This window comes from Winogradskyella psychrotolerans (genome assembly GCF_018860545.1).
Classification (GTDB): Bacteria; Bacteroidota; Bacteroidia; order Flavobacteriales; family Flavobacteriaceae; genus Winogradskyella; species Winogradskyella psychrotolerans_A.
The window spans coordinates 57,672-98,712 of the sequence record NZ_JAHKPN010000027.1 but is presented as its reverse complement, the minus strand read 5'-3'; the positions used below and the strand labels follow the sequence as shown (position 1 = coordinate 98,712).

Sequence of the window (41,041 nt, the reverse complement as noted above, 5' to 3'; positions counted from 1 at the left end):
GAATCTTCGCGGGTGAGCTGTACAATAGTAAACGTCTACAATGCTAGGGCATTGTTATGGACTTTTTTTATGCTTTAACGATTATTATTTTTTGATTTACTTTCAGTGAATCTTCGCGAGGTGAGCTGTACACTAGTAAACGTCTACAATGCTAGGGCATTGTTATGGACTTTTTTTATGCTTTTGCGCTTTATATATTTTTTGATTTACTTTCAGTGAATCTTCGCGGGTGAGCTTTACAATAGTAAAAGTCCACAATGCTAGCGCATTGTTATGGACTTTTTTTATGCTTATGCGCTTTATATATTTTTTGATTTACTTTCAGTGAATCTTCGCGGGTGAGCTTTACAATAGTAAAAGTCCACAATGCTAGGGCATTGTTATGGACTTTTTTTATGCTTTTGCGCTTTATATATTTTTTGATTTACTTTCAGTGAATCTTCGCGGGTGAGCTTTACAATAGTGAAAGTCCACAATGCTAGCGCATTGTTATGGACTTTTTTTATGCTTATGCACTTTGAAGCAAAGCTTCAGTGCAGCGCATAAAAAAAGTCCGGCACTTTCGTGCTGGACTTTTACTGCTGTAGCGAGAACGAGATTTGAACTCGTGACCTCTGGGTTATGAATCCAACGCTCTAACCAACTGAGCTACCTCGCCATAATTCGCAATTCTAATAAAAAGAGTCAAATTATAAATATGAACATCCCGATAATTGCGGCTGCAAATATAAAAACAATTTCTACGACAGCAAACAATAAAAACTAAAAAAAATAATTTTAATTTAAAGTTTAAAACTCACCTATAAAATGTATATATTGAGCACATAATACAATGCAATATGGACGATAAAGAAAAATACGAAATGGAGTTTGTGATTCAAGCATCACCAGCGCTAATATATACTTACATATCAACACCTTCTGGTTTATCGGAGTGGTATGCGGATAACGTGAACTCTCGTGGGGAATTATACACCTTTATTTGGGATGGCTCAGAAGAGCAAGCTAAATTATTAAGTAAAAAAAGTGGTGAACGTGTAAAGTTTCGTTGGTTAAGTGATGAGGAAGATGGGGCTTCTTACTATTTTGAAATTCGTATTCAAGTTGATGAAATCACTAAAGATGTGTCATTAATGATCACGGATTTTGCAGAAGACGATGAAATTGATGAAGGCAAAATGCTTTGGGAAAACCAAATCTCTAGTCTGAAACAAGTTTTAGGTTCTAGATAGTTCTTAAATAACGATTCTAATATATCTTTGTCTCGATTTAGTTTTAAACTGAATCGAGATTTTTTATGCGACGCTATCTGGTAGTTCTCACAGAACTATAGATTCATATTTTTTTAAATTGTCCTATTAAAGGGACGTTAGGAGTGTTTTTTTTATGGTAAATTTTAACGGTACGCTACTGCCGCAATCAGATTCAAAACTTACAATTAATAATAGAGGTTACAAATATGGTGACGCGCTATTTGAAACCTTAAAAGTTGTGAATGGTAAAATCTTTTTTTGGGAAGATCATTATTTTAGACTCATGGCGTCTATGCGTATACTTCGAATGGATATACCTATGAATTTTACGATGGAATTCCTAGAGTCTGAAATACTAAAAACTTTAGAGGCTAATGATTTGTTACAAGCAGCTGCACGGGTAAGACTAAATGTTGATAGAGGTGAAGGTGGAAAATACTTACCGTCAGACGCCACTCAGGTTCATTTTAATATTGATGCAGAACCGCATCACGATCCATTTTATAAGATTGATGTACATGGCAATTGTATAGTTGATTTATACAAGGATTACTTTGTAGCACCTGGATTGTTATCAGGATTAAAATCTAATAATAAAGCTATTCAAGTCATTGGAAGTATATATGCGAAAGAAAATGATTTAGATAATTGTTTAGTCTTAAATACGGATAAACATGTTTTAGAAGCTTTAAATGGGAATTTATTCTTGATTAAAGATGGTAAGGTAAAAACACCGCCTTTAGAAGAAGGGTGTCTTAAAGGGGTTATGCGGAAGCAAATTTTAGAACTTTTAGCAAAAGATGTCAACATCGTCGTAGAAGAAGCATCTATAAGTCCTTTTGAACTTCAAAAAGCAGACGAATTATTTATAACTAATGTGATTAAAGGGATTGTGCCTATTACTAAATATCGCAAAAAAAACTATGGAAGTGTCTTTGCTCAAGGGCTTGTATCAAAATTAAATGCCAAGTTGAGATTGCTGTCGTAAGAAATAATATAAGCCATTAAAAGAAACCACCCTTTAAGGGATTCTTATTAGCTTTATAACGGTTAATTATAACTTGGATTCTCGGGGGCGTTAGACCAAATACTATAGTCTCCACCAAGTTCTAGCATTTTTTCACGCCAGAAAGAATTACAAGGTTTAGAAATAATCTCTTTATTGTAGACATTTTCTGAAACCAACCAGGCATTTGATTTAAGTTCGTTATCGAGTTGCTGTTCGTCCCAACCAGAATAGCCCAAAAAGAAACGAATATCACCTGTCGATATTTTGCCTTTATTAATTAAATTCAAAACAATATTAAAATCTCCTCCCCAAAAAATACCGTTTGATATTTCAATACTATTAGGAATTAATTCTGGTGATTTGTGAATAAAATAGAGATTATCTTGTTCTACAGGGCCACCATTATAAACAGGGAACTCAGATTCAGTACCCTCAATAAGATCTTTGAGGTTATAGTCTAATGGTTTGTTTAAAATGAAGCCAACGGAACCTAAAGCGTTGTGATCCGCTAAAAGAATCACAGCACGATTAAATGAAATATCACCGATAATAGATGGCTCCGCAATGAGTAAATTGCCTTTTTCGGGTTTGTTCATTCTTCCTTTTCTAGATTTGTTATGATTAAATCTATGTTTTTTTTGTTAAAAAAGCAACTAATATGTACTTAAATATCTGATAGTCTATTTAAAACGGGAGCAAAAAAAAACCTGCTCAATGAGCAGGTTTTTTATTTCAAACAAAAAAATGTTTTAGTTTACAGCGCTACTTAAGTCAGAACCTGCCTTAAATTTTACTACATTTTTTGCTTTGATTTTTATAGTTTTTCCTGTCTGTGGGTTTCTTCCGTCTCTTGCAGCTCTTCTAGAAACTGACCAAGAACCAAAACCTACTAAAGATACTCTGTTTCCTTTTTGTAAAGATCCTTCGATGTCTACTAATAGAGAGTCTAATGCTTTTTTAGCAGCTGCCTTAGTGATTCCAGCGTTCTCTGCCATTCCATTGATTAAATCTGTTTTGTTCATAAATATTAAATTTAAATTGTTAAAATTTCGGTTCTAAAATAATAGTTCTTTAAAATCCGTACACAAAATTATTAGGAATATTAAGCTATACAAGTAATAGCAAGGGAAATACGGCTTTTTGTTAATAACTTATAACATTTGTTAATAAAGGCTGTGTATTTCATCGGATTTTTTGTAAAACCAATGGTAATAAGGGTTTACAGCAGTTTTGAAGATTCAGAAAAACGAAACCCATTACGTAAGGATTTCATTTCCATTTTTCGCTTTCCAGGAAGTTGAATCTCTAAAATATGAATATAACCTCCTTGACACGCGACCTTTAGTTCTTCTTTTGTTGTAATAATATGACCATTCGCATAATTATGGTTTTCAATACATTTTTCTACTCCATATAATTTTACAGATAAGGGCTTATCTTCATTATTATCGAGATAACACCAAGCTGCAGGAAAAGGGTTTAAGCCTCTGATCTTATTGTAAATAGTGTCTATAGGTTGCGACCAATCTATTTTACAGTTCTCACGATTAAGTTTATAAGCTGTTTTTAAATCGTCGGTTTGCGGTTGAATTGTCGTAGTCACAGAATCCGTCTCGATACGCTCTACGGTCTTTATCACCAAATTGCTTCCAATAGCCATTAAATCATCATGTAATTCACCAACAGTTGTTGTAGGTGATATTTCAGTTTCTTCACTCTGAATAATAGCACCAGTATCAATTTTCTCATCAATAAAGAACGTCGTCACTCCCGTTTTGGTTTCCCCATTAATAATTGCCCAGTGGATTGGTGCTGCTCCACGATATTGTGGTAATAATGATGCATGAAGGTTAAATGTGCCATATGCTGGCATTTGCCACACGACTTTTGGTAACATTCTAAATGCGACTATAATTTGTAGATTGGCATTTAAAGCCTTTAATTCTTCTAAAAAGTGTTCAGCTTTTAAGTTAGTAGGCTGTAATATATTTAACTGATGCTCTAAAGCGAATGCCTTAACTGCTGAAGCTCTTAATTTTTGTCCGCGTCCTGCAGGTCTGTCTGGAGCTGTAATCACTCCAACAACGTTATAATTATTATCAATAAGCGCTTTCAATGTAGCCACCGCAAAATCTGGTGTGCCCATAAAAACAATGCGTAAATCACGTTTATGTGTCATACAAGTGTGTAAGTATTAGCGTGTGTTAATTTTATTTTATTTAGTTCTATAAGTTCTAAAAGACTTTTTAATAGGACCTTTTCAGAACAATTAATATGCTGTAATAATTGACGCGAAGATAAGGTTTCAGCTTGTAACGCTTTCAGAATTTGATTTGTGACCCCAGCAGTCGGATTGGTTTTGGAAGCTTTAGCAATGCATACAGAACAGATACCACAATTTTGAACTGTTTGTTCCCCAAAATAGCTTAAGAGTTGTTGACTTCTGCAGACCAAATCATTCTTTATATAACTCAAAACAGCTTCAATTTGCTGGTGTTTTAAGGTGTGCTGTTGTTTTATCGTTTTGGCGATGGGATTAATGGTGATATCGTCTTCACGTGGTTTTAAAAAGGTAATTTCAGAATCTGTATTTGCGATTTGTAAACTGATCACCTCGTCTTTTTCTAAACGTTGCAACTGCGTAATGACTTGATTTTCGGGAAGATTTACTTTCTTAACCACTAAACCTAGATTCACTTTGGTGTCATAGTCAAAAATACCTCCATAGGTTCGTAGTAAAACTTTCACGAGGATGTTTAAATCTAAATGGGTTTCTAAATATTTAAATAAGACCGCATTAGTGGTAATAAATTGAATTTTTGTTCTAAAATTAAAATGCTGTGTAAGGGTAATAATCGCATTTCTATCTAACAATAGTAATGCATTATAAGTAATACTAGCACTTAATTTATAATGGTGACAAAACGATTTAAAATCGAATTGATGCATGGTGTTTTCGCCTTCGCCATAAGAAATTTGAAAATAGTTACACAATTTATTATATACCGTTTTTACAAAAGCAACAGACGGTAAGCTGCTCAAAAACTGACTGCGAAGGTGGTCTTCATCTATATGTTGTTTTAAGATAATAGCTTGTGCTAATTCTCCATTCCTACCTGCTCTTCCTGCTTCTTGGTAATAACTTTCTAAACTTTCTGGTAAATTAATATGAATAACCGTTTTTACATCTGCTTTGTCAATACCCATTCCAAAAGCTGTGGTAGCGACCATAATTTGTTTCTGACCATTAGTCCATTCGTATAAACGCTTTTGTTTTTCTTTATTGGTAATGCCTCCATGGAAGTAGGTCGAGGAGAACCCTTTTGCATTTAAAAAATTATGAATATCTGTAGTAGCCCTTCGATTTCTAACATATATAATGGATGAACCGGAATATGTTCTTAAAAAATATTCGAGCTGATATAATTTATCGTCGGTGTGAACAACGTTATAGGCAATATTGGGTCTGGCAAATGACGCTTTGTAGATTTTTGGATTTATAAAATCGAGATTATCAACAATATCATTTATCACATCATACTTTGCACTTGCCGTTAAAGCAATACAATTAACGTGTGGATGCATTTCTCGTAAAGTTGAAATGTTTTTGTATGCTGGTCTAAAATCATTACCCCATTGACTGATGCAATGCGCTTCATCAATTGCAATTAAATTGACGCGCATTTGCTGAATACGCTCTTGTACTAAAGATTGTTGTAAGCGCTCTGGCGACAGGTAAAGAAACTTATAGTTGCCGTAAATACAATTATCGAGTTGCGTATCAAGATCTTTATAAGATAGGCCAGAAGTTAATGCAATGGCTTTAATACCTTTTGCTTTTAAGGTATTCACTTGGTCTTTCATTAAAGCAATAAGCGGAGAAATAACAATACAGATACCATCTTGGATTAAGGCCGGAATTTGAAAACAAACCGATTTACCTCCTCCCGTTGGTAATAACGCAAAGGTGTCTTCTCGGTTTAAAACCGATGTTATGATTTCTTCTTGAAGCGGTCTAAAGGAGGTGTGATTCCAATACCGTTCTAATACTTCTATAGGATGCATGATGCCAATTTTGCTATCTAAAATCGCTTTAATTTGTTTCTTTTTTGCTCATATATCAATATAAAATAAAACCGTAACTACTGCTATGCTTTGATTTTCTATTTCATCTGAACTAAAAAATAATTCAAATTAAAAATACGACATTACATAGTAAAACTCGCATTACTGCAAATTTAAGAACTCTAGAATAAAGTCTACTCTAGATTCTACACTTCCAAAAGGTACGTCAATTAATTGATACCCAAATCGCTTGTAGGTTTCTAATAAATGTTGATGGATTTCAATGGCTTCTTCAAAATTTTCATAACGCTCACTGTCACTTGTAAAAATATCTTGCCAAGGGGCTAAAATAAAGATGGAATTGTACTTATGACTGTCACAGGTTGCTACAAAATGTTCTGGATACGTATCGCCAATATAATCCATATAAGCAATAACATCTGGTAAGCCTCTGTCCAAGAAAACCACATGTTCAGACTCTTGTTCTGCATCCGTAAATTGTTTCGTTCTGCCTTCCAAAAGTTTTTCGCTAAACAAAAGCGGTTCTGTCAAAAAAAGTTGTTCAATGCCATCTTTTCGGGCTTGTAAGGTGATTTGCCTAGAGATTTCATCATAGCATAAAAACTCACGATTTTTTAACTCATTAATAATTGTGGTTTTTCCTGTTCCGGGTCCACCTGCGATAACGACTTTTTTTGGATTCAAATTGGCAATATTTTTGATGTAAAAATAACAGATAAAAATGTAAAGTTAAACGTATCTTTACAACTGAAAAATTTCAACATGGATAATTCTAAAAAAACAGACGAGTTTTACGAAAAATTAAAATCTCAACTTTACGATACAACCACTTGGCCATCGGAATATTTATATAAATTTATTGTGCTTACAAAAGGATCGGGAGTCAATCATATCGAAGCCCTTTTTGATAATTTAGGGGCGGTTATAACGACCACAGAATCTAAAAATGGAAAATACACAAGTGTGTCTATTAATGTAAGATTAAAAAATCCTGAGGTAGTGATTGCTAAATATAAAGAAGTAGCCGAAAATGTAGAAGGAGTAATTTCCTTGTAAAATTTCTATTAAGCTTCATATTTTTTCGTACTTTGCAACAAAACCTAGAGACTTCGGGTTTAAAACGATTTACTACACATACACTTATTTTACAATTTTGATTGACGATTTAGAATACAACACAGAGCGCGAGCATTTAATTATTCCAGAATATGGACGTCATCTGCAGAAGATGATTAATTACGCTAAGACTCGCGAAACAAAAGAAGAACGTAATAAAGTAGCTAAAGCAATTATTGCTGTAATGGGAAATCTACAGCCACATTTAAGAGATGTGCCAGATTTTCAGCATAAATTATGGGATCAATTGTTTATTATGGCAAATTTTGAAATTGATGTGGATGCCCCTTATGGTGAACCATCAAAAGAAGAAATTCACGCTAAGCCAGAACCTTTAAAATATCCTCAAAATCATCCAAAATACCGTTTTTATGGTAATAATATCAAGACTATGATTGATGTTGCTGTAGGTTGGGAAGATGGTGAGTTAAAGGAAGCTTTAACGTTTACCATTGCGAATCATATGAAAAAGTGTTTCCTTAATTGGAATAAAGATACCGTTGAAGACGATGTCATCTATAATCATTTGTATGAGCTTTCTGGTGGTAACATCAACTTAAAGAATAGTGATGAAGATTTGAGTGATGCGACAAGTTTAATGCGTACCAAATCTAAGTATGGTGGTAAAAACAATTCTAATAAAAAGAGTAATAACTCTAACAAGAAAAAATATTCTAATAACAGAAAACGTTACTAATAACGAATGAGTACATTTAAAATTGAAGGAGGTCACCAATTAAAAGGTGAAATTCAACCTCAAGGCGCCAAAAATGAAGCTTTACAAATCTTATGTGCGGTACTTTTAACTGCTGAAGAAATTAAGATAGATAACATTCCCGATATTATTGATGTCAATAAACTCATTGCTTTGTTAAAAAAGTTGGGTGTTAAAATCAATAAAGTTGCTAAAGGATCTTATACGTTTAAAGCAGATGATCTTAATTTAGACTATTTAGAATCTGCAGAGTTTAAAGAAGACGGTAAAGGTTTAAGAGGTTCTATTATGATTGTCGGCCCTTTGCTAGCACGTTTTGGTAGAGGTTATATTCCTAAACCAGGAGGTGATAAAATTGGACGTCGTCGTTTAGATACACACTTTGAAGGTTTTATTAATCTAGGCGCAAAATTCCGTTACAATAAGGAGGATTTATTTTATGGAGTTGAAGCTAAAAAGTTAAAAGGTACCTACATGCTTTTAGATGAAGCGTCGGTTACCGGAACCGCGAATATTGTTATGGCGGCTGTTTTAGCAGAAGGTACAACCACGATTTATAATGCCGCTTGCGAACCGTATTTACAACAACTGTGTAAAATGCTGAATCGTATGGGAGCCAAAATATCAGGTGTTGGTTCAAATTTATTGCGCATTGAAGGAGTAGATGTTTTAGGTGGTACTGAGCATAGAATGTTACCAGATATGATTGAGATTGGTAGCTGGATTGGTTTGGCTGCGATGACCAAAAGTGAGCTGACGATTACCAATGTGAGTTGGGATGATTTAGGTCAAATCCCTAATGTCTTTCGTAAAATAGGCATTACTGTTGAGCGTCAAGGAGATGATATTCATATTCCAGCACATACGGATGGTTATGAAGTTCAGAATTTTATAGATGGTTCAATTTTAACCATTTCAGATGCACCATGGCCTGGATTTACTCCTGATTTATTGAGTATTATTTTAACGGTCTTAACACAAGCAAGAGGAAGTGCCATTGTACACCAAAAAATGTTTGAAAGCCGTTTGTTTTTTGTCGATAAATTAATTGATATGGGAGCAAAAATTATTCTTTGCGATCCACACAGAGCAACGGTAATTGGTCACGATTATAAATCGACATTAAAGGCAACCACCATGACGTCTCCAGATATTAGAGCTGGGGTATCCTTATTAATTGCGGCTTTATCCGCAAAAGGGACTTCAATTATTCATAATATTGAACAGATAGATCGTGGTTACGAAAATATAGATGAACGTTTAAGAGCTATAGGAGCTAAAATTGAACGTATAGAAGGAAATTAATTATTTTGATCGCTTTACTTTTTGGAGTGACGATCAAAACAGCATGGTATAGTAAAAGCTTCAAGTTACATCTTGAAGCTTTTTTATTTTCGATAAAACGGCATTCATTTAATAAAAATATTGCTCACTCGTAATTTTACCATCAACAACTTCATAAACACAGACTTCTTGTATTTTTTGTCTGCCTTTATTTTTAAACGTACAATCGAAATCCATTTTTGCTGTAAAAAAGGTGCCAGCAACTAAAGGATTACTAATACTGCTAAAATGGATGCTTTCAACACTGTCTATCCACTCCTTACTTTTATTCCAAACATTTTCTTTTCCTGTTATAATTTCTCCGGGTGTTCCAGGCATTTCTCGGCTTACCACATTGTCTGCATATAGCTCATTAATGCAATCGAGGTTATTACCTTTTTCGCACATTTCTTTCCATTTTTTTGCAACTCCCCAAGTATTCATAGTGTTTCGATTTTAAATTTGTGCTTTAAAGTTAACAAAAAGATTGATGTCTTATCGTATTATTAAATGATTAAAATAAAAAAGCTCTGATGACTAATCAGAGCTTTTAAAATTGTTTGTTGAAAATGGTTATTTCAATTAAGACATTAATCGTCTTATAGTTGTAAACGTTAATGTGTTGGTTTTATTGTGTTTACATTATTTTTTTTAAAAAATTATGATACAGCCGCTTTGTACGTTTCCAAACAACGTTCTCTTGCTGCTTTATGATCCACCATGGGCTGTGGATAAATAAGTTCTTGATATTCCGGAACCCATTTGTTTATGTACTCATGATTCTTGTCGAATTTCTGTATCTGTGTCGTTGGATTGAAAATTCTAAAATACGGAGCGGCATCAACACCACATCCAGCAATCCATTGCCAATTACCGACATTACTAGCCATATCATAATCGTGTAATTTTTCAGCAAAATAGGCTTCTCCCCAACGCCAATCAATAAGTAAATGTTTACATAGAAAACTACCAACAAGCATGCGTACTCTATTGTGCATAAAGCCAGTTTGGTTGAGTTGCCTCATACCGGCATCAACTAAGGGATAACCTGTTTTACCTTTGCACCATTTTTTGAACTCGTCCTCATTATTCCTCCATTCAATTCGGTCGTATTTAGGTTTGAAGGCTTTAGTTGTTGTCTGTGGAAAATGCCAAAGGATCTGCATAAAAAATTCACGCCATATGAGTTCTTGCCAAAATATTTCATTTTCTTGTGCAATGGCTTTTTTTACCATTTTTCGAATGCTAACGGTACCAAAGCGAAGGTGCGGACCTAAACGCGATGTGGAGTCTTTTGCAGGAAAGTTTCTCGTAGCTTCATAATCCTGAATCATAGTCGGAGTCACCTCATAATCTGTAATGTCTTGATTTGATTTTTCAAAACCTATATCGGATAAACTGAGATTTGGAAGTCTACTATGTTCAATGACATTACTTAAATACGAATTGGTATAATAAATTTCTAGATTGATAGATTGAAACTTTTCTTTCCAAGTCCTCATATAAGGAGTATAAACCAAATAAGGTTTCCCATCTTTTTTAACGACTTCATCTTTTTCAAATATTACTTGGTCCTTATAGGTTTTGAAGGCAATGTCATGGGATTCTAGTAATGCTTGTATCTTTTGATCACGTTGCGTTGCATAAGGTTCATAATCATGATTGGTAAAGACCGTGTTAACTTCATAATCTTTAATTAACTGTTCAAAAACAGCTTCAGGCTTGCCATGCAGTATAGCAATACTACTATTGTAATCATCTTGTAACGTTTGCCTCATGGTTTGAAGCGTTTGGTGAATAAACGTAACCCGAGCATCGTCTTTTGGTAACTGATCTAAAATTTCACTATCAAATATGAAAATAGGAAGAACCGGGAGGTCACCTTTTAAGGCTTCATAAAATCCAAGGTTATCGTCCAGTCTTAAATCGCGTCTAAACCAGAAAATGTTTAATTTTTTATTCATGTGTTGTTGTTAATTAGTAGAAAGTGTAAAGTGGAAAAGTGTTAAGTGTAAAGTAAAAAGTTTAGGTTAATATAGTCAGCCTTTGAATCTCTGAAACTTTGCAGCTTACTGACCATATTTCCCAAATAATTCCTCCAACTTAGTCGTTCTGTAATTAAAAATCTCTTCCAATTTAGGTTTTACTAAAATAGGGTGTACTAATTGCCCAAGAATTCCCATTGGAACTTTATAATCTATGATGTCTTCCATTTCAACACCACCTTCAATGGCTTTTATAAAATGCTTATGATGCCACAACGCATAAGGTCCAAAACGTTGCTCATCAACAAAATATTCCTGATCTTTTACATGTGTGATTTCAGTCACCCATTTTGTTTTAATGCCTAAAACTGGTGTTACAATATATTGAATAATCTGTCCAGGAAACATTGGTCTATCTGCACCAGAGAGAATATCAAAACTCATGTAATCTGGTGTGATGGTTTTTAAATTCGCTGGACTTGATAAAAACTCCCATGCTTGTTCAACTGAAATAGGGAGCTTTTGTTTTTTGTGTAAGGTGTATATTTTCATGACAATTATAACTTCAGGGGTGTATGTGTATATATTAAAATATAATAAGCTGGTTGATTTATGATTGTATTATCAATAGCACAGTACCTTATTTTATTTGTGTGCGATTGAAACTTGCTAGTTGAGAGAACTTAGAACTTAAAACTAATTATTAAACACAACATAACCATTTAAGGACGTTGCGATACAAAGCCAAATAATATATGGTAATAATAGATATTTTATTTGGGTCAATTTATCATCACCAAACGTAATAAAGAAATAAATAATCACTAATGTTAGTAAGATAATATTTACAAAACCTAAATTGGTTAAGTGTTGATTAAAGAACATATAATTCCAGCTCACATTTAGTAGGGTCGCTATGCCATAAACAAACACGACAAATTTTGAATTCCGGATAGAGAACAAAAAGCTTAGGTATACCGAAAAGCAAACCATTATTAGTGTCCAAGCGGCTCCAAAAACCCAACCTGGAGGTGTCCAAGGTGCTTTGTTTAGATTAGTATACCAATCTCCCGTAACGGCGTCTCCCATAAACCAACTCCCAAGCGCAAGGGCACCAAAATTAATAACCAAAAATATGATGAATAAATATATTTTTTTCAATCTAATTGTTTTTTAAGTTATCAATTTTATCACTGATTAATTGAGCTTCAGCATACTTTTTATCGCTTTCAGTTCTATTTATGGTAGAAAGTTTATGCCAATCTGCCATTAGTATTTCGTATTGGTTTTGCAGTTTTTCTACTTCTGATTTTTTCTTAAATAATCCAAACATCATTCTCTATTTTAAATACTTTAATAGTCTTGAACTTTTAGGGCTTGTGATAGAATAATAGTAGTTGAGAAATTCTCCATGTTCATCAATTAAATATTTCTGAAAATTCCATTTCACCACTGAATTTTGTTTTCCATTTAAAGACTTTTTTGTTAACCAAGTATAAAGTGGATGTTGATGTTCTCCCTTAACGCCAATTTTTTCAGTCATTACAAAGGAAACACCATAGTTAACTTCACAGAACTCTTGTATGTCTTTAGAGTTTCCAGGTTCTTGTTTTCCAAATTGGTTACATGGCACTCCAATTACTACAAGTGAATCTTTATAAGTATCCTGTAATTTTTGTAAATCTCTATACTGAGGAGTAAATCCGCATTTAGAAGCGACGTTGACAAATAGGATCTTTTTATCTTTAAATTGTTGTAAATCTATAGGTTGACCTTGAAGGCTGTTGATCTTAATATCGTACACGGATTGCGTAGCAGTTGCTATCATGATGGTTTAGTATTAAATATTTAATAGGTATTTACAATTTGAAACTTACGATGCCGCAGTCCATTTCAAATATTTGTCCTGACATAGAAGCCGCTTTTTCTGATAATAGAAAGCCTGCCATATCTGCAACCTCTTCGGGTTGAAGATATTTTTTTAAGGGATGACGCTCATTCATATTATCAATCATCCGTTCATTACGCAATAATTTTGAAGCCAACTCAGTATTAGTAACCGTTGGTGCAATCGCATTGATGCGTATATTGGGTGCTAATTCTGCACCTAGAGACTTTGTTAAGCCTTCGATTGCCGATTTTGAAGCGGCAACGCTAGCGTGAAAAGGCATGCCTAACTTAGCAGCCACTGTACTGAATAATACAATTGATGGTTTGCTACCATTTTTTAAAGCTGGTAGATAGGTTTGTATGGCCTTTACCGCACCAATAACATTAATGTCAAAATCATTTTTAAAATCATCAACGCTAAGTCTGTTTATCGGTTTAAGATTAATACTTCCAGGACAATACACTAACCCGTCGGCTTGGTCTATTTTAGGTAACGCATCAACAAGAATATCACAATCAAAGTGTTTTAAATTAGGATGTGACTCTTCTGGCGATGTACGACTGATATTAACAATCTCATCATAAGAAGAAAGCAAAGATGAGATGATTGCTTTACCAATACCTTTGCTTCCTCCAATAATAATTAATCTTTTCATCGCGAGACTTAAGACGTTGCTGTTAATGGTCTACCTTTTAAGCGCTTTTCAATCTTTTGCTTAATCACTGTAAGACGCTTCATTAAATCCATTAATTTGCTGTCTTTTTCTTTCTTATATAATTCGTTGACTTCTAATATTAAATCTTTAGCTTCTCTTGCCGCTAAAATTCTGTCACTTGTTGTTTTAAATGAAAACTTTCTGTTTTCAAATTCTAAAGCTTTTTCTACTGTACTCATAGCTTAATTGTTTAAATAGTTTTGTAATTCTAAAATTTTTGAAGCGTTATTAAATTCGCCTCCATAAAATGTTGTTATTGTTGTGGATGTATCGTCTTGTACACCTCTAGATGAAACACATAAATGTTTAGCATCTATAATCACTGCCACGTCTTCAGTATCTAAAACTGATTTTAATTCATTGGCAATTTGATTTGTTAAACGCTCTTGAACTTGCGGACGTTTGGCATAATATTGAACTATTCTATTTAATTTAGAGAGTCCAATAACTTTTCCAGATGACTTGTAGGCAATATGTGCTTTTCCTATTATCGGTACAAAATGATGCTCACAATTAGAGTAAAAGGTAATATTTTTTTCTACCAACATCTGATTATATTGGTATTTATTTTCAAAAAGCGCCATTTTTGGCTTGTTTTTTGGGTCTAAACCTGAAAATATTTCTTCAATATACATTTTTGCAACACGGTCTGGTGTGCCTTGAAGAGAATCATCGTTTAAATCTAAACCCATAACATCCATTATTTCTGAAAATAAAATAGATATGCGTTTTTTCTTTTCTTCGCTAGACATATCAAAAGCATTCGCTTTCATTGGTGTGTCTAAACTTGTAAATAAATGGTCGTCGCCTATAGCTTCGTTGGTGAAACCATTGAGCGTTCCATTTGTTTTGGAAGTCGTTTCTGTATTCATCTGTTTTTTAAAAATTTAATCAAAGGTCAGATGGAATTCGTCAAGTCTACTTTATAATTGTTAATTGAACTTGACTCATTTCATAGAATCTTTTTAATGTGCTGTCTTTAAGTACTCCAAACTTAAATCAAAGCACGTGTTAACGTTTTGAAATAGAGTTATTTGTTATTGTTCTTTGTCTCGAGCATTTAAATCTGCCTTTGTCAAACGTTCTTTTTTTACTGTGTTTAGTAGCTCTGCCTTGCACTCGCGCTCTCCATAATCTGAAGCTACTTGGTTTTAATTCGCGCCGCATCAAATTAATAACCTCCTGTTCTTTTAAATTGAATTGAAATGTAATAGCGTCAAACGGTGTTCTGTCTTCCCATGCCATTTCAATAATTCGGTCAATGTCTTTTAGTTCTAAACTCATAGTCCGTAAGGCATTGTATATTGTAAATCATACTTTACTTTTTCATCCATTAATTTGTCAAAAAACTTCTTATTTTCTTTAAAAGTTTTATTGGCACGAAAGTGCACAAATTTTCCTTGTGCATGTATACTCGACCCATTGATTTTATATATAACTAAATGGTAATAAGGTATAATCCACGTAAAAGTTTGTAACCCTTTATTAATTCTAATCAAAATACCTTTTGGTCTTAGTTCAATATTCCCGTAATTAATATCAGAAACCAAATTCATCATCGACTGCATATTCGGGCTTACTTCATCAATTATCATACGTTTAGAACCTACACCATTCATTTTCAATTTCTGTACCAAACTAAACGGACTGCCAACTAAGTCGGCAATGATTTGCTTGTGTTCAGGATTACGGTGTGTGGTATTGAGTATCATATATTATCAAATATATAAAATGTTTAACTCTTCTTTGTAAAGATTAAACAAAAATTAACAGATAATTATGACTAAGGAATTTATTGGGTAACGGAATAAAAATCAATCACTTCTCAATATACGCTTCCTATCTTGTAAAGTATGTCGTTTTAAGATTCTATAACTTTCACGTAACACTTCTGGATCTTTCTTCATGTTCCACAAAATAGCACTAGCGCGCTTTCGGTTTTCCTTTACATCTACTACAGGCATTGGGTAATCTTCGCCTACCTTAAAATTGTAAAAGGCTTGTTCCATCTCAGTCATCAAATAAGGTTCATGGATAAAAGGGGTATCTAAGTTCGCCAATTCTGGAATCCAATTTTTAATAAACACCGCATCAGGATCGTGCTTTAAACCGTTAAGTGTTGGATTATAAATTCTGAGATTATTGATGCCTGTTTCACCTGCTTGCATCTGTAATTGTGGAAAATGGATGCCAGGTTCGAAATCTAAAAATTGTTGTGATAAATGTGTGGTTGCTGACTGCCATGGTTGCCAAAGGATATGTGTGAAAAAAGATGCCAACATGGCACGCATTCTAAAATTTACGTAACCTGTTTCAATTAAACAGCGCATACTCGCATCGACTAACGGAAATCCGGTTTGGCCTTCTTTCCATGCGTTTTGATAACGTTCAGAAAGCGTTTTCTTTAATTTATGATAACCTTTGTTGACGCTTGCGTTTTCCATGGTATGTTCCATTTCAAACTTTTGAATAAAATGGGCTTGCCATCGTAATCTAGAAATAAATGCACTTATGTGACGTTTATCTTGAGCTGATGATTTTAAGTGTTTAGCCTTCTGAAACACTTGTCTAATGGATAAATTTCCCCAAGCAATGTATGGCGAAATTCGGCTGCAACTTGTTCTTGATGCTTCAGGTTTAGAAATATTAACCATATAATCTTCATGTCTGCTTTCAAAAAATGAATTGGCATATTTCCAACCCATGGTTGTGCCGCCTTTCTGAAACTTTGTATCTTCAGGTGTTGTTAAATCTGATACCGAAAGCACGTTTTCTAAGGTTTCAATTTCTGAAAGATTTAATAATTGATTGTCGTTAGGTTGAAACACTTCCAAAGTGCTATTCATGTAGGTTTCCCAATTCTCAAACCAATTGTCTCTGTTTACCAAGCCACGTTCAACACCATTGTTTTTAGATTCTTTCCAGTGAATTAAATTGTTTCGGCAATAGCGTGTAAATTCCTTATCTCTATTATAAGTGACTAGCAATCCGGTTTCAACATGTGAAAAAAACGTATCAATTTTGTAGAATGCTTGTAGTTGGTTGAAAACACTCGTAATATCACTAGTTACAGTGAGTATTTTAGTCTGGTGCGAAGCAAGATTTGCATTTAAATCTCTTAAAGATTCTTTTATAAAATTGAAATGCCGTTCGCTATAATGGGCATCATTCAATAATAATCGCTCAAAAACATATACCATAAGAACACGTTTGCTTGATTTTAAAGCATTTGATATTGCTTCATTATCCTGAAGTCTTAAATCGCGTTTCAGCCAAACGACATTGATATGTTCTTTTGTTGTCATCTTAAAGTTGCTCTAAAAACTGTTCTGCGTTATTAAAATGATTTTCTAAAGTCTCTTTTTTCATTTTGTCTAAATTGCCTAATAGCATGCCCAGTCTTGGATTGCCTGCGAAGAAATCGCGATGCTTATCCATAAACGTCCAGAATAAACCATCCCAAGTTGCTCGCCAATCGCCTTTAGCATAGTTGCTCATTTTCATAATATAGTTGCTACTGCTGATGTAAGGTTTCGTAGACATTAAGCCACCATCTGCAAACAGACTCATGCCATACACATTAGGTACCATAACCCAATCGTAGGCGTCGATAAATAGTTCCATAAACCATTGGTAAACCTCGTCTGGATGAAATTCGCAAAGCACCATAAAATTACCGAGTAGCATTAAGCGTTCAATATGATGTGCGTAGCCTGTTTTTAATACTTTTTTAATAACATCGTCAATAGGTTTAATTCCTGTGCTGCCATCATAGAAGGACGCTGGAATTTTCTTGTTGAAATTCCAAAAGTTCTTTGTCCGTTCTTCAGTGCCTTTTACTTCGTACACACCTCTTATAAATTCGCGCCATCCTAATATTTGGCGTACAAAACCTTCTAAAGAATTTAATGGCACATCATTAGATTTTGCATAATCGATAGCCTTTTCAATAACATCTAGAGGTTGAAGTAATCCAACATTAATAAGAGGCGACAGAATGCTATGATTTAAAAAGTGCTCTTCTTTAACAATGGCATCTTCATAAGGTCCAAACTCATGAAAACGTTGTTCAAAAAACTGGTTCAACCATTCTTCTGAAGCTTTAAAATCTATAGGATAAACGACAAAATCATTGAGTTCGCCATAATGGTCACTAAAATTAGCGTTGACATAAGTTTCGGCTTCCTTGTGATAATCGGTTTTATCTGGAAAATGAATCGATGGAGGTGTTTTGTCTTTTGGATATTTCTTTCGGTTATCAGAATCATACGTGAGTTTGCCACCTTCTGGCTCACTATTAACCATTAAAATGTCTCGTTGTTTACGTTGTTGTTTGTAAAAAGAGGTTTGAAAGAATTTCTTTTTCGTGGGTTTGAAAAAAGAGCTTAATTCGTCTTTAGTATTTATGAATAATGGATTTTCATACCATTTAATCTCAATAGATTTAGAAGCCGAATTAATGCGTTTTTGAAGCCAATTATCTGTTGGGTCAATAACGTGCAATTTTTCAATACCATCTTCAATAAGCTTTGGTATCAGTTGCCTAACGTCTGATAGTTTTGTTGTCGCTTCAATATAGTTTACGGTTTTATCTTGGGTTTCGAGATAATTTGCATAAGCCTTCATCGAAGCTCTATGAAACGCAATTTTTTGTTTGTGAAATTTATAGTGTTTAAAGAATAAGAATTCTTCAATTAAATAAATATCAGCATCTACTTTAAGAATTGGTGCATCCTTAAATAATTGATGTGGGAATATGAGTATGGCTTTTTTCAATGTTTTCTTTTTTGTTTTTAATCCTGCAAGGTCTTGAGTACCTTGTAGGTATTTATCGTTGGCTAAAAGACCTACAAGGTTTTAGAACCAAATGCATCTCGATACTATTTTTCATACTACAAAATCACTCGATGTGACGTTTCGTTTTCAGAATAATGTTGGTTGTAACCAAAGGCTTCTAAATTTTCTATTCGCATCATAACGTTCTGCTTGTAATTCAACATTAAATTTTCTATCTCTTGGGTCGTTGCCAACACCTGCAACATACATCCAATTGCCATAATTGCTGTGCACATCATAATCTATGAGTAAAGACTCAAAATAGGCGGCACCAATGCGCCAATCTAGTTCTAATGCTTTGGCAAAATAAGAAGCTACATTTTGGCGTCCTCTATTGCTCATCCAACCTGTTTCTTTGAGTTCAATCATATTAGCGTTTACAAACTCTGATTCAGTTTCGCCGTTAATCCAGTTTTGAATTTGAGTTTGATTTGACGACCAATCGTAATCCTTTTGAAGTATACCTTCTAACTTGAAGATTTGGTTGCCATATCTTAAGGACACATATTTAAAATAATCGCGCCAAATGAGTTCAAAAATGAGCCAATACGTCGATTGATTTTTGAAAAATTCCTTTTCAAACTTTTTCACTTGCCAATAAATGGTTTTGGCAGAAATACAACCGTTGGCCAACCAAGGCGAAAATTTAGAACTGTAATCCGTACCAACTAATCCGTTTCTCGTTTTTTTATAAAACCCTAATTTTTTAGTGTTGAAAAAATAATCCTCGAGGCGCTTGTTCGCTTCAGTTTCGCCACCTTTAAAAGGAAAAGCCGAATGCGGATGGGTTTCAAAATCATCAAATCCTAAATCTTCGAGTGTTGGTATTTTAGTGATGTTGGTAATTCTATTACTTTCAGGATATGTTTTCGGTTGTAACTCTGGACGAATGGCAACGTGTTTTTCAAGTTGTTTTCTAAAGTTCGTAAAGACTTGTGGTGTGTGTGTAATTTCAAAATTAAGGTCTTCCGGATGATAAAGAAACTGATTGTAAATTTTATGCCAGTTAATAGAGTCTAATTTAGATTTAACAGCATGTTCAACTTCTATTTCTTCAGATGTCCATTCGGTTTGTATAAAAATGGAATTGACATTATATGTTTTGCAAAGCTCTGGAAATACAGCTTCTGGTTCTTGATGAAAAACCAATAAATCAATGTTTAAATTGTTGAGCTGCCTTTTTAAATCTCGTACAGATTCAATTAAAAATTTTGCTCTAAATTTCTCGGTCTTATTAAACCCGAATTTATCAATTGTGAAGTGAAGCGGATTAAAACAATATACAGCAATAAGTGGATTACCGTTTTTCTGAGATTCGTGTAAAACGGCATTATCTATGGTTCTTAAATCATTTCTAAACCATATTAAATTGCTATTATTTTTTGATTTTTGCATCTGTCGCTACAATATTTTACGTCTTCCCAATCGCGTTCCCATTTTTTACGCCATGTGAAAGGACGGTTACAAGACACACATGTTTTCTGTGGTAAATTTTTCTTTTTAATTCCTTTTGGCATGTCATTAAAACTATTCTATAGTATTTACACCCTTAAAGTCCCCTCAAGGGGACAATCCTTCAAAGTTTATCTGTTACTATTGTCCCCTTGAGGGGACTTCAGGGGTGTTTTCATTCTCATTTTTTTACCAAAGCGTTAATCATACCATTAAAAACAAAGGCATGAAACGGTAAAACGGCATACCAATATAAGCGTCCCCAAATGCCTTTAGGTCTAAAAACTGCACATTGGTGCAATTGGCCATTTTCGATTTTAAATTCTAACCAAGCTTCGCCAGGTAAACGCATTTCTGCGAAAAGTAAGAGTCGTTTTTCTTCTTTATTCGCATATAAAACGCGCCAGAAATCTAGGGCGTCGCCAGCTTCTAGATTGGTGTCGCTTGTTCTTCCACGTCTTAAGCCAACACCACCAAAAAGTTTGTCCATATAACCTCTTAGTTTCCATAAGCCGTTAAAGCTGTACCAACCATTTCGGCCACCAATGGCCCAAATTTTATTTAATGTAAATTCTTCGTCAGTCACTTTACGTTGCTTGACGTCTTTAAAACAGCCGAATTTTGGTAGTTCAATATGCTTCGATAATTGGTCTTTAAATCGTCCGCTGCTCACAGCATCTTTCCAACTCGATATCACAGCATTTTGTTCAATTTTCTGAAAAGCTAAATCCACAGCAGTTTTGTAATCCATGGGTTCAATACCAATAATGCTGTTGATGTTGCTTGATTTGCCAATCACTTCAACCTTCATACTGTCAACCAAAGCAGCTGCCAATTTAAACGACGTAGAGGTTACAAAATATAGCCAATACGACGAAAGTTTTGGTGTTAGCACAGGTAACGTCACAATGTATCGTTTTAAACCTCTAACTTTGGCAAATTGAAGTAGCATTTCTTTGTAGGTCAGTACTTCCGGACCGAAAATATCATAAGAATTATTATACAATTCGGTTTTGCCTAAACCACCTGCTAAAAAGTTGAGCACATCGCGAACGGCTAAGGGTTGTGTTTTTGTATTGAGCCATTTTGGTGTAATCATAAACGGTAACTTTTCTACGATATCTCTTATAATTTCGAAAGACGCACTTCCGCTACCAACAATGATGCCTGCTCTAAACGTGGTAAGTGCGTAGTTATCTGATTTTAATGTGTTTTCAACCTGTAATCTCGATTTTAAGTGTTTAGACAACGACGCATCGTTAACAATGCCACTTAAAAAAAGGACTTGTTTACAGTTGGTTGGTTCAACGAGGTCTTTAAAATTTTGGGCACATTGCTGTTCTAAATCTTCAAAATCATCAGAACTTGTAGCCATGGAATGAATCAGATAATACGCGGCATCGATGTCTTTTGGAATTTCAGCATCTTCAGGTTTTAAGAAATCTACCTTTATAAAAGAACATAACGGATGGTCCTCAATTTCATCTGGAATTCGGTTTAAATCACGTACACAACAGATTAATTCATGCTCATTTTCAAGTAATTGAAGTGCGAGTCTTTTGGCAATATAGCCTGTGGTACCTGTGATTAATATGCGCATTAGCTTTTAGAGTTTACAAATTCTGGTTTAGGTCTTTGGTAGTCCAAACGGGTTTTTAATTCTGGAATAGCATAACCGTCGAGTCCGTTTATAGTTGCTACGTTTCCTTTAGATAAATTTACAAAACCGTCTTTTTCTAGTAAATTATTATTTAGGTATAAGGTTTCAATTTTACCAATAACCAAAATCGTATTGTTGGCAGCAATAGGATATTCTTCAACAAATTGCATAGCCAATTGTACAGGCGCATTCTTTACAAAAGGTGCTAAAAAATCAGCTTTATAGTCTTCAGTGAGTTGTGTAGCATCGAATTCTGATATGTTTGAATCGTATTTTGCAGACGTATGATGTGCGTCTTTTAAGATATCAGAATGGACGTGATTAATGGTATATTTCCCTGTGGTTTTTAAGTTAGAATAAGTGTTACGCATTACTGTTGTTGGCCTCAAAAAGAAACCTAACAAAGCAGGATTTGAGCCCAAATGCGTTACAGAACTAAATACAGCGACATTACTAATACCATCTTCGCTTTTTGTGCCAATGAGATTTGCAGATTTATAACCAGAACAACTGTTAATGAGGTTAATTCGGTATAAATGGTCCATTTTTTCAAAGTCGTCACTGGTAAATTCTAACATCTATAGATTTTTGAAATTATTGATTTTAACGTTTTTAGATTTTAAATCGAACATTAAATTATACAGTCCAAAGAAGGTTCTATTGATGTAAATAAAGTGTTTAGAACCTCTATTGCCATTCATGTTTCTAAGTTCAGTGCTTTTTGAATACCGTTGTCCCATTTCTGAAATTTGATTGAAAAATTCTGGATTTGAAAAATCAAATTCTTCAACATGAAATGGTTTGGTAAACAAGCTTAATAACTCATGAAACATAGCACTAAAGAATTTTATTTCTTCCTCTGAATCATCCTTTCTAAGAATTTCTAATTCGTATAATTTCTCAGTGAATAATTTTGGATTGTCGATGCATTCTTTTTCAGCTAATTCGAAATAAGGAATGTAGAAATCTTCTGGAATGGTTTTCATACAGCCAAAGTCTAATGCAATTAAATTGCCTTCTTCCGAAATTAAAAAATTTCCAGGATGTGGGTCTGCATGTACTTTTCTTAAATTGTGAATTTGAAACATATAAAAATCCCAAAGGGCTTGGCCTAACTGATTGGCTAAGGCTTCATCTGTGTTGTGCATTACAAATTCTGAAAGGTGTTCGCCTTTCATGTAATCCATAGTGATGATGCGTTCAGATGAATATTCCTCGTAATATTTTGGAAATTTTAGATTAGGAATATGTTGGCAAGCGTTTGCAACCGCTTTGCTTTGTTCAATTTCTAAAATGTAATTGGTTTCTTCGGTTAATTTATTTTCAACCTCTTTAAAATACTTATCTGAATCTTTTCCTTTAATGTTAAACATCTTAATAGCAATAGGTTTAACCAAAGCTAAATCTGACGCGATACTTTCCGCAACTCCTGGATATTGGATTTTCACAGCAAGTTTTTTCCCATCCTTCTCTGCCATATGGACTTGACCTATACTAGCAGCATTGACAGAAGTTACGTTAAAAGTATCGAATAAATCTTCGGGATGTTTTCCAAAATATTTTTTAAATGTTTTTATGACCAAAGGCGGTGATAATGGCGGCACCGAAAATTGAGATAAAGAAAATTTTTCGACATAAGCCTGAGGCAAAATGCTTTTTTCCATGCTCAACATTTGTGCTACTTTTAGCGCACTTCCTTTTAAGGTTTTTAAGCTATCGTAAATATCTTCGGCATTATTCTGATTAAGGCGTGCTTTGGCATCTTCTTCAGAATTTACCATTTTATCACCGTAATACTTTAAATAATTCACACCAACTTTTGCACCTGTAGACACCAATTTAGTGGCTCTAGAAATTTTTGTAATTGGAATACTATCTATTGTTTTCATCTAGTTGGAGTGTATTTTTTCTTTGTATAAGAATTTACCAAAGTCAATAAGACTTTTTAAAGGAGTGGTATCGATAACATCAAAACTAGCCTGTACGGATTTTTCAATAAATACATCTGTTTTTTCAAATAAGGCAGAGGTGTCATCTAACCAAAATTTCATGGTGATTAACAATTGCACCCAAGCCGATTCTTTTAAAGCTTTGTGTTTTAGGTCTTCAAGTTTTTCTTGCTTAAGATCGATAGTCTTAATGCCTAAATGCCCTATGTAATCCGTGAAGCTTTTTCTTAAAAGGGATAATGTTTTTAAAGACTTAAGTTTATTTTTATCTGACTTAAGGGCATGAATCACGTAGCTTCTATTTGCCGTTAATACTTCGAAAAACGTAAAATAGAAGCTAAGTAATTTATTGCGTGCATCAAATGAATGATAATCTTCACTCTTGTGTAGCACGCTTATAGTATTATCAAAAAATACTTTAAATATTGATTGTTCTAGTAATTCAAAAGAATTAAAAAATTCATAGAATTTCTGTTCTTCAAAATTGTTATCCTTTGCAAAGGCATATACCGAATTTGGTTTTTTATCATGGGTTAACACGTAATCCATGTAAAATGAAATGATATCTCTTTGCGTTAAATTTTTCTTTTTTGCCATTGTAATTAATTTACAATGTAAAAATACGGAATGTTTAACGATTTAATCTATTAGTTAAACAAAATTTAACAGCAATTTCTGATATCGTGGTATGTTATGAGGTGGCTTTAGGTAGATAGTACTTTTTACGTAACCAAAATGCGACTCTTACCAATAGAATTAAAGCAGGTACTTCTACCAAAGGTCCAACAACGCCCGCGAATGCTTGTCCAGAATTCAATCCAAACACAGCGATTGCTACAGCAATGGCTAATTCAAAGTTGTTACCAGCCGCTGTAAATGCGATTGCTGCGTTTTTATCGTAAGTGGCTCCCATGGCTTTACTGACGAAAAAGCCAATAAGAAACATTAATGCGAAATATATTAATAAAGGTACTGCAATAATTAAAACGTCCATTGGTATCTCCACTATAAGCTCCCCTTTGAGTGAAAACATAACTACAATAGTAAATAATAACGCAATTAAGGTCATTGGAGAAATGGCGGGAATAAATTTGGTAGTGTACCAGTCTTCACCTTTAAGTTTTACCAAAATTAAACGCGAAAGAATACCCAATAAAAACGGAATACCTAAATAAATGGCAACACTCTCGGCAATGGTCGCAATAGAAATATTTACGATGGCACCTTCAAAACCAAAATAGGGAGGAAGGACCGTAATAAACAAGTAGGCATAAAAACTGTATGCAAACACTTGAAATATACTATTCAAAGCAACCAAACCAGCTCCGTATTCACTACTGCCTTCTGCTAAATCATTCCAAACTAAAACCATAGCAATACAGCGTGCTAAACCTATTAAGATTAGGCCAACCATATATTCTGGATAGTCTCTTAAAAATGTAATGGCCAACACAAACATTAAAACAGGACCAAGCACCCAGTTTAAAACCAAAGAAATAGATAAGACTTTGACATCTTTAAACACTTTTGGTAGTAAGGCGTAATTCACTTTTGCCAATGGAGGATACATCATTAAAATGAGCCCAATAGCGATTGGAATGTTAGTGGTTCCACTACTATAAGACTCCACTAACTCAGGAAATGAGGGGACAAAAAAGCCGATACCAACACCTATAGCCATAGCTATAAAAATCCATAATGTAAGATAGTTATCTAAAAAGCTTAATTTTTTATTGATTGCAGTCATGGTAATTATTTTGTAATGTTTGAAAACACATATTTTAGTTCTGTAGCAATTTGAAGGCTACGTTCCTCATATTTTTCCAATTGCTGTGGCGTATTGTCAAATGCTTTTGGATCTTCATATGTAATAGGAATTCGTTTTTCTGCACCTGCAATAAATGGACAGCCTTGATCTGCACTAGAGCAGGTCATGATTGCTGTAAACGATGACATCGGGTTAAATTGTGCATCAAAGGTTTTTGAAAAACCAATAACAGGATGTGCATTTTTCGAAAATTTAATACTGTAAACTGGGTTGCTACCGTTAGATAGCATTTCAATTTTAAATCCAGTGTTTTCTAACGTTTTTGCAACTACAGCAAAAAGCGCTGTCGCTTCTGTTCCGCCAGAATAACAATACACATTTTTAATATCAAAATAAGTAGCCATAACCTGGGCCCAAACTTGCGATAAATGACTGCGACGCGAATTATGTGTACAAATAAAATTTAAGTTTATAATAGCATTCTCACTTACTTTTTGTTGAATAAAATCTATAAGTGGTTGTAAAATAGTTTTTCGTTCTGCAATAATAGAATCAAAATTTAATTGTTCTATTTGGCTTTCAATAGATTGGTATAGCATAATGTTTGTGTAAAAAATTAATGATTAACAACATCCAGAATCAGGTCCACAACACGAAGCGGCTTGATCTTGTAATTCCGATAATTTTAATTTTGGTTTTGCTTCAGGGATGCCGCACTTATCTTTTGCTAAACAATCTGTCAACTTCGTTGTTAATAAAAAGTGTTTGCCATCAAAGTCTAAACCATATTTTCCGATAGTCTCTCCTTGATATTCTACCTCGATGTCTAAGTCTTCAATTTGTAATACCTTTTCTGAAAGCTCAATAATACTTAGTAATTTTTCAGGATGTAATCTGTGATCGTAATCATCTGCTTCCCATAGTTGGAAGTTTGCTACATTTTCGGTTCTCACAGTACCACCACAATCGATGAAGTGTTTTGAGACTTTTCCAACTTCAGTCACATGAAAATGGTTTGGTACTAAAGTGCCATTTGGTAATTGAAACGCAATAGTGTCTAATGTTTTTAATTTTGATTTAATTTCTGATAGTTTCATAGGTGTATGTTTTAATGTTATTTAACAACAATCGTTAGTTTCTTCAAGATCTTGGTCTAGAAAGGCTGCTAAGGTGGTTTTCATGTGAGTCCAATTCTCTTTATCTATACAATAGCAAATACTAGTGCCTTCAATATTGCCTTTAATAAGTCCAATTTTTTTTAATTCTTTCAAGTGTTGAGAGATGGTTGGTTGTGCTAAACCAATTTCATCCACTAAATCACCGCAAATGCAGGAATCTATCTTAAATAAATGTTGAAGGATAGCCACTCTAGCGGGATGACCAAAAACTTTAGCAATGCTAGAAATTTGATTTTGTTCTGCTGTGAAAATTTCTGATTTAGTGACTCCCATAGTAATTCTATATTATTATATTGCAATATTACGATGAAAGAGTGTGAATTCAAATTATTTAACAAAAAAATGTGTTATGCCGAAAGGTCTATCTATCTCATTTTAAGATTTTATTAACATCTCTAGCTTAGGTTAAGTCGTAATTTTACAAGTGAAAATTAAGAACACTTAACACAAAAAAAAATGAAAAAATTAGTACTTTTTACCTTTGCCTTAACTATGATGTTTTCGGTAAATGCACAAATTGAAACACCACAACCAAGTCCTTTTTCTAAAATAGAGCAGAAGGTCGGTTTGACGGAGGTTACCTTAGAATATTCGCGTCCGAGCATGAATGGAAGAACTATTTTTGGCGACTTAGTGCCTTATGGAAAATTATGGAGAGCAGGAGCTAATAAAAATACGATGGTTACATTTAGTGATGACGTGGTTATTGCTGGTCATACTTTAAAAGCGGGATCTTATGCTATTTTTATCACACCTTCTGAAAAATCATGGGAAGTAATTTTCTATAGTGACACTAACAATTGGGGAACACCAAAAACTATTGATGCTGCTAAAGTTGCTGCTAAAGTGACAATTGAAACCATGCAATTACCAATGAAAGTTGAAACCTTTACAATTACTTTTGATAATTTAACTAGTGGTTCTGCAGAATTAGGTTTTATCTGGGAGAGCACAATGGCTAATTTAAAATTTGAAGTTCCAACTGCTAAAACAGTAACGGCTTCTATTGAAAAAGTAATGGCAGGACCATCAGCTAACGATTATTATGCTGCTGCTGTGTATAACTTATCTGAAGGTAAAGATTTAGAACAAGCAAAAGAATGGATGGATAAAGCCATGTCTATGACTAAAGAACCTATGTTTTACCAATTGAGAAAACAGTCTTTAATCTATGCCGCCTTAGGAGACAAAAAGAAAGCCATTGCTATCGCCAAAGAATCTTTAGCGAAATCGGAAGCAGCAGGTAATGCTGATTATGTAAAAATGAATAAGGACTCTCTTAAAGAATGGGGAGCGAAGTAATAAAATAGACTTGATCAATTTAAAAGCGTAGCTAAATGTTTAGTTGCGCTTTTTTTATGCATAGTGTAAGCCAATTATATGTCTTATGCTGTCTAAAGTGCTAATCAATTGTTTGCTTTTTTCAAAAGTCATGATATGGCTTTCAATTTTACCAGCTCTAATCAGTTGATTGAAATGTTCAATTTCATAGCTGTAACCAATGCTGTTATTCTCAAATTCTTTTAATTCAGAATGACCATCGTTATCAATCAAGGTTACAGACGATGGTTCATGAAAACGCCCATTTATTTTTATGGTGCCGTTTTCGCAATGAAAGATGGCTTCGGTATTTGTTTGTTCTAATAATGTACTTTTTAAATGTGCAGTAGCCTTGTTATATTTAAATTTAATAAGGCATTCTGAATCGGCACCAGAATCGAAAAACTGCGCTTTGGCCTCAATACTATCTGGCTTTCCTAAACTTGAAAGTGCAGCAAACACAGGGTAAATTCCTATGTCTAATAAACTGCCTCCTCCAACCGATTTATCAAAAACTCGTGAGGTTTCATTATAAGTAGGATGGAAACCAAAATCAGCTTCAAGGTTTAAAATCTTTCCAAAATGCTTTTTTTGAAGTAGGTCTAAAGTATATTGATAATGTGGAAGGAAAATCGTCCACATGGCTTCCATTAGAAGCGTACTTTTTTCTTTTGAAAGTTGAATCATTTCCTCGACCTCTTCCAAATTCATGGCAAAAGGCTTTTCACATAAAACCGGTTTATTATGGTTGAGGCATAATAGCGTATGTGCTTTATGAAAACTGTGCGGTGTCGCTATATAAATTGCATCGATTTGAGGATCTGTAACTAAATCCTCATAACTGCCATACGCAATTGTAGCCTTGTATTCTTCACCGAAAATTTTAGCTTTTTCTATGTCTCTAGAGGCAATGGCGTAGAGTTTGGAGTTTGAAACAGTATTCAAATCGGTGGCAAATTTAGAGGCAATTTTTCCTGCTCCAATAATTCCCCAATGAATGATTTTAGATGTCAATTTTCGATTTTTTAGGCAATAGGATTTGTAAAATATTTGCGATAGCGATGACAACGATACAACCAAATAAATTGAGCCACAGGTAAGGCATCCAATCAAACCACCAACCAATCACAACTATGGCTTGTGTGATTAGTGCTCCAATAAAAACTGCATTCCCTTTAATGTATTTAAAGAAAAAGGCGAGTAAGAATATCCCTAAAACATTGCCGTAGAAAATAGATCCAATGATATTAACCAACTGGATTAGGTTCTCCGCTAAATCTGCAAAACAAGCAATAATAATGGCTACAATTCCCCAACCTAAAGTAAACCATTTGGTCACTTTTACCATATGATCATCTCCTTTATCTTCTTTTAAGTTTCTTCCATACAAATCAATAGATGTAATGGTTGCAAGTGCATTAATTTCGGAAGCTGTTGAAGACATGGCAGCTGATAAAATAACAGCAAGTAACAAACCAATGAGTCCTGTAGGTAAATTGTTTAATATAAATCGAATAAACATATAATCTCTGTCATTGGTTTGTGTATCCTTTGCAGCATCTTTATATAATGTTGTTAATTCGGCAGATTTTGAAAGATAGGCTTCACTTTCAGGATTCGCTTTTAAAGCTTCGACTTCCTTTTTTAATGTATTATATGCTGAAGTGTATTCTGTGTCAACTGCTTTTTTGATTAAAAATTTGGATTCTGAGCGGTAGGTTTTTTCAATACTATCTAATTCAAATAATCTGTTTTTTAAACTATCATCTTCACTTTTAGATAAAGCTAAACTTACGTTTTGCTTTTCAGTAAATAATGTTGTTTGTTTATCTTGAAGTGCTCTATAATCATCACCATAGTCTGAAGCTAAAACAGTTTGCTCCGATTTGTCTATAAAGTTTAAAGGCGAAGGGTTAAACTGATAAAACACAAATACCATAACACCTACAAGTAGAATAAAGAACTGCATAGGTACTTTTAGCATACCATTAAATAACAAACCCATTTGCATTTCTTTCATGGATTTACCAGAAAGATAACGTTGTACTTGACTTTGATCTGTACCAAAGTAGGAGAGCATTAAAAATGTTCCACCAATTAAGCCAGTCCAAATGGTATATCTGTTTTCTAAATCGAATGAAAAATCTAAAACTTTCATTTTTCCTGTGGCACCAGCAATATCAATGGCATCTCTAAACGAGACTTCTTCAGGAATTAAATTAATGATGATAAACAACGCCGCAATCATACCTGCGAAAATCACAAACATTTGCTGCTTTTGGGTTACCGTTACGGCTTTTGTGCCACCAGAAACAGTATAAATAATAACGAGTACACCAATTATAATGTTGAGTGTTACAATATTCCAACCTAAAACAACAGACAAAATAATGGCTGGTGCAAAAATGGTAATTCCGGCTGCTAAACCACGTTGAATTAAAAAGAGTATGGCTGTTAAGCTTCGGGTTTTAAGATCAAATCGGTTCTCTAGAAACTCGTATGCGGTATATACTTTAAGCCGATGGTAAATAGGAATAAATACCAGACAAATAATAACCATGGCAATCGGAAGTCCAAAATAAAATTGAACAAAACCCATGCCGTCAGCAAAAGCCTGACCTGTTGTAGAGAGGAATGTAATTGCACTTGCTTGGGTTGCCATTACGGATAGACCGATGGTCCACCATTGAGACGTATTACCTCCTTTTATATAATCTTGTGCATTTTTTCGACCTCTAGTTTTCCAGGTTCCATAACCAACTATGGTTGCTAATGTTACTATTAAAACCGTCCAATCAATCCAATCTAAAGTCTGTTGCATTATATGTGTTTACGCGAAAGAAGCTGTGATAAAGTAAAATAAGACAATGTAAATGGCATTAGCTATTAATACAGCTGTGTACATTTTACTCCATTTTTGTTGAGGCTGTGGTTGGTCTTGATTTTTCATCGGTTAGCTATTAATTGGTGGTTAGTCAGTTGTTCAGTCTTACTTCCTTAGTTTTTAAGTGAATTAGATTCTTGTTTTCCTGCTGATAAGAGGTTTGCAAAAAGTCTGTAGGCACCAGGAACTCCTGCCGGAAACTCCCTAAAGAAACTGAGACCTGTGTAAATATAGGTTCCTTTGCCGTATTTTGCAACAAGTAAAGCACCTTCTTTGGAATTTTCGCCCTTATCGTTAAATGCAAGTAATGGTGTAAACTCTTTAGAATATTCGTTTGGAAAATATAAACCACGTTCTTGCACCCAACCATCAAAATCTTGCACTCCAATTTTATTTGGAAAATTTAGAATCGGATGATTAGGCTCTAGTATATGTACCTCTGCATGTTCATCAGTAACACGATCTCTAGAGACTTTTAAATCGTATGGAGCTAAATTGTCTACTTTAATACCTCTGTTAGTGTTGTATTGAATGATTAAATTTCCACCTTCTTTTACATAGTCTAGTAAAAAACGTTGTTTAAAAATAAGGTCTTCAACGATATTATAAGCTCTAATGCCAACAACGATAGCATCAAAATCATCAAGATTTTCTGGTGAAATTTGTTCGGGTTTAATTATGGTAACATGGTAGCCAATTTGTCTTAAACTTTCATGAACCGCATCTCCAGCACCTTCGATATAACCAATGTTATGGCCTTCAATTTTAATATTTAATCTCGCTACTTTACTTTCACTTGGCATTAAAACGGTCTGAAATGGAATATGTGCATAATCGATTTCTATAAGTTCGTCAGTATAAAATTCTCCATCAATATTAACCATTGGGGTTATTAGACCTTCACTTTGATTTTTTGGTGGAATAACTGTAAATAGAACTTTTTGAATGTCTCCTTTGTTAGCGATTTCAATGGGCTGTTTTTCAGGATAAACCTGCCAATCATTGGGGTAAGCCATCTGAACAAAACCATTAATATTGTTTTTGCCTGCTTTTACAGTAACTTCAATTTCTTTTTGCTGGTCATTTTCAAAAATATAAACGTCATCACTTAAACTTGCAGAAACGATAGGAATGATTTCAAAAGGGCGATATAATTCACCTTTATCTGGCTTAGAATATCGGTACACTACAGGTTTTTTGAAACTAATAGGTGTGTCTTCAATGATTAAATTAAAATTCACAAAAACCGTTCGAGGTGTTTCTGGCAAGCCAATTAAATTTTGATCTTTCACAGTGTACATGCCTAATGTACTTTTAGTATTTAACCAATAAGGTGTGGTGTAATCACTGTCCTTTGGAATGGTAATCCCTTCTTCAAAATTTAATTTCTGATTAGAGGCTAATGTCATGTTTTTTGAAACTCCTGTTTGTAATGTGGAAAGGCTATAGGACACCAAATTGATGTTTGCAGTGCTTCGGTTTATGACTTCCATCTGCAAGGTGACATCTGCATTTGGTGCTGCATTTGGTGTATTCGCCGAAACTTCTAAATATAAACCTGCACACGCTTCAATAATGGATTTAAGTTCTTTGGTTTTTACGGCTTTCCAATGCTTATCTTCTAAAGTCTGAAGCAATTTATAGGCTTCCAAAAGTTGTGGTAAGTGTGCTGCTGGATTTTTAAAATTGAAATTGGTTTCAATCTTTTTTAGGATGTTGCCAATGGCCTTTCCACCTTCAACACGATTCCAAGAGGTATCAATACCTTCAAAAATATCGTCGCTATTATTTAGGGATTCTCCTTTTAAAAATTCAATGTATTCATCTTGAGAACCACGTTGTGCTAAACGGCCAAACCCTTGAGATAAATGTTGACTACTGGCTAAAGCCGCAATTTCGTTATTGGACTTGCCTTTAGAGGCATAATATGCACCAATATCAAAAGTGATCATGTTGCTTTTATCCAATTTATCAAATGCTTCTTGACTTCCATAACGCCACCAAGAGGTGTTATAAAATAAGCGTTTGGGTTGCCAAGTTTCTGTTAGTTCTAATTGTGATGGAAATTTAGAAACATCATTAGCAATATCAAAAGCCTCTACACTCAACATGGCAGAAGCCGTATGGTGGCCATGCGTTGTGCCTGGTGTTCTATGGTCAAAACGGTTAATGATAACGTCTGGTTTAAACGTTCTAATAGCCCACACAACATCAGCTAAAACCTCATCTTCATTCCAGATTTCTAAAGTTTCATCCGGATGTTTTGAATACCCAAAATCATTGGCTCTAGAAAAGCGTTGTTCTCCACCATCTACACGTCTTGCGCCTAATAATTCTTGGGTTCTAATAACTCCTAAAAGTTCTCTGATTTCTGGCCCAATAAGATTTTGTCCACCGTCTCCACGTGTTAATGATAAATAGGCTGAACGCGCTTTAATGTTGTTAGACATGTATGAAATTAGGCGTGTGTTTTCATCATCTGGATGTGCGGCAATATAGAGGACTGATCCTAAAACATTAAGTTTTTGAACAGCTTCGTAAATTTCTGAAGAATTGTAGGTTTTTGGTTGTTGCGCTTGTAATGAAACGATAGAGCTTAAAAAAAGCAATAGACAGAGTCTAAGTTGAAACATGAGGTTATTAGTTAGTTGTGTTTCAAATATAGAAAAGATAGTAATTTATTCCTTTTTTTTAGGTTTTGTTTAACGGTTTATTGTTTTCTAAATCATGAAGTTCTTTTTCAGTAATTTTTCTAAAAGAAAACTTATAACCTTCAGCTGCTGCAATGGCATAAAAGAAAAAATCCATAACGCTTGCAGATTCTTTGAGGACTTCAAAAGTATATGAATAATCGAAGTAGAGTAATGTTTCAAAATAACCATAATTTTCTGCATTAGCAACAAATCCAATTATACTAAGAAAGTTTCCTAAAACACAACTAAATACAGCTATAATAGCACCGCAAATACCAAAAATAGAATCTAAACCTTTCCCAAAATGACCTATGCCAAGTCCAACAGCAGCACCAATGGCTATAGCAACTAATCCTATTTGCATGCCTGTTAGAACAGTTAATATAGCCCAACCTATTGCGGCTAAAACACCTATAAAAACACCAATAAATATGGCGGCTGGTAGACTTTGATCTTTTTTAAACTCTTCTAACATGTCTTCAGATATGCGTCCCGTAATTTGGTGACGTTCCATAGGCTCTACATTATCCATTCGAGCTATCGCAATCTCATCTAATTTATAAGATGGGCATTCGTTTTCAAAATTTGCTTTTTCTCCTGTAAGTTTGCAAATTAGACCAACATTAAGGTCCATATCACGATTAATACAAGTTTTACAAAATCTAAGGTGTTCTTGTCTAGTCATTATTTAAATTAAAATTTATGATCTACAACCACTTCTTACGCTTAAAATAAATCAGCATTAGAATCAGCATCACAAACATAACGCCTAAAAGAATAAAATAACTGTATTCGTAACGTAGTTCCGGGATGTTGTTAAAATTCATTCCGTAGATCCCTGCTAAAAAGGTTAATGGAATAAATATAGTAGAAATTATAGTGAGGACTTTCATCACTTCATTCATTTTGTTGCTAATGGTTGTCATGTACATATCCATTAAACTCCAAATCATTTCACGGTAAATATCAATATTTTCAGAAACTTGAATTAAATGATCATAAATATCTCGGTAATAGGTGATGGTGCGTCTATAAATAAGTGGATGTTCCCCTTTTTCTATGCGATTGATGATTTCGCGAAGGGGAAAAATAGCGCGACGTACTTTTAAGATTTCACGTTTAAGTTGTTGCACTTCAATACTAATGTTTTCTTTAGCATGGCCATCAAACAAATCGGTTTCTAAATCTTCAATTTTATTTCCAAGCGTTTCAATAATACTAAAGTAATGATCTACAACGGCATCAATTAAGGCATATAGGAGATAATCGGATTTTAAACCTCTAATACGTCCGTTACCCACACGAATTCGGTCTCTAACCGTATCAAAAACGTCTCCTTCAGATTCCTGAAACGACAACACATAATTTTTTCCGAGGACCAAACTCACTTGCTCAATAACGACATTCTCATCGGCATCATAGTACAGCATTTTGAGAACTATAAATAAGTAATCGTCGTATTCGTCAATTTTTGGACGTTGTGTAGTGTTTACAATATCTTCTAATACAAGCGGATGTAAATCGTATTGTTTTCCAATATTTTCAATTTCACCTAATGAATTCAGTCCATCAACATTAATCCAAGTAACGGAATCCGTTTCTCTGTACGATCTTGCATCTTCAATATTGTTTAAAACGCGTTCGTTCAGTGTTTCTTTGGTGTAATCAAAAGATTCTATTTGAAGTTGCTTTTCTGTTTTCTTTCCGGTGTATACTAGCGTACCAGGTGCTTTTCCTATGTGTTTTTTATAATTTTGTGTACGTTTTTTTGCCGTTTTTTTTCTCATAGGTTACAAAATGCTGCTATCGTCTATTTGCTCATCTAAAGCATCCTTTTGCAATAAAGTTACAGCTTTTTGAAGAATTAGGTTGTTAGGGTAGGTGACTAAATTCCCATTGTCATCCTTAATGTGAATTTGAAAAGCTCTAATATCTTCAATAATACCAATGATAGAATCGTCTTTATCGTGAATTTTTATTTTATCACCGACTTTGTACGGGAAGGAAAAAAACATAATAATACCTGAAGTAATGTTGCTTAAAATAGACCAAATAGCAAAAAGACCGATTCCGATTACCGCAAAAATGGATGAAAAAATAAGAGTAATATCACTAGGGTCTGCACCAAGAATAAAGGTTTCTATCAGAATCGCTAGAAGCACGAGTGTAACCGTAACATAACGACCAATTAAACCAGCTCTGGCTTCGGTTGTACCACTTTTTTTGCCAATTTTTTTTACCGTGATTACGATTATTTTTCTAATAGTAAACAACGTAATTAATAGAATCGCTGTATATATTATTTCGTATTGATACGTTTGAAGTATTGAACTCATTTAAGAAGTGTTTTGCTAAACAAATATAATTCAGAATCCATGAAGTTTATTGCAATTTTAAAGTTTCTCTAAGTTTGACATCTGAATTGCTTTTTTTGTTCCAGTAGTCAGATTTAATACGTTCTAATTTTGAAGCTTTGGTTGTTAATGTTTCTGAAGATGCACCTGATCCTTTAATGGTCGTTTCTTCCCAACCCAATATGTCATAAGGAAAAATAGGATTGAAGTTTATTTTTAAAGTCCGATTTAATTCAGGATACGCTATGGTGTAACTATCAGTTTCTAAGGTAGCAATAGCCTCATGAGGTTCTAAGGTTTCGTGATTGAGTCGAATGGATTCTAAAGACGGAATTAAGGCTATTTGTCCTACGGGAAGACTTTTAGGATCAATACGCAACTTGGTCCATAATTCATTTTCTGTCCAAGTTTTCTCGAGTTTAAAAGTGTCGTCAGCTTCACCTTGAAAATAAGAATGGGTTTGCACTTCAAATAAATCCCGATTATTTAACTGTGTATACACATGGCCACACCATTCTTGTATAGAGGCTGATATTTTTAAAGGATGTTGATTATTTGCCACAGGATAAAACGTACTCTGCATTATGGAATACGGATAAATTCCGGTATTAAACTTTTTAGTAGCATTGAGTTTTAAAACCGGAATGTTGTTTTCGCTGTAATTGTCAGCTTTCACTTGTTCGGAAGGTAAAAAATCTTCAGTAACAAAAACCAAAACAGCTGAGCCTTCCCGTATTTCACCATAACGCGCATGTTCTAGTTTGTAAGACGTGATTTCAGCTTCACCATTATACCAATAGCTTTTAAAATCAGCGGTGAGTTTTGTTTTTGGTTGCAAGACTTCAGTTTCAGGTTCTGAAATTGTTTCAGTTTCTGTAGTAGCCGTCGTATTTTCTTTACAGGATGTGAAGAGTGCAATCGGTATAAATAGTACAAAAAGTAGTTTGGAGTGTATATTTCTTATCATAATGTTTGCGTATTTTTAGCCCTTTAGCTCACGAAAATGAAGCTCAAAATAACTAATAATAATGTACATTAAAGATAAGACTCTAATTACGGTCTGCAATAGTATTTAACGTTTTGTATAGTAAATGTGTAGGTAAGCCAACAACGTTATTATAGGACCCTTCAATACTAATAATGCCAATCGCTCCAATCCATTCTTGTATACCATAAGCACCAGCTTTATCTAAGGGTTTGTAGGTGCTGACGTAATACTGAATTTCTTTATCTGTTAAGGCTTTAAATGTCACTTTAGTGATGGTGTTAACGACGTGTTGTCCCGAGTTTTGAGTAAAACAGATAGATGTCACTACATCATGTGTTTTATTGCTCAATGATTTTATCATGTTGAAAGCATCAGCTTCATCTTTTGGTTTTCCGATGGCTTTATCTTCTAACCATACAATCGTATCGCTTGTGATTAAAATATCGTTATCCTTAAGGTATTTTAGAAAAGGTTGAGCTTTAAGTTTCGCTAAATAATCGGTGATGCCTTCTTTTTGTAAATCATTTGGGAAAATTTCCTCAACGGGTTTTAATTGAATTTCGAAATTGAGATTCATGGACTTTAAAAATGCATGACGACGAGGAGATGCTGAAGCTAATATAATATTGAAATCTTTAAGTTTTTCGTTTAGCATTTTAGTCTAGAATTATAAAATTGTATAGCAATAGAGATAGCATGCCTGTGAGCATCACTAATTTTAAGGTTAAGCTAATATGTTTGAATTGCGCTTTGCTTTTAGCACTAAATAATTTGATGCTGACGTAAATGAGTGGTGCGATAACTAGTAATAAAAAATAAGCTACAGCAATCTGCTGTTTAAATAAATAGGTGATAATGTAGTCTGTAATTGACAAAATTGGAACTAGAGACACAATAAATGCAACTTTAGCGGCACGTTTTCTGCCTAAAAGAATAGGTAGTGTTTTAAGTCCAGCTTTATAATCACCATCAATATCCTCAATATCTTTAACTAATTCTCTAAGTAGATTAATCATAAAAGCGAAAATGGCATAGTCTATAATAATCTTAAGAAATGTGGTTTGAACAGCCTTATTATTAATGTTTATGGCAGGAACCAATTCAAATAGACCAACTGATAAAATACTTAACGCGACCACAATGGAAACAATAACATTACCTAAAACAGCAATTTGTTTAAGTGAAGTTGAATAAATATAGAGTAGAGCCGAAGCGACAAAAAATATAGAGAAAAATGCAGATTTACCAATACCATTAGCAAGATAAAATCCGATGCCAACACCAATAATATTGCATGCTATAAATAGATTGTATGCGTTTTTTTCTGATATATGTTTATCGATTACAACCTTATCAGGTTTATTGATTTTATCTATTTCAATATCGTAGATGTCGTTGATGATATAACCGCCAGCAGCAATAAGAACCGTCGCTAAAACTAATAGGAAAAAATTAAAGTTACTTAGGGTGATTAAGACTCCGTGACTTTGTTGGAACGGTAATAAAAGGGCATATTTTATTAAATATTGGATTAACGCAATCATTAATAAATTCTTCCAACGGATTAAATTAAGAAAGTGAATCATTTGAGGGTTAGTGAGATAATATTTTAGTAATTAAATAATAAGCAATAGCTCCTATAAATAGAAGTACAATGATACTAATAATTGCTGTTTTTTTTAAAAGCTTAAGCTCTTGTTGTTTTATTTTGTCTTTAATTTTTTGCTTGTCTTCTTTGGTTAAGTCTTTATGCAAAAAATCCATTTTGTAGTGTAGATGAGCTTCAAGATCTAGTTTTTCCTTGTATTTAGAAAATGGAGTAGATGATCTTTGGTTAAATGTAGACTGACTATTACCAAAACCAATATATCCAAATCCTGTACTATGTCTTCTTCCGCTTGACATGTTTTAAAAATTTATACGATTTTTATTACCACAACCAACAATTAATTAATCATACTTAGCATCAAAATTACCATTCCATTTTCCTTGAACTTTTAGGACTTGCTCAATAACGTCTCTAACAGCTCCTTTTCCACCGTTTTTATGTGAAATGTATTTTGAAATGGCTTTAATTTCTGGGACAGCATCTTGAGGACAACACGGTAAACCCACTAATTTCATCACAGGGAAATCTGGTATGTCGTCACCCATATATAAGACTTCAGATTTAGAAACCTTGTGTTGGTCTAAGTAACTATTGAGTTGTTCAATTTTATTATGTGCACCAAGAAATATGTCTGTTATTCCTAATCCGGCTAATCGCTTACGAACTCCTTCATTTGAGCCACCAGAAATAATACAAAGGTTAAACCCAGCATCAATAGCTGTTTTTAGTGCAAAACCATCCTTAATATTCATGGTTCTCAGCATTTCACCATCAGTTGTGACTGTAATGGTACCGTCTGTTAATACACCATCTACATCAAAAATAAAGGTGGTAATATCTGCCAAGTATTCTTTATAACTTTTATCGTTGCTCATGAGTTGTTTTACTTTTAATTTGTTTCAACTTTACCTTTTCTTGGTCTAAAGTTAGAAACATGATGTGTTTTTTTAATTGATGATGTTAGCAGTTTATAAATAGCTTCATGCTCTTCTTTTTCAATTAATTTCAATTGTCGCTTAATCGTTTTTTTGTCGTTGCGTTTTGCAGGACCAGTTTGGGCTATAAAAGGTGACATTTGCTGAATTTTTTTAGCCGTTTCTTCAATTAAAGGATGTAAAATGTTAAATTCGATATTCTTTGTTTCGCAAATTTCATGACCAATTCTATACAGTTGATTGGTAAAGTTATTGACAAATACAGCGGCTAAATGAAGCGTTTGGCGTTGTTCTGTTGTGATTTTATGCGGTTTGCATCCCACAGCTCTTGCTAAATTTCTTAATAATTCAAGATTTTCCTTTTCGTAAACCTCAACACAAATAGGGACTTCAGAAAAATCAATATCTGCAGCTTTAGAAAACGTTTGTAACGGATAAAAAACACCAATTTGATTTTTTTTGTCTAAATCATGCATAGCAACGCTTCCAGAAGTGTGAACCACTAGACGATTGGTAAATGGTAAAGCCGAAGACAACTCTGCAATACTATCATCGCTTACAGCCATAATATAGAGGTCAGCTTCTTTAAGTTCGTTTAAAGAATCTGTTATGTCTACGTCATTTGCATACGACGAAATGGAAGAACGTGTTCTATTATACCATTGTTTTACCGACACATTTTCGGCATTAGAAAAGGCTTTATATAAATGTGTGGCTACATTGCCAGCACCAAGTAATATCACTGAAATCATGCTGTAAAAATACTAAGATTTCTTATCTTAGAATAACAACGAAGCGAATAATAAGATAACTTTGGAACAATGAGCAAATCAGACATAAAAAACAGAGACGATATATTTCTATTAGTCACCAAATTTTACGAGAAGGTAAGAAAAGACGAAAAATTAGGACCATTTTTTAATGAAACGATTAAGGATTGGCCAGCACATTTAGAGCATCTCACCACCTTTTGGGAATCGAGTTTGTTCCTAAAAACAAAGTTTTTTGGCAATCCGTTAGAAGCACATAAAAAAGTGGATGCCGCATTTAATCACAGTATTACCGAATTGCATTTCGGTTTGTGGTTGAATTTATGGTTTGAAACGATAAATGAATTGTTTGAAGGAGATTATGCAGAAAACGCCAAACGAAGAGCTCGTAAAATGGGAACGTTTATGTATATGAATATTTTTGCTGCTAGAAAAGGTAATCATTGATAGTCATATTTTAAATTTGTAGTTTTAAAAACCTAAAAATTAAACACACATATGAAGCTTCTCAAAGAATTTAAAGAATTTGCAGTAAAAGGAAACATGATGGAT

General features: G+C 33.9%; 48 protein-coding genes and 1 tRNA gene (1 of these 49 running past the window's edge). 8 read left to right on the top strand and 41 right to left on the bottom strand.

Annotation, left to right across the window (positions count from 1 at the left end; genetic code table 11):
* Window positions 1-584 precede the first annotated feature (584 nt).
* Window positions 585-658: transfer RNA gene (locus KO515_RS10660), tRNA-Met, on the bottom strand.
* 181 nt (window positions 659-839) lie between these two features.
* On the opposite strand from KO515_RS10660, the gene KO515_RS10655 reads away from it, so the two are divergent.
* Together KO515_RS10655 and KO515_RS10650 are read left to right on the top strand one after the other, a co-directional pair.
* Window positions 840-1,232, top strand: a complete 393-nt coding sequence (locus KO515_RS10655; RefSeq protein WP_215936343.1) for an START-like domain-containing protein — start codon at window positions 840-842, stop codon at window positions 1,230-1,232.
* Between the two features lie 154 nt (window positions 1,233-1,386).
* Window positions 1,387-2,241 carry an aminotransferase class IV gene (locus KO515_RS10650; RefSeq protein WP_215936342.1) on the top strand — a complete coding sequence of 285 codons (855 nt, stop codon included), beginning with the start codon at window positions 1,387-1,389 and terminating at the stop codon, window positions 2,239-2,241.
* Window positions 2,242-2,303: 62 nt separating this feature from the next.
* Here the strand turns inward: KO515_RS10650 and KO515_RS10645 are convergent, their stop codons facing one another.
* From KO515_RS10645 to KO515_RS10625, 5 genes are all read right to left on the bottom strand, one after another.
* Window positions 2,304-2,858 (bottom strand): YqgE/AlgH family protein, encoded by a 555-nt coding sequence (locus KO515_RS10645; protein WP_215936341.1) that lies wholly within the window; start codon window positions 2,856-2,858, stop codon window positions 2,304-2,306.
* Window positions 2,859-3,011: 153 nt separating this feature from the next.
* Window positions 3,012-3,284 carry an HU family DNA-binding protein gene (locus tag KO515_RS10640; protein WP_008271173.1) on the bottom strand — a complete coding sequence of 91 codons (273 nt, stop codon included), beginning with the start codon at window positions 3,282-3,284 and terminating at the stop codon, window positions 3,012-3,014.
* Window positions 3,285-3,481: 197 nt separating this feature from the next.
* Window positions 3,482-4,441: a methionyl-tRNA formyltransferase gene (gene fmt / locus KO515_RS10635; RefSeq protein WP_215936340.1), complete on the bottom strand. Its 960-nt coding sequence runs from the start codon at window positions 4,439-4,441 to the stop codon at window positions 3,482-3,484.
* Window positions 4,438-6,327: a RecQ family ATP-dependent DNA helicase gene (locus KO515_RS10630; RefSeq protein ID WP_215936339.1), complete on the bottom strand. Its 1,890-nt coding sequence runs from the start codon at window positions 6,325-6,327 to the stop codon at window positions 4,438-4,440. The genes fmt and KO515_RS10630 overlap by 4 nt, the downstream gene beginning before the upstream one ends.
* Window positions 6,328-6,489: 162 nt before the next feature.
* On the bottom strand, window positions 6,490-7,032 hold the full coding sequence (locus tag KO515_RS10625; protein WP_215936338.1) for an AAA family ATPase: 543 nt from the start codon (window positions 7,030-7,032) through the stop codon (window positions 6,490-6,492).
* A gap of 78 nt (window positions 7,033-7,110) precedes the next feature.
* On the opposite strand from KO515_RS10625, the gene KO515_RS10620 reads away from it, so the two are divergent.
* The 3 genes from KO515_RS10620 to murA all read left to right on the top strand — a co-directional run bounded on the left by KO515_RS10620 (window position 7,111) and on the right by murA (window position 9,484).
* Window positions 7,111-7,404, top strand: a complete 294-nt coding sequence (locus KO515_RS10620; protein WP_215936337.1) for a DUF493 family protein — start codon at window positions 7,111-7,113, stop codon at window positions 7,402-7,404.
* A gap of 97 nt (window positions 7,405-7,501) precedes the next feature.
* Window positions 7,502-8,161, top strand: a complete 660-nt coding sequence (locus KO515_RS10615) for a DUF4290 domain-containing protein (RefSeq protein ID WP_215936336.1) — start codon at window positions 7,502-7,504, stop codon at window positions 8,159-8,161.
* 6 nt (window positions 8,162-8,167) lie between these two features.
* Window positions 8,168-9,484, top strand: a complete 1,317-nt coding sequence (gene murA, locus KO515_RS10610) for a UDP-N-acetylglucosamine 1-carboxyvinyltransferase (protein ID WP_215936335.1) — start codon at window positions 8,168-8,170, stop codon at window positions 9,482-9,484.
* Between the two features lie 108 nt (window positions 9,485-9,592).
* Here the strand turns inward: murA and KO515_RS10605 are convergent, their stop codons facing one another.
* The 23 genes from KO515_RS10605 to KO515_RS10495 all read right to left on the bottom strand — a co-directional run bounded on the left by KO515_RS10605 (window position 9,593) and on the right by KO515_RS10495 (window position 27,209).
* A complete protein-coding gene (locus KO515_RS10605) occupies window positions 9,593-9,946 on the bottom strand; it encodes an ester cyclase (RefSeq protein ID WP_215936334.1) in 354 nt (117 codons plus the stop codon).
* Between the two features lie 215 nt (window positions 9,947-10,161).
* On the bottom strand, window positions 10,162-11,466 hold the full coding sequence (locus KO515_RS10600) for a cryptochrome/photolyase family protein (RefSeq protein WP_215936333.1): 1,305 nt from the start codon (window positions 11,464-11,466) through the stop codon (window positions 10,162-10,164).
* A 105-nt stretch (window positions 11,467-11,571) separates the two neighbouring features.
* Complete coding sequence (locus tag KO515_RS10595) at window positions 11,572-12,039, bottom strand: SRPBCC family protein (RefSeq protein ID WP_215936332.1); 468 nt, start codon at window positions 12,037-12,039, stop codon at window positions 11,572-11,574.
* Between the two features lie 144 nt (window positions 12,040-12,183).
* Entirely contained in the window at window positions 12,184-12,648 is a 465-nt protein-coding gene (locus KO515_RS10590; protein WP_215936331.1) for a TspO/MBR family protein, read from the bottom strand.
* Between the two features lies 1 nt (window position 12,649).
* Complete coding sequence (locus tag KO515_RS10585) at window positions 12,650-12,823, bottom strand: Lacal_2735 family protein (protein WP_436800008.1); 174 nt, start codon at window positions 12,821-12,823, stop codon at window positions 12,650-12,652.
* Window positions 12,824-12,826: 3 nt separating this feature from the next.
* The gene (locus KO515_RS10580; RefSeq protein ID WP_215936330.1) at window positions 12,827-13,315 is read right to left on the bottom strand and encodes a glutathione peroxidase; all 489 of its coding nucleotides are present in this window, start codon (window positions 13,313-13,315) and stop codon (window positions 12,827-12,829) included.
* A 31-nt stretch (window positions 13,316-13,346) separates the two neighbouring features.
* Entirely contained in the window at window positions 13,347-14,033 is a 687-nt protein-coding gene (locus KO515_RS10575; RefSeq protein ID WP_215936329.1) for an SDR family NAD(P)-dependent oxidoreductase, read from the bottom strand.
* 8 nt (window positions 14,034-14,041) lie between these two features.
* The gene (locus KO515_RS10570; protein WP_173280523.1) at window positions 14,042-14,272 is read right to left on the bottom strand and encodes a hypothetical protein; all 231 of its coding nucleotides are present in this window, start codon (window positions 14,270-14,272) and stop codon (window positions 14,042-14,044) included.
* Between the two features lie 3 nt (window positions 14,273-14,275).
* Entirely contained in the window at window positions 14,276-14,965 is a 690-nt protein-coding gene (gene folE, locus KO515_RS10565) for a GTP cyclohydrolase I FolE (RefSeq protein WP_215936328.1), read from the bottom strand.
* Between the two features lie 139 nt (window positions 14,966-15,104).
* The gene (locus tag KO515_RS10560; RefSeq protein ID WP_215936327.1) at window positions 15,105-15,377 is read right to left on the bottom strand and encodes a TIGR03643 family protein; all 273 of its coding nucleotides are present in this window, start codon (window positions 15,375-15,377) and stop codon (window positions 15,105-15,107) included.
* Window positions 15,374-15,805, bottom strand: coding sequence for a hypothetical protein (locus tag KO515_RS10555; RefSeq protein ID WP_215936326.1), 432 nt, complete (start codon window positions 15,803-15,805; stop codon window positions 15,374-15,376). Before KO515_RS10555 ends, KO515_RS10560 begins: the two co-directional genes overlap by 4 nt.
* A 102-nt stretch (window positions 15,806-15,907) precedes the next feature.
* On the bottom strand, window positions 15,908-17,398 hold the full coding sequence (locus tag KO515_RS10550; RefSeq protein WP_215936325.1) for a cryptochrome/deoxyribodipyrimidine photo-lyase family protein: 1,491 nt from the start codon (window positions 17,396-17,398) through the stop codon (window positions 15,908-15,910).
* 1 nt (window position 17,399) lies between these two features.
* Window positions 17,400-18,869 (bottom strand): cryptochrome/photolyase family protein, encoded by a 1,470-nt coding sequence (locus KO515_RS10545; protein WP_215936324.1) that lies wholly within the window; start codon window positions 18,867-18,869, stop codon window positions 17,400-17,402.
* Between the two features lie 147 nt (window positions 18,870-19,016).
* Complete coding sequence (locus tag KO515_RS10540; protein ID WP_215936323.1) at window positions 19,017-20,324, bottom strand: DASH family cryptochrome; 1,308 nt, start codon at window positions 20,322-20,324, stop codon at window positions 19,017-19,019.
* A complete protein-coding gene (locus KO515_RS10535) occupies window positions 20,294-20,446 on the bottom strand; it encodes a DUF2256 domain-containing protein (protein ID WP_252723844.1) in 153 nt (50 codons plus the stop codon). The genes KO515_RS10540 and KO515_RS10535 overlap by 31 nt, the downstream gene beginning before the upstream one ends.
* Before the next feature lie 116 nt (window positions 20,447-20,562).
* On the bottom strand, window positions 20,563-21,981 hold the full coding sequence (locus KO515_RS10530; RefSeq protein ID WP_215936322.1) for an SDR family oxidoreductase: 1,419 nt from the start codon (window positions 21,979-21,981) through the stop codon (window positions 20,563-20,565).
* The gene (locus KO515_RS10525) at window positions 21,981-22,619 is read right to left on the bottom strand and encodes a flavin reductase family protein (RefSeq protein WP_215936321.1); all 639 of its coding nucleotides are present in this window, start codon (window positions 22,617-22,619) and stop codon (window positions 21,981-21,983) included. The genes KO515_RS10530 and KO515_RS10525 overlap by 1 nt, the downstream gene beginning before the upstream one ends.
* A complete protein-coding gene (locus KO515_RS10520; protein WP_215936320.1) occupies window positions 22,620-23,930 on the bottom strand; it encodes an ABC1 kinase family protein in 1,311 nt (436 codons plus the stop codon).
* Window positions 23,931-24,587, bottom strand: coding sequence for a TetR family transcriptional regulator C-terminal domain-containing protein (locus KO515_RS10515; RefSeq protein ID WP_215936319.1), 657 nt, complete (start codon window positions 24,585-24,587; stop codon window positions 23,931-23,933).
* A gap of 94 nt (window positions 24,588-24,681) precedes the next feature.
* Window positions 24,682-25,737 carry an ACR3 family arsenite efflux transporter gene (gene arsB, locus KO515_RS10510; RefSeq protein WP_215936318.1) on the bottom strand — a complete coding sequence of 352 codons (1,056 nt, stop codon included), beginning with the start codon at window positions 25,735-25,737 and terminating at the stop codon, window positions 24,682-24,684.
* A 5-nt stretch (window positions 25,738-25,742) separates the two neighbouring features.
* On the bottom strand, window positions 25,743-26,357 hold the full coding sequence (locus KO515_RS10505; protein WP_215936317.1) for a low molecular weight phosphatase family protein: 615 nt from the start codon (window positions 26,355-26,357) through the stop codon (window positions 25,743-25,745).
* Between the two features lie 24 nt (window positions 26,358-26,381).
* On the bottom strand, window positions 26,382-26,855 hold the full coding sequence (locus KO515_RS10500; protein WP_215936316.1) for a DUF6428 family protein: 474 nt from the start codon (window positions 26,853-26,855) through the stop codon (window positions 26,382-26,384).
* Window positions 26,856-26,876: 21 nt separating this feature from the next.
* Window positions 26,877-27,209: an ArsR/SmtB family transcription factor gene (locus tag KO515_RS10495; RefSeq protein ID WP_215936315.1), complete on the bottom strand. Its 333-nt coding sequence runs from the start codon at window positions 27,207-27,209 to the stop codon at window positions 26,877-26,879.
* A gap of 183 nt (window positions 27,210-27,392) precedes the next feature.
* On the opposite strand from KO515_RS10495, the gene KO515_RS10490 reads away from it, so the two are divergent.
* Complete coding sequence (locus KO515_RS10490; RefSeq protein ID WP_215936314.1) at window positions 27,393-28,238, top strand: DUF2911 domain-containing protein; 846 nt, start codon at window positions 27,393-27,395, stop codon at window positions 28,236-28,238.
* Window positions 28,239-28,292: 54 nt separating this feature from the next.
* Here the strand turns inward: KO515_RS10490 and KO515_RS10485 are convergent, their stop codons facing one another.
* The 12 genes from KO515_RS10485 to KO515_RS10430 all read right to left on the bottom strand — a co-directional run bounded on the left by KO515_RS10485 (window position 28,293) and on the right by KO515_RS10430 (window position 40,471).
* The gene (locus KO515_RS10485) at window positions 28,293-29,270 is read right to left on the bottom strand and encodes a Gfo/Idh/MocA family protein (RefSeq protein WP_215936313.1); all 978 of its coding nucleotides are present in this window, start codon (window positions 29,268-29,270) and stop codon (window positions 28,293-28,295) included.
* Window positions 29,260-31,077: a sodium:solute symporter gene (locus KO515_RS10480; protein WP_215936312.1), complete on the bottom strand. Its 1,818-nt coding sequence runs from the start codon at window positions 31,075-31,077 to the stop codon at window positions 29,260-29,262. The genes KO515_RS10485 and KO515_RS10480 overlap by 11 nt, the downstream gene beginning before the upstream one ends.
* Before the next feature lie 176 nt (window positions 31,078-31,253).
* Window positions 31,254-33,773: a PIG-L family deacetylase gene (locus tag KO515_RS10475; protein ID WP_215936311.1), complete on the bottom strand. Its 2,520-nt coding sequence runs from the start codon at window positions 33,771-33,773 to the stop codon at window positions 31,254-31,256.
* A gap of 58 nt (window positions 33,774-33,831) precedes the next feature.
* The gene (locus KO515_RS10470; protein ID WP_252723843.1) at window positions 33,832-34,518 is read right to left on the bottom strand and encodes a hypothetical protein; all 687 of its coding nucleotides are present in this window, start codon (window positions 34,516-34,518) and stop codon (window positions 33,832-33,834) included.
* A 22-nt stretch (window positions 34,519-34,540) separates the two neighbouring features.
* On the bottom strand, window positions 34,541-35,620 hold the full coding sequence (gene corA, locus KO515_RS10465) for a magnesium/cobalt transporter CorA (RefSeq protein WP_215936310.1): 1,080 nt from the start codon (window positions 35,618-35,620) through the stop codon (window positions 34,541-34,543).
* A gap of 3 nt (window positions 35,621-35,623) precedes the next feature.
* On the bottom strand, window positions 35,624-36,169 hold the full coding sequence (locus KO515_RS10460) for a mechanosensitive ion channel domain-containing protein (RefSeq protein WP_215936309.1): 546 nt from the start codon (window positions 36,167-36,169) through the stop codon (window positions 35,624-35,626).
* 46 nt (window positions 36,170-36,215) lie between these two features.
* Window positions 36,216-37,154, bottom strand: coding sequence for a septum formation inhibitor Maf (locus KO515_RS10455; RefSeq protein ID WP_215936308.1), 939 nt, complete (start codon window positions 37,152-37,154; stop codon window positions 36,216-36,218).
* Between the two features lie 82 nt (window positions 37,155-37,236).
* The gene (locus tag KO515_RS10450; RefSeq protein ID WP_215936307.1) at window positions 37,237-37,830 is read right to left on the bottom strand and encodes a Maf family nucleotide pyrophosphatase; all 594 of its coding nucleotides are present in this window, start codon (window positions 37,828-37,830) and stop codon (window positions 37,237-37,239) included.
* 1 nt (window position 37,831) lies between these two features.
* Entirely contained in the window at window positions 37,832-38,761 is a 930-nt protein-coding gene (locus KO515_RS10445; protein WP_215936306.1) for a geranylgeranylglycerol-phosphate geranylgeranyltransferase, read from the bottom strand.
* A 7-nt stretch (window positions 38,762-38,768) separates the two neighbouring features.
* Window positions 38,769-39,080 carry a hypothetical protein gene (locus KO515_RS10440; protein ID WP_215936305.1) on the bottom strand — a complete coding sequence of 104 codons (312 nt, stop codon included), beginning with the start codon at window positions 39,078-39,080 and terminating at the stop codon, window positions 38,769-38,771.
* 45 nt (window positions 39,081-39,125) lie between these two features.
* Window positions 39,126-39,659, bottom strand: coding sequence for a KdsC family phosphatase (locus tag KO515_RS10435; RefSeq protein WP_215936304.1), 534 nt, complete (start codon window positions 39,657-39,659; stop codon window positions 39,126-39,128).
* Between the two features lie 14 nt (window positions 39,660-39,673).
* The gene (locus tag KO515_RS10430; RefSeq protein ID WP_215936303.1) at window positions 39,674-40,471 is read right to left on the bottom strand and encodes a Rossmann-like and DUF2520 domain-containing protein; all 798 of its coding nucleotides are present in this window, start codon (window positions 40,469-40,471) and stop codon (window positions 39,674-39,676) included.
* A gap of 69 nt (window positions 40,472-40,540) precedes the next feature.
* On the opposite strand from KO515_RS10430, the gene KO515_RS10425 reads away from it, so the two are divergent.
* Together KO515_RS10425 and mscL are read left to right on the top strand one after the other, a co-directional pair.
* Window positions 40,541-40,936 carry a group III truncated hemoglobin gene (locus tag KO515_RS10425; protein WP_215936302.1) on the top strand — a complete coding sequence of 132 codons (396 nt, stop codon included), beginning with the start codon at window positions 40,541-40,543 and terminating at the stop codon, window positions 40,934-40,936.
* Between the two features lie 51 nt (window positions 40,937-40,987).
* Window positions 40,988-41,041, top strand: the beginning of a protein-coding gene (mscL, locus tag KO515_RS10420; protein WP_215936301.1) for a large conductance mechanosensitive channel protein MscL. 396 nt of this gene lie beyond the right edge of the window; the window shows 54 of its 450 coding nt (coding positions 1-54); its start codon is at window positions 40,988-40,990; its stop codon lies off the right edge, out of view.

Coding starts and splice junctions, on each gene's coding strand:
- KO515_RS10540 (WP_215936323.1), bottom strand. CDS start 20,324: ATGCAAAAATCAAAAAATAATAGCAATTTAATATGGTTTAGAAATGAT.
- KO515_RS10505 (WP_215936317.1), bottom strand. CDS start 26,357: ATGCTATACCAATCTATTGAAAGCCAAATAGAACAATTAAATTTTGAT.
- KO515_RS10535 (WP_252723844.1), bottom strand. CDS start 20,446: ATGCCAAAAGGAATTAAAAAGAAAAATTTACCACAGAAAACATGTGTG.
- KO515_RS10645 (WP_215936341.1), bottom strand. CDS start 2,858: ATGAACAAACCCGAAAAAGGCAATTTACTCATTGCGGAGCCATCTATT.
- KO515_RS10470 (WP_252723843.1), bottom strand. CDS start 34,518: ATGACTAGACAAGAACACCTTAGATTTTGTAAAACTTGTATTAATCGT.
- KO515_RS10460 (WP_215936309.1), bottom strand. CDS start 36,169: ATGAGTTCAATACTTCAAACGTATCAATACGAAATAATATATACAGCG.
- KO515_RS10445 (WP_215936306.1), bottom strand. CDS start 38,761: ATGATTCACTTTCTTAATTTAATCCGTTGGAAGAATTTATTAATGATT.
- KO515_RS10520 (WP_215936320.1), bottom strand. CDS start 23,930: ATGAAAACAATAGATAGTATTCCAATTACAAAAATTTCTAGAGCCACT.
- fmt (WP_215936340.1), bottom strand. CDS start 4,441: ATGACACATAAACGTGATTTACGCATTGTTTTTATGGGCACACCAGAT.
- KO515_RS10655 (WP_215936343.1), top strand. CDS start 840: ATGGACGATAAAGAAAAATACGAAATGGAGTTTGTGATTCAAGCATCA.
- KO515_RS10620 (WP_215936337.1), top strand. CDS start 7,111: ATGGATAATTCTAAAAAAACAGACGAGTTTTACGAAAAATTAAAATCT.
- KO515_RS10500 (WP_215936316.1), bottom strand. CDS start 26,855: ATGAAACTATCAGAAATTAAATCAAAATTAAAAACATTAGACACTATT.
- KO515_RS10490 (WP_215936314.1), top strand. CDS start 27,393: ATGAAAAAATTAGTACTTTTTACCTTTGCCTTAACTATGATGTTTTCG.
- KO515_RS10600 (WP_215936333.1), bottom strand. CDS start 11,466: ATGAATAAAAAATTAAACATTTTCTGGTTTAGACGCGATTTAAGACTG.
- arsB (WP_215936318.1), bottom strand. CDS start 25,737: ATGACTGCAATCAATAAAAAATTAAGCTTTTTAGATAACTATCTTACA.
- KO515_RS10595 (WP_215936332.1), bottom strand. CDS start 12,039: ATGAAAATATACACCTTACACAAAAAACAAAAGCTCCCTATTTCAGTT.
- folE (WP_215936328.1), bottom strand. CDS start 14,965: ATGAATACAGAAACGACTTCCAAAACAAATGGAACGCTCAATGGTTTC.
- KO515_RS10515 (WP_215936319.1), bottom strand. CDS start 24,587: ATGGCAAAAAAGAAAAATTTAACGCAAAGAGATATCATTTCATTTTAC.
- KO515_RS10605 (WP_215936334.1), bottom strand. CDS start 9,946: ATGAATACTTGGGGAGTTGCAAAAAAATGGAAAGAAATGTGCGAAAAA.
- KO515_RS10480 (WP_215936312.1), bottom strand. CDS start 31,077: ATGCAACAGACTTTAGATTGGATTGATTGGACGGTTTTAATAGTAACA.
- KO515_RS10430 (WP_215936303.1), bottom strand. CDS start 40,471: ATGATTTCAGTGATATTACTTGGTGCTGGCAATGTAGCCACACATTTA.
- KO515_RS10575 (WP_215936329.1), bottom strand. CDS start 14,033: ATGAAAAGATTAATTATTATTGGAGGAAGCAAAGGTATTGGTAAAGCA.
- KO515_RS10440 (WP_215936305.1), bottom strand. CDS start 39,080: ATGTCAAGCGGAAGAAGACATAGTACAGGATTTGGATATATTGGTTTT.
- KO515_RS10640 (WP_008271173.1), bottom strand. CDS start 3,284: ATGAACAAAACAGATTTAATCAATGGAATGGCAGAGAACGCTGGAATC.
- KO515_RS10475 (WP_215936311.1), bottom strand. CDS start 33,773: ATGTTTCAACTTAGACTCTGTCTATTGCTTTTTTTAAGCTCTATCGTT.
- KO515_RS10560 (WP_215936327.1), bottom strand. CDS start 15,377: ATGAGTTTAGAACTAAAAGACATTGACCGAATTATTGAAATGGCATGG.
- murA (WP_215936335.1), top strand. CDS start 8,168: ATGAGTACATTTAAAATTGAAGGAGGTCACCAATTAAAAGGTGAAATT.
- KO515_RS10450 (WP_215936307.1), bottom strand. CDS start 37,830: ATGCTAAACGAAAAACTTAAAGATTTCAATATTATATTAGCTTCAGCA.
- KO515_RS10570 (WP_173280523.1), bottom strand. CDS start 14,272: ATGAGTACAGTAGAAAAAGCTTTAGAATTTGAAAACAGAAAGTTTTCA.
- KO515_RS10630 (WP_215936339.1), bottom strand. CDS start 6,327: ATGCATCCTATAGAAGTATTAGAACGGTATTGGAATCACACCTCCTTT.
- KO515_RS10435 (WP_215936304.1), bottom strand. CDS start 39,659: ATGAGCAACGATAAAAGTTATAAAGAATACTTGGCAGATATTACCACC.
- corA (WP_215936310.1), bottom strand. CDS start 35,620: ATGAGAAAAAAAACGGCAAAAAAACGTACACAAAATTATAAAAAACAC.
- KO515_RS10555 (WP_215936326.1), bottom strand. CDS start 15,805: ATGATACTCAATACCACACACCGTAATCCTGAACACAAGCAAATCATT.
- KO515_RS10525 (WP_215936321.1), bottom strand. CDS start 22,619: ATGTTAGAATTTACCAGTGACGACTTTGAAAAAATGGACCATTTATAC.
- KO515_RS10425 (WP_215936302.1), top strand. CDS start 40,541: ATGAGCAAATCAGACATAAAAAACAGAGACGATATATTTCTATTAGTC.
- KO515_RS10550 (WP_215936325.1), bottom strand. CDS start 17,398: ATGACAACAAAAGAACATATCAATGTCGTTTGGCTGAAACGCGATTTA.
- KO515_RS10650 (WP_215936342.1), top strand. CDS start 1,387: ATGGTAAATTTTAACGGTACGCTACTGCCGCAATCAGATTCAAAACTT.
- KO515_RS10495 (WP_215936315.1), bottom strand. CDS start 27,209: ATGGGAGTCACTAAATCAGAAATTTTCACAGCAGAACAAAATCAAATT.
- KO515_RS10455 (WP_215936308.1), bottom strand. CDS start 37,154: ATGATAAGAAATATACACTCCAAACTACTTTTTGTACTATTTATACCG.
- KO515_RS10530 (WP_215936322.1), bottom strand. CDS start 21,981: ATGCGCATATTAATCACAGGTACCACAGGCTATATTGCCAAAAGACTC.
- KO515_RS10580 (WP_215936330.1), bottom strand. CDS start 13,315: ATGATAGCAACTGCTACGCAATCCGTGTACGATATTAAGATCAACAGC.
- KO515_RS10585 (WP_436800008.1), bottom strand. CDS start 12,823: ATGATGTTTGGATTATTTAAGAAAAAATCAGAAGTAGAAAAACTGCAA.